The organism is Henriciella sp. AS95, assembly GCF_038900055.1.
Taxonomy (GTDB): domain Bacteria; phylum Pseudomonadota; class Alphaproteobacteria; order Caulobacterales; family Hyphomonadaceae; genus Henriciella.
Genome location: NZ_JBBMQM010000001.1, coordinates 1,857,903 through 1,915,573, shown reverse-complemented (window position 1 = coordinate 1,915,573; position 57,671 = coordinate 1,857,903). Strand labels below are relative to the sequence as shown.

At 58.7% G+C, this 57,671-nt stretch carries 52 protein-coding genes and 1 pseudogene (1 of these 53 only partly in view); 38 read left to right on the top strand and 15 right to left on the bottom strand.

Annotated elements, in window-relative coordinates:
* Positions 1-4: 4 nt before the first annotated feature.
* From WNY37_RS09530 to WNY37_RS09455, 16 genes are all read left to right on the top strand, one after another.
* Positions 5-1,099 carry a DUF2231 domain-containing protein gene (locus WNY37_RS09530; RefSeq protein WP_034798660.1) on the top strand — a complete coding sequence of 365 codons (1,095 nt, stop codon included), beginning with the start codon at positions 5-7 and terminating at the stop codon, positions 1,097-1,099.
* Positions 1,100-1,234: 135 nt separating this feature from the next.
* Entirely contained in the window at positions 1,235-1,489 is a 255-nt protein-coding gene (locus tag WNY37_RS09525; protein WP_034798659.1) for a hypothetical protein, read from the top strand.
* 53 nt (positions 1,490-1,542) lie between these two features.
* Complete coding sequence (locus WNY37_RS09520; protein ID WP_034798657.1) at positions 1,543-3,768, top strand: copper-translocating P-type ATPase; 2,226 nt, start codon at positions 1,543-1,545, stop codon at positions 3,766-3,768.
* 17 nt (positions 3,769-3,785) lie between these two features.
* Positions 3,786-4,286: a DUF411 domain-containing protein gene (locus WNY37_RS09515; protein ID WP_034798655.1), complete on the top strand. Its 501-nt coding sequence runs from the start codon at positions 3,786-3,788 to the stop codon at positions 4,284-4,286.
* Complete coding sequence (locus WNY37_RS09510) at positions 4,283-5,626, top strand: APC family permease (RefSeq protein WP_034798653.1); 1,344 nt, start codon at positions 4,283-4,285, stop codon at positions 5,624-5,626. The genes WNY37_RS09515 and WNY37_RS09510 overlap by 4 nt, the downstream gene beginning before the upstream one ends.
* Positions 5,623-6,072 (top strand): ion channel, encoded by a 450-nt coding sequence (locus WNY37_RS09505; protein ID WP_034798652.1) that lies wholly within the window; start codon positions 5,623-5,625, stop codon positions 6,070-6,072. The genes WNY37_RS09510 and WNY37_RS09505 overlap by 4 nt, the downstream gene beginning before the upstream one ends.
* 78 nt (positions 6,073-6,150) lie before the next feature.
* Positions 6,151-6,705, top strand: coding sequence for a DUF305 domain-containing protein (locus WNY37_RS09500; RefSeq protein ID WP_034798811.1), 555 nt, complete (start codon positions 6,151-6,153; stop codon positions 6,703-6,705).
* 85 nt (positions 6,706-6,790) lie between these two features.
* Positions 6,791-7,333 (top strand): rhodanese-like domain-containing protein, encoded by a 543-nt coding sequence (locus WNY37_RS09495; RefSeq protein WP_241765236.1) that lies wholly within the window; start codon positions 6,791-6,793, stop codon positions 7,331-7,333.
* A gap of 106 nt (positions 7,334-7,439) precedes the next feature.
* Complete coding sequence (locus WNY37_RS09490; protein ID WP_034798806.1) at positions 7,440-7,715, top strand: metal-sensitive transcriptional regulator; 276 nt, start codon at positions 7,440-7,442, stop codon at positions 7,713-7,715.
* A 56-nt stretch (positions 7,716-7,771) separates the two neighbouring features.
* Positions 7,772-8,188: a hypothetical protein gene (locus WNY37_RS09485; protein ID WP_198019773.1), complete on the top strand. Its 417-nt coding sequence runs from the start codon at positions 7,772-7,774 to the stop codon at positions 8,186-8,188.
* Between the two features lie 72 nt (positions 8,189-8,260).
* On the top strand, positions 8,261-9,475 hold the full coding sequence (locus WNY37_RS09480; RefSeq protein ID WP_034798650.1) for a TolC family protein: 1,215 nt from the start codon (positions 8,261-8,263) through the stop codon (positions 9,473-9,475).
* On the top strand, positions 9,472-11,334 hold the full coding sequence (locus tag WNY37_RS09475) for an efflux RND transporter periplasmic adaptor subunit (RefSeq protein WP_034798649.1): 1,863 nt from the start codon (positions 9,472-9,474) through the stop codon (positions 11,332-11,334). The genes WNY37_RS09480 and WNY37_RS09475 overlap by 4 nt, the downstream gene beginning before the upstream one ends.
* Positions 11,327-14,542 carry a CusA/CzcA family heavy metal efflux RND transporter gene (locus tag WNY37_RS09470; protein WP_034798648.1) on the top strand — a complete coding sequence of 1,072 codons (3,216 nt, stop codon included), beginning with the start codon at positions 11,327-11,329 and terminating at the stop codon, positions 14,540-14,542. The genes WNY37_RS09475 and WNY37_RS09470 overlap by 8 nt, the downstream gene beginning before the upstream one ends.
* Positions 14,539-14,754 carry a hypothetical protein gene (locus tag WNY37_RS09465; RefSeq protein WP_034798647.1) on the top strand — a complete coding sequence of 72 codons (216 nt, stop codon included), beginning with the start codon at positions 14,539-14,541 and terminating at the stop codon, positions 14,752-14,754. Before WNY37_RS09470 ends, WNY37_RS09465 begins: the two co-directional genes overlap by 4 nt.
* A 94-nt stretch (positions 14,755-14,848) precedes the next feature.
* Complete coding sequence (locus WNY37_RS09460) at positions 14,849-15,349, top strand: copper-binding protein (RefSeq protein WP_013301491.1); 501 nt, start codon at positions 14,849-14,851, stop codon at positions 15,347-15,349.
* Positions 15,330-15,893, top strand: a complete 564-nt coding sequence (locus WNY37_RS09455) for a copper-binding protein (protein ID WP_241765235.1) — start codon at positions 15,330-15,332, stop codon at positions 15,891-15,893. Before WNY37_RS09460 ends, WNY37_RS09455 begins: the two co-directional genes overlap by 20 nt.
* A gap of 70 nt (positions 15,894-15,963) precedes the next feature.
* Here WNY37_RS09455 and WNY37_RS09450 read toward each other — a convergent pair whose 3' ends face one another.
* The 5 genes from WNY37_RS09450 to WNY37_RS09430 form a co-directional block, all read right to left on the bottom strand.
* The gene (locus WNY37_RS09450; RefSeq protein ID WP_013301493.1) at positions 15,964-16,302 is read right to left on the bottom strand and encodes a YnfA family protein; all 339 of its coding nucleotides are present in this window, start codon (positions 16,300-16,302) and stop codon (positions 15,964-15,966) included.
* A 60-nt stretch (positions 16,303-16,362) separates the two neighbouring features.
* Positions 16,363-17,814 carry a mercury(II) reductase gene (gene merA, locus WNY37_RS09445; RefSeq protein WP_034798644.1) on the bottom strand — a complete coding sequence of 484 codons (1,452 nt, stop codon included), beginning with the start codon at positions 17,812-17,814 and terminating at the stop codon, positions 16,363-16,365.
* Positions 17,771-18,073 carry an FAD-dependent oxidoreductase gene (locus WNY37_RS09440; protein WP_256434990.1) on the bottom strand — a complete coding sequence of 101 codons (303 nt, stop codon included), beginning with the start codon at positions 18,071-18,073 and terminating at the stop codon, positions 17,771-17,773. Before WNY37_RS09440 ends, merA begins: the two co-directional genes overlap by 44 nt.
* Before the next feature lie 175 nt (positions 18,074-18,248).
* Positions 18,249-18,572, bottom strand: a complete 324-nt coding sequence (locus WNY37_RS09435) for a heavy metal-associated domain-containing protein (protein ID WP_034798642.1) — start codon at positions 18,570-18,572, stop codon at positions 18,249-18,251.
* Between the two features lie 14 nt (positions 18,573-18,586).
* Complete coding sequence (locus WNY37_RS09430; protein WP_034798640.1) at positions 18,587-18,961, bottom strand: mercuric transporter MerT family protein; 375 nt, start codon at positions 18,959-18,961, stop codon at positions 18,587-18,589.
* 80 nt (positions 18,962-19,041) lie between these two features.
* Between WNY37_RS09430 and WNY37_RS09425 the strand changes: the two genes are divergently transcribed.
* On the top strand, positions 19,042-19,458 hold the full coding sequence (locus tag WNY37_RS09425; protein ID WP_034798637.1) for a helix-turn-helix domain-containing protein: 417 nt from the start codon (positions 19,042-19,044) through the stop codon (positions 19,456-19,458).
* 9 nt (positions 19,459-19,467) lie between these two features.
* On the opposite strand, the pseudogene WNY37_RS09420 reads toward WNY37_RS09425, so the two are convergent.
* The 6 genes and pseudogenes from WNY37_RS09420 to WNY37_RS09395 all read right to left on the bottom strand — a co-directional run.
* Positions 19,468-19,897, bottom strand: a pseudogene (locus WNY37_RS09420) (cation transporter); the annotation flags it as partial.
* Between the two features lie 48 nt (positions 19,898-19,945).
* The gene (locus WNY37_RS09415) at positions 19,946-20,194 is read right to left on the bottom strand and encodes a hypothetical protein (RefSeq protein ID WP_034798633.1); all 249 of its coding nucleotides are present in this window, start codon (positions 20,192-20,194) and stop codon (positions 19,946-19,948) included.
* On the bottom strand, positions 20,178-23,291 hold the full coding sequence (locus WNY37_RS09410; protein ID WP_034798630.1) for a CusA/CzcA family heavy metal efflux RND transporter: 3,114 nt from the start codon (positions 23,289-23,291) through the stop codon (positions 20,178-20,180). The genes WNY37_RS09415 and WNY37_RS09410 overlap by 17 nt, the downstream gene beginning before the upstream one ends.
* A gap of 12 nt (positions 23,292-23,303) precedes the next feature.
* Positions 23,304-24,608: an efflux RND transporter periplasmic adaptor subunit gene (locus WNY37_RS09405; RefSeq protein ID WP_034798625.1), complete on the bottom strand. Its 1,305-nt coding sequence runs from the start codon at positions 24,606-24,608 to the stop codon at positions 23,304-23,306.
* Entirely contained in the window at positions 24,605-25,900 is a 1,296-nt protein-coding gene (locus WNY37_RS09400) for a TolC family protein (RefSeq protein ID WP_034798621.1), read from the bottom strand. The genes WNY37_RS09405 and WNY37_RS09400 overlap by 4 nt, the downstream gene beginning before the upstream one ends.
* A 506-nt stretch (positions 25,901-26,406) precedes the next feature.
* Positions 26,407-26,871 (bottom strand): helix-turn-helix domain-containing protein, encoded by a 465-nt coding sequence (locus WNY37_RS09395; protein ID WP_081811447.1) that lies wholly within the window; start codon positions 26,869-26,871, stop codon positions 26,407-26,409.
* 544 nt (positions 26,872-27,415) lie between these two features.
* Here WNY37_RS09395 and WNY37_RS09390 point away from each other — a divergent pair.
* The 12 genes from WNY37_RS09390 (at position 27,416) to WNY37_RS09335 (ending at position 41,705) form a co-directional block, all read left to right on the top strand.
* Positions 27,416-28,015, top strand: coding sequence for a cation transporter (locus tag WNY37_RS09390; protein WP_013301506.1), 600 nt, complete (start codon positions 27,416-27,418; stop codon positions 28,013-28,015).
* 185 nt (positions 28,016-28,200) lie between these two features.
* Positions 28,201-29,028: a DUF2285 domain-containing protein gene (locus WNY37_RS09385; RefSeq protein ID WP_081811446.1), complete on the top strand. Its 828-nt coding sequence runs from the start codon at positions 28,201-28,203 to the stop codon at positions 29,026-29,028.
* Positions 29,029-29,080: 52 nt separating this feature from the next.
* Positions 29,081-29,905, top strand: coding sequence for a DUF2285 domain-containing protein (locus tag WNY37_RS09380; protein WP_013301508.1), 825 nt, complete (start codon positions 29,081-29,083; stop codon positions 29,903-29,905).
* 527 nt (positions 29,906-30,432) lie between these two features.
* A complete protein-coding gene (locus tag WNY37_RS09375) occupies positions 30,433-30,996 on the top strand; it encodes an antirestriction protein ArdA (RefSeq protein WP_051601621.1) in 564 nt (187 codons plus the stop codon).
* Positions 30,997-31,001: 5 nt separating this feature from the next.
* On the top strand, positions 31,002-31,196 hold the full coding sequence (locus tag WNY37_RS09370; protein ID WP_034798795.1) for a hypothetical protein: 195 nt from the start codon (positions 31,002-31,004) through the stop codon (positions 31,194-31,196).
* Positions 31,193-31,666, top strand: a complete 474-nt coding sequence (locus WNY37_RS09365) for a hypothetical protein (protein ID WP_034798604.1) — start codon at positions 31,193-31,195, stop codon at positions 31,664-31,666. Before WNY37_RS09370 ends, WNY37_RS09365 begins: the two co-directional genes overlap by 4 nt.
* Complete coding sequence (locus WNY37_RS09360) at positions 31,663-33,687, top strand: ParB/RepB/Spo0J family partition protein (protein ID WP_051601619.1); 2,025 nt, start codon at positions 31,663-31,665, stop codon at positions 33,685-33,687. The genes WNY37_RS09365 and WNY37_RS09360 overlap by 4 nt, the downstream gene beginning before the upstream one ends.
* Before the next feature lie 454 nt (positions 33,688-34,141).
* Positions 34,142-34,465: a DUF736 domain-containing protein gene (locus tag WNY37_RS09355; protein WP_034798601.1), complete on the top strand. Its 324-nt coding sequence runs from the start codon at positions 34,142-34,144 to the stop codon at positions 34,463-34,465.
* Between the two features lie 240 nt (positions 34,466-34,705).
* Positions 34,706-34,960, top strand: coding sequence for a helix-turn-helix domain-containing protein (locus WNY37_RS09350; protein ID WP_013301514.1), 255 nt, complete (start codon positions 34,706-34,708; stop codon positions 34,958-34,960).
* The gene (locus tag WNY37_RS09345) at positions 34,950-35,645 is read left to right on the top strand and encodes a S26 family signal peptidase (protein ID WP_051601615.1); all 696 of its coding nucleotides are present in this window, start codon (positions 34,950-34,952) and stop codon (positions 35,643-35,645) included. The genes WNY37_RS09350 and WNY37_RS09345 overlap by 11 nt, the downstream gene beginning before the upstream one ends.
* Entirely contained in the window at positions 35,642-37,579 is a 1,938-nt protein-coding gene (locus tag WNY37_RS09340) for a DUF3363 domain-containing protein (RefSeq protein WP_034798600.1), read from the top strand. Before WNY37_RS09345 ends, WNY37_RS09340 begins: the two co-directional genes overlap by 4 nt.
* 310 nt (positions 37,580-37,889) lie before the next feature.
* Positions 37,890-41,705 (top strand): SIR2 family protein, encoded by a 3,816-nt coding sequence (locus WNY37_RS09335; RefSeq protein ID WP_034798599.1) that lies wholly within the window; start codon positions 37,890-37,892, stop codon positions 41,703-41,705.
* A gap of 77 nt (positions 41,706-41,782) precedes the next feature.
* Here WNY37_RS09335 and WNY37_RS09330 read toward each other — a convergent pair whose 3' ends face one another.
* Both WNY37_RS09330 and WNY37_RS09325 read right to left on the bottom strand, forming a co-directional pair.
* Positions 41,783-42,676, bottom strand: coding sequence for a hypothetical protein (locus WNY37_RS09330; protein WP_051601614.1), 894 nt, complete (start codon positions 42,674-42,676; stop codon positions 41,783-41,785).
* Positions 42,677-42,680: 4 nt separating this feature from the next.
* On the bottom strand, positions 42,681-43,520 hold the full coding sequence (locus WNY37_RS09325; RefSeq protein WP_241765233.1) for a TIGR02391 family protein: 840 nt from the start codon (positions 43,518-43,520) through the stop codon (positions 42,681-42,683).
* A gap of 190 nt (positions 43,521-43,710) precedes the next feature.
* Between WNY37_RS09325 and traG the strand changes: the two genes are divergently transcribed.
* Positions 43,711-45,633 carry an IncP-type conjugal transfer protein TraG gene (traG, locus tag WNY37_RS09320; RefSeq protein WP_081811444.1) on the top strand — a complete coding sequence of 641 codons (1,923 nt, stop codon included), beginning with the start codon at positions 43,711-43,713 and terminating at the stop codon, positions 45,631-45,633.
* Between the two features lie 3 nt (positions 45,634-45,636).
* The gene (locus WNY37_RS09315) at positions 45,637-46,014 is read left to right on the top strand and encodes a hypothetical protein (protein WP_034798598.1); all 378 of its coding nucleotides are present in this window, start codon (positions 45,637-45,639) and stop codon (positions 46,012-46,014) included.
* Positions 46,015-46,029: 15 nt separating this feature from the next.
* Here WNY37_RS09315 and WNY37_RS09310 read toward each other — a convergent pair whose 3' ends face one another.
* A complete protein-coding gene (locus WNY37_RS09310) occupies positions 46,030-47,787 on the bottom strand; it encodes a phospholipase D-like domain-containing protein (protein ID WP_034798596.1) in 1,758 nt (585 codons plus the stop codon).
* A complete protein-coding gene (locus WNY37_RS09305; RefSeq protein ID WP_034798594.1) occupies positions 47,784-51,290 on the bottom strand; it encodes an AAA domain-containing protein in 3,507 nt (1,168 codons plus the stop codon). Before WNY37_RS09305 ends, WNY37_RS09310 begins: the two co-directional genes overlap by 4 nt.
* A 228-nt stretch (positions 51,291-51,518) precedes the next feature.
* On the opposite strand from WNY37_RS09305, the gene trbB reads away from it, so the two are divergent.
* The 7 genes in view from trbB to trbF are tightly spaced (at most 11 nt apart) and all read left to right on the top strand, a layout consistent with a single transcriptional unit that may run on beyond the window.
* Complete coding sequence (gene trbB / locus WNY37_RS09300) at positions 51,519-52,499, top strand: P-type conjugative transfer ATPase TrbB (protein WP_034798592.1); 981 nt, start codon at positions 51,519-51,521, stop codon at positions 52,497-52,499.
* 11 nt (positions 52,500-52,510) lie between these two features.
* The gene (locus WNY37_RS09295) at positions 52,511-52,843 is read left to right on the top strand and encodes a TrbC/VirB2 family protein (RefSeq protein ID WP_034798591.1); all 333 of its coding nucleotides are present in this window, start codon (positions 52,511-52,513) and stop codon (positions 52,841-52,843) included.
* Positions 52,843-53,097, top strand: a complete 255-nt coding sequence (locus WNY37_RS09290; protein WP_034798589.1) for a VirB3 family type IV secretion system protein — start codon at positions 52,843-52,845, stop codon at positions 53,095-53,097. Before WNY37_RS09295 ends, WNY37_RS09290 begins: the two co-directional genes overlap by 1 nt.
* The gene (gene trbE, locus WNY37_RS09285; RefSeq protein ID WP_034798586.1) at positions 53,091-55,529 is read left to right on the top strand and encodes a conjugal transfer protein TrbE; all 2,439 of its coding nucleotides are present in this window, start codon (positions 53,091-53,093) and stop codon (positions 55,527-55,529) included. The genes WNY37_RS09290 and trbE overlap by 7 nt, the downstream gene beginning before the upstream one ends.
* Positions 55,530-55,539: 10 nt before the next feature.
* Positions 55,540-56,241 (top strand): P-type conjugative transfer protein TrbJ, encoded by a 702-nt coding sequence (trbJ, locus tag WNY37_RS09280; protein WP_034798584.1) that lies wholly within the window; start codon positions 55,540-55,542, stop codon positions 56,239-56,241.
* A 6-nt stretch (positions 56,242-56,247) separates the two neighbouring features.
* The gene (trbL, locus tag WNY37_RS09275) at positions 56,248-57,564 is read left to right on the top strand and encodes a P-type conjugative transfer protein TrbL (protein ID WP_342973167.1); all 1,317 of its coding nucleotides are present in this window, start codon (positions 56,248-56,250) and stop codon (positions 57,562-57,564) included.
* A gap of 4 nt (positions 57,565-57,568) precedes the next feature.
* Positions 57,569-57,671, top strand: partial view of a conjugal transfer protein TrbF gene (trbF, locus tag WNY37_RS09270; protein ID WP_034798582.1) — the 5' portion only. Its footprint extends 593 nt past the window's final position; only the first 103 of its 696 coding nucleotides appear in the window; its start codon is at positions 57,569-57,571; the stop codon falls past the right edge of the window.

The window sequence follows — 57,671 nt, the reverse complement described above, 5'->3', positions numbered from 1 at the left end:
CAAGATGGGCGGTTTCATAGAACCCAATATTCACCCCGTGCTGGTGCATTTTACCTATGCCCTCGGCACATCTGCAGCCCTGGCATATGTGGCTGGCCTCCTCGTACCTGCAGGCCGCTGGCGCGACAGCCTTCGACCGGCCGCCGACTGGATGCTGGCATTGGCTGCCTTGGCGGTTCTGGCCACCATCGCGGCCGGGTTTCAGGCCTATTACAGCGTTGCTCACGATGCGCCGTCCCATGAAGCGATGACAACCCATCGCAACTGGGCTGTTCCCACGGGCCTCGCCTTACTGGCCCTCGCCGGTTGGCGCTGGCTGAGAAGGGCCTCGTCGCCCGGCCCGGTATTTGCGATCAGTGCCCTGGTGGTGGCAGGTCTTTTGACGGTTACAGCGTGGTGGGGAGGCACAATTGTCTACAAGTACGGACTTGGCGTGCAGACCCTTCCTGAAGCCAGCGGGCCAGGCCACGATCATGATCATGGCGGCGGAGCCGGTCATGGCGACCAAGGCACCGTAAATTCAACAGACGATCATCAAGACGCTCACGGAGCGCCTCCATCCGACACGATGGATGGATCATCGGCGAGCGGCGATGGACATGATCACGACCATACCGACGGTGCAGCTGATCGAGAAATGTCAGGCACGGTCCCCGCCGGACACGACAACTCCGACGGCCATCACGACACCAAACCGGTCTCGACTGATGAACAGGCGATCCTGGATATCATGGCCGCGATCGAAACCGGTTGGGAGACCGGCGATGGCGAACTGTTCCGACAGAACTTTCTCGACTGGTCAGGCGCCCGGTACTTTGAGTCAGGCGGCGAGAATACTGGCCTGCTCGACCTTGTCGAAAATCATGTCGAGCCCGAAAAAGATACCATTCCGGATCTCGAACTCGACTTCTCGAATATAGACGTGCAATTCGAGGGAAGTGACTTTGCATGGGCTGTCGCGGACACAGCGATCAGTGGAACGTTCAGCTCCAATGGCGAACGCCTGGAGCGTATCGGGAAACAAACGGTGCTGTTCCGCAAGGTCGCCGGCACCTGGCAGGTCATTCACACGCACTCGTCCTCCCGTGCGCCGCGATAAGGAGGAAATCCAAACTGCCGCTTGCCGGCCAAGTTGAAAAGCAACCGGCAAGCGGCGATGATATTGAATATACCCCCTAGGGGTATTATACTATGACTGTCCTACTTGCTCTTGCCTGGACCGCTGGAGGTCAGAATGAAAATTATCCCCGTCGGACACTCGCTGTCTCTGTTCCTGCTCGTCAGTTATTTGCTGTGCGTCGGCTGGGGGAGTGTGACGCCGTCCAGCCTTCACATGCATCCAGCATGGCAGGATCTACTGCCCGGATTTGAGTTTGGAACGCTGACTGGTTTCCTGATCGGCCTTGTCGAGAGCTATCTCTATGGCTGGTACATCGCCCTTCTGTTCGTTCCCTTGTTCAACTTCTTCAACCGAAACAGCAGCGCATAAAAGTGATGCATACCCTCATCCTGTGAAGCACTCCTGCTGAAAGAGTCAGAGCCATGACCAACGACACTTCTCACGCCCATTCCGGACATGCGTGCCATCACAACGATCAGGCCGCTCCAGAGAAGCCCGATGATGCCTATGACAAGGTTCCGATCGGCTATGCCGGCACCGTCTGGACCTGTCCCATGCATCCGCAGGTACGCGAAACTGCCAATACAGGCTGCCCGATCTGCGGCATGGCGCTCGAACCGGAAACGGTGACGGCCGAGCAGGATACCAGCGAACTGGATGACATGACGCGGCGCTTCTGGGTCGCCCTTGTCTTCTCGGCGCCACTGCTCGCCTTTGTCATGGGCGAAATGATTCCCGGCAGCCCGCTCAGGCACTGGATTGATCCGACATGGAGTGTCTGGCTTCAGGCCCTGATCGCGACTCCCGTTGTCGTTTGGGCCGGCTGGCCTTTCTTCGAGCGCGGCTGGCAATCCGTGAAGCGACGCAACCTCAACATGTTCACCCTGATCGCGATGGGCGTCGGCGTGGCCTATATTTATTCCCTGGTCGCAACATTCGCGCCCGGCATATTTCCCGATTCATTCCGTGGGCATGGCGGCGCGGTAGCAGTCTACTACGAGGCGGCCGCCGTCATCGTTACGCTGGTTTTACTTGGCCAGGTGCTCGAACTGCGCGCGCGCAACGCCACCTCAGGAGCCATTCGTGCACTGCTGGAGCTTGCCCCTGCTACTGCGCGCAGGATTGCTGACGATGGCAGCGAACAGGATGTCGATCTCGCGGATGTAAAGTCTGGCGACAAGCTGCGGGTCCGGCCAGGTGAGAAGATCCCGGTCGATGGCGAGGTCGTCGACGGCCATGGGTCGGTTGACGAGTCCATGGTCACCGGCGAACCCCTGCCCGTCGAAAAAGCCACTGGCGCCCGTGTGACCGGCGGCACGGTCAACGGAACCGGGTCGCTCGTTATGAAGGCGACACATGTGGGCGAAGACACGCTCTTGTCCCAGATTGTCCGAATGGTTGCCGCCGCTCAGCGGTCCCGAGCTCCAATCCAGCGGCTCGCTGATCTCGTCGCTGCCTGGTTCGTTCCGGCTGTTATTGGAATTGCGATCCTGACCTTTGTCGTGTGGGCCGTGTTCGGACCCGACCCGGCGATGGCTTTTGCGATCGTGAATGCCGTTGCCGTCCTGATCATCGCATGTCCCTGTGCGTTAGGTCTGGCAACCCCAATGTCGATCATGGTCGGCACGGGCAAGGGCGCGTCCAACGGCATCCTGATCAAGAATGCTGAAGCGTTGGAGACGCTTGAGAAGGTCGATACGATCGTGGTCGATAAGACCGGGACGTTGACGCTCGGACGTCCCGAACTGGTACGCGTCCAGCCAGGCGAAGGCTTCGACGAAGCCTCGTTGCTTAGTCTCGTAGCCGCGGTGGAACGTTTGAGCGAGCACCCACTTGCCGACGCGATCGTGCGTGGCGCAAAAGGCAAGGGCGCGCCTCACAAGGATGCGCACGGATTTGAATCCGTCACTGGCGAAGGTGCGCAGGCAAGCGTCGACGGCCAAACCGTCGCCATCGGCAACAGAAAGATGATGCAGCGGATCGGGGGCTGGTCTGACGACCTCGGGACACGCGCTGACCAGTACCGCACCGAAGGCCAGACGGTTATGTTCGCCGCCGTCGACGGAAAACCGGCAGGCCTTGTCTCTGTGGCGGACCCGATCAAGGAGACGACACCGGAAGCCATCAGACGTCTTCATGCCGAAGGGTTGAAGATTGTGATGTTGACAGGTGACAATGAGACGACAGCACGCGCGGTCGCCGACAAGGTCGGCATCGATGAGGTTCACGCCGACGTCTCGCCTGAAGACAAGCATCGGATCGTGTCCGAACTCCAGAAGAACGGTGCCCGCGTGGCCATGTGCGGTGACGGCATAAATGATGCGCCCGCGCTCGCTCAGGCGGATGTCGGAATCGCCATGGGAACCGGAACCGATGTGGCCATGGAGAGTGCCGGTGTAACGCTTGTGAAAGGCGATCTGATCGGGGTCGCAAAGGCCCGGGAGCTCAGCCACGCCACGATGCGCAACATCCGCCAGAACCTGTTCTTCGCGTTCTTCTACAATACGCTTGGCGTGCCGGTTGCCGCTGGCATTCTGTATCCCTTCTTCGGCTTGTTACTGAGCCCGATGATCGCGGCGGCCGCCATGAGTTTCAGCTCCGTATCTGTTATCGGCAACGCCTTGCGGCTGAGAACCCTTAAACTCTAATTTTCCGGAGCACAGACATGTCCAGACCACTTGCTATGAGCGCGCTCGGTGCGCTGATGATTGCAGCCCTGATAGCGGGTATGATGCTCTTCTCCGCGTCACCCACAGCCAACGCGCAAACAGTCACTGTACACAAGACGCCATGGTGCGGTTGCTGCGCCGCCTGGGTGGACCACCTGCATGACGAGGGTTTCGACGTCATCGTGAAAGAGGAAGAGGACCTGACACCCATTCGGTCACGGCTTGGTGTTCGGGATGAACTGATGAGTTGCCATACCGCAGAAGTCGCCGGATATGTCGTTGAAGGTCACGTTCCCGCTCGGGAAATACGACGCTTGCTCGAAGAAAAGCCTGACGTCAACGGCGTCTCGGTGCCCGGCATGCCGCAAGGCTCTCCCGGCATGGAAACACCGAACGCGCCAGATCGGTATGATGTCATCATCTTCTCTGGAGAGGATGCCAGGACATATGCCTCCTATCGGGGAACGCAATTGGTCTCCGAACCGGCAAGACCATGAGTGAGGATGACTACAAGCAAGGGTCACTGACGCTGGCGGGCACCGTCGCCATGGGGACGGGCGTGATGATCGGTGCCGGCATCTTTGCCCTGACCGGTCAGGTCGCTGAATTTGCAGGCGACCTGTTTCCGCTCGCCTTCCTCACGGCAGCCATCATCAGCGGCTTCAGCGCCTATTCCTATATCAAGGTCTCCAACAAGTATCCGAGCGCCGGCGGCATCGCGATGATACTCCAACGCGCTTACGGCCCGTCTACCGTGACTGGAAGCGCAGCCCTGCTGATGGCGTTCTCGATGATCATCAATGAAAGCCTGGTCGCCCGCACGTTCGGTGCGTACACGCTGCAGCTGTTTGGCGTCGAGGGCGGCATATTCGTCCCCTTGCTGGCAATCGGACTGATTATCCTGGCTTTCGTGATAAATATTGCCGGTAATCAGGTGATCGGCGGCGTATCGAAGGTCACGGCTATTCTCAAGATTGGTGGCATACTGATTTTCGCGCTTATTGCGATCTGGGCTGCCGGATTCAGCTTCCAGCCAGCAGCAGACGGTTTCGCTGACAGCACATCTGCCGGTGGGTTCCTGGCCGGCGTCGCGCTCGCCATCCTGGCCTATAAGGGATTCACCACCATCACGAACAGTGGCGACGAGGTGAAGGAACCGACCCGCAATGTCGGGCGGGCCATCATGATCTCGCTTGCGATCTGCACTTTCATCTATCTCCTTGTCTGTTTCGCTGTCGGATCAACCCTCACTGTCTCGGAGATTGTTGCGGCGAAGGACTATGCTCTCGCCGAAGCGGCCCGGCCAGCACTTGGAAACTATGGATTGTGGTTCACAGTAACGATTGCGATCATCGCGACAGCTTCAGGCCTGCTTGCCAGCTTGTTTGCCGTCTCTCGCATGCTCGCCATGCTGACCGACATGAACCTGATTCCGCATAGACATTTCGGCATGCCCGGAACGGTACAGCGTCATACGCTCGTCTATACGGTTGTGGCTGCCGGATTGCTCGCGGCTTTCTTCGATCTCAGTCGCATCGCTTCGCTTGGCGCAATCTTCTATCTGGTCATGGATATCATCATCCATTGGGGCGTCTTCCGGCATTTGAGACGGGATGTCGGCGCCGCACCCGCAATCCTTATCTGTGCGATGGCACTCGATGCCGTCGTCCTGATCGCCTTCATCGCCCTGAAGTGGCAAGCCGATCCAGTCATCATCATGATCGCGGCTTTCGGCATGGCTGCAGTCTTTTTATTCGAGCATTTCTTCCTGAAACGTCTTCGCGACAATCCTCCCGCAGAGGAGTCCGGAAACGACCAGCACAAAGCCCATTCATGATCATCGCAACCTTGATCGGACTGCTCACTTTTGTGCTGGCAAGCACAGTGCATTATCTCGCACTGGCGCATCTGCACCGACGCCTGAACCATGAAGCGCGTTCAGGTCTCCCGATCGTTGTTTCGGGTATCATTGGTGCAGGCCTGGCGCACCTCGCTGAGGCAGCGCTCTATGCAACCAGCTTTACGCTACTGGATGCCTTTGACTTGGGTGGTTTCAAGGGCGGCGAAGCGGACGGGTTCATGGACATATTCTATTTCTCCCTCGTCAACTACACATCGCTTGGGCTGGGCGATATCTATCCAACCGGACATTCGCGGTTCCTGGCGGGACTGGAATCACTCAATGGTTTCCTGCTGATTTCGTGCTCGGCATCCTTCATTTTCCTCCTGATGCGAAACCAAATGGATGGTCCAACTTCGGGCGGAATTCAAAAATCGGATTAACTCGGAACCTGTTCACACACTTCTCCGTTAGTCGTGGAAATACCCCACCACTGTATAAGGAGGATGTTGAAAGTGGATATGAAGAACAGTTATTGGCGGTTTGGAGCAATGATCATCACATCGGTGATCGTGATGTTTGGACTGATGTACCTCAACACCTATGCGTGGGAGCATGTTCGCTGGAGCGAAACGCGCTTCTACATGGCCTTCATCATGGGCGCCGCGATGGCCGTCGTGATGCTGAGCTTCATGCTCAACATGTACAAGGACAGCCGGATCAATTTCGGCATTTTCATTGGCGCTGCGGTCGTGTTCGTCCTGGCCCTCTGGCTGGTGCGCAGCCAGAGCACTGTCGACGACCGGTCCTACATGAAAGCGATGATCCCCCACCACTCCATTGCCATCATGACAAGTGAACGCGCCGGCATCGAGGATGTCCGCGTGCGCGAGCTTGCCGACGAGATCATCACGGCACAGCGCCGCGAGATCAAGGAAATGGAATGGCTGATTTCGGACATCGCGGAGAATGGCCCGGCATCGACGGAAAGCGAGGCGGCGAGCCGCCCCGTTCCTCCCTTTGAAGGCACGCTCAACCCAGACGACGCTGCCGGGGCAGCCATCGCCGAGGACTGACGCGCCTTCCACGTCCAGTCAGACCCATTCGATCCCGAAAAGGAGCGAAACAGAATGAGACTCCAAAAGATCAAGGCACAGGGCCTTGCCCACCTTTCCTATTTCCTTAGTGCCGATGGTGAAGCTGCGGTCATCGATCCGCGGCGCCTTCGCGGGCTGGTTGCTGCCAGGCGACAAACCGGTGCTGCTGGTAGCACGCGATGACGACCAGGCGGTCGATGCGGCCACCACGCTTCAGCGGATCGGCTTCGACAATGTGAGCGGATTTGTCAGCGGCGCCATGCCCGTGGCGGTCCAGAACGGCCCGCTCGACACACTCGACTTCGTCGATACCGAAACCGTCGCCGCGCGCGTAGACAACCCGCCGGCTGGCTGGACCCTGCTCGATGTCCGGGCCATCGACGAATATGAGAGCGGCCATATCAAGGACAGCAAGCACGCTTATGTCGGCAAGCTGCCTGATGCGGCCAGTGACCTCGACCCGGACAAACCGGTCACGACCATGTGCGGGAGCGGTGCACGTGCCACGATTGCCGCCTCGCAGCTTCTGCGGAAGAGGTTCTCGAACGTCGATGTCTATATCGGCTCGATGAAGGCGTGGAGCGCAGCTGGAAATGCCATTGAGTGATGACTGTCAGTCCATCTTGGGCTGAACCTTTCGTTTCTGACGCATAAAGAGACTGGAAATTGCTTCACGAGGTCCCCATATGGATACCCTGTATGGGGTATTTGCCATGAAGACTGAAACCAAAGAGGCCGCGACCCGGAGGCTTGCCCGCATCGAGGGACAAGTGCGCGGCATCACGAAGATGGTGTCCGACGATCGGTATTGTATTGATGTCATTCGTCAGGTGCAGGCTGTGAAGGCCGCGCTTGTCGGCCTCGAGGCCGTTATCCTGGATGACCATATCGCAACGTGTGTGGATCATGCCCTGACCGGAAGCAATGTCGATGACCGGCGTGAAAAGGTCGAGGAACTTGTTGCTGTGCTTGGTGGCCGCAAGAAGTAGCGGCCTCACAGTTTGTTGAAATGAAAGTTTTAATCTTTTCACGTATTTGAACAATGATGCAGTTTGTGACCCGCCTCCTGACACTGTTTGCCGCTGCCTTCATGGCGGCTCATCCGGTCATGGCGTGTCCATTGATGGTCGGGGCCTCCGAAACCGCGCCGACTGAAATGAGCAGCAATCATCCCTGTCATGACATGGCGATGGAAGCCATGGCCGACACCGGGCATACAGATCAGGCGTCATCGTCTGATTGCCCCGCGGGATACGACTGTGCACCCATGCTTATCCAGGCGCACAGTGACGCCAATCCAGTTGCACCTGTTGCGAATGTAGACGCAGAATTTGCTGCGGTTCTCGCTAACCCACCAAAGGCATTCCTGCCAGAGCGCGAAACACTAAAGACCGGGCCTCCACCTCGGCTGGATATCGTCCAGCACACGCCAATATCGCTAAAGCAGCGCTTCCTGAATTGAGAGCGATGACCTGCGGCTGCCACAGCAGCCCGTCGTCATCGTCTCACACAATTCAGAAGAGCCTGTTTTATCATGCCCCACATTTCGAGAATGCTGCTGGTCGCAGCGTTTGCCGCTGTGCCCCTGGCGGCGGTTGCCAGCGCTCAGAGCTTTGCCGAGCTTGAAGCCCGTCTCGAGGCCCATCCAAGCCTCTCCGCTCTCGGTTACGATGCCGAAGCCGACCGGGAGCGTGCTGTCGCCTCAACCGCACTCCCGGACCCCGTCGTATCCCTCGGGATCAACAACATTCCGATTTTCGATCCCTCATTCGACAGTTACTTGCCGACCAATAAAGCCGTTGGTATCCGGCAACAATTTCCGAGCTTCGCGGGCCGTGAAGCCCGCGCCGGTGAAGCCCGGGCGATGTCAGCACAGACCGAGGCGGTTCGCGATGCCCGTTATGCGGCCTTGCGCGCCGAACTCATCGCTTTTCTCGCTGACAAGACTAGACTGACCAGGCAGAGATCCCTCGCCGAAGCGCGAAACGCCAAATATGACGAGCTTGTCGACATTGTCGAGGCCGAGATCGACGCGGGCCGCCCGGCCGTCTATCGCCTTGCCGAAATTGAAAGCGAACGGGCAGAAGTTTCCCGGACGCTTGTTGATCTTGATCGGCAGGAAGCCGAGACCGATGCGCGCCTGATCGAACTCGTCGGACTGGTCCCTTCAACTGGCCTCCCTCCCCTGACTGAAAGAGACTGGTCCGGCGCAGCGCTTGAGTTCCATACCGTACGCATTGCCGACGCGGCCGTCCGCGTTACCGATTACGGTATCGACGAGGCCCGCGCGGCCTGGAAGCCAGAATGGGGGGCTCAGCTCACTTATCAACAGCGCGATGAAGGCGCGATGTTCGCGGGGGATGACTGGGTCTCCGGTATGGTGACTTTTACGGTTCCGCTCTGGGCCGAAAGGAAGCAGGCACCGAACTTGCGCGCCGCAAAGGCTGAGCGGGCCGGCGCCGAGCAACGCTACCAGGCTGCCGCACGGAATGCGGCGGCCCAGTATGCGTCCCGGGACGCCATTATCCGCGCGACCGATGCCAGTATCGACGTCCTGCAGGTCAAGATCGCTGCCGTCGAAGACGAAGTCGAGGCCCAGTTGATTACCTATGAATCCGGTGTTGGCGGCTATGCGCCGATCATTGACGGCGAGATCGCCATTCTCAAACTCCGGGCGGAAATCGAAGCTGAAACGGCCCGCAAGGCCGCTGCGATCGCACGCCTGAATGCCCTCCTGGTGACACAATGAAAAAGACATTCCTGATAATGGGCACCGCATCTGCCGCCCTCTTGCTCGCCGCATGCGGCGCACCGGGCGGATCACCGGGCGGCCAGGGTGAAAAACCGAACGCCTCGAGCGAGACGCAACGATACACCTGCCCCATGCACCCTCACTATATTTCGACCGATCCGGACGGCACCTGCCCGATCTGCGGCATGGACCTGGTGCCTGCCGACAAGGCCCAGGAACCAACGAGCTCAGCAGGCGAAATCCTTTACTACAAGCATCCCATGGGCAAGCCGGACACCTCGCCCGTTCCGAAAAAGGATTCCATGGGCATGGATTACATCCCGGTTTATGCCGATGGCACCGGATCGGGCGTGGCCGTCTCGCCGGAAATGATCCAGACCATGGGGATCCGGACAGCACCTGCCGAGACCGGGGATTTCAGCCGTGTACTGAGAGCCTTCGGCACGGTCGAGACCAATGAACGGCTCGAAAATGTTACCGTCTCGCGGCTAGAAGGCTGGATTGAGAATCTGGCGGTCAATGCCGAGGGCGACACCGTCCGCCCCGGCAGTCTCCTCTACCGGATCTACAGTCCGGACCTGATCGCCGCGCAGAAAGATTATCTGAACTCGTTCAAGATCGGCAACGAAGCGCGCATCGCGTCGGTTCGCCAACGCCTGCGCTCCCTTGGCATGCAGAATGCGGCCATCGACCGGCTGACCGAAACCCGCCAGGTCATTGAACGTGTTCCGGTTTACGCAGAAGCCGGCGGCACGGTTGCCGAGCTTCAGATCCGCAATGGCGACTATGTCAAACCCGGTACACCCATACTGCGCCTGCAATCCTATGCCGATGTCTGGGTCATTGCCTCTGTGCCGGAGAGCGACCTGCCGCTGGTGCAGGCAGGCATGCCGGCCGAACTCGATTTTCCGAGCGCGCCCGATGCCCCCGGCAAAGGCCAGGTCGACTATATCTATCCGACAATCGACCCGAAAACCCGTACAGCCGACGTCCGGATCGAAGTGGACAATGTGTCGGGCTATCTTCGCCCGGGCGCCTATGCGGACATAAGGCTGAATATCGGCGGCCGACCGCGTCTTTCGGTTCCGAGTGAAGCCATTCTACTTGGTAGCGAGGGCGCCCGTGTCGTCATCGCCGAGGGCAATGGCCGCTTCTCCGGACGCGCCGTGCAAACCGGCATTTCGGCCAATGGCCGGACCGAAATCCTGTCGGGTCTGGAAAGCGGCGACATGGTCGTCGCCAGCGGGCAGTTCCTGCTCGATAGCGAAGCCAACCTGAAAGAAGGCCTTGCCAAGCTGGAAGCTCCAGATGCGAGTGCGGCCAGTCCGGAAACACCGCTCTCCGATATACCGGTGGACAGTAAAGCCCTCGCCGAAATCGATCACTTCACTGACATGGCGCTCTACTTCCACGAGGCCCTGACAGACGGGTATGACATCGATCCGCTATTCGTGGACCCCGCCCTCGCCCTGGTGCCTGTGCTGCGGGACCGTTACGCGAACACGAAACTGGCACCGGTCATGGATGCTACGCAAACCGCTCTCGCCGCCGCGCAGGACGCCACGGACCGCGAAGACCTTGCCACACAACTCTCAGACCTGGTCGAGGCCTTGAAACCCTGGCTGCTGGAAGGCGCACCTCAGCATTACAGCGAGGCTGGTCTGGTGCTCTACCGGGACACCGCAACGGGCCGGTACTGGCTGCAGGAAGAAGCCAAACCGGCCAATCCGTACAGCGCAGATGGAGCTGAACGGATTGACTGGCCCAACCCGATGGCCGGCATGTCGATGACGACCAATGACGGCGAGACTGGCGCTGACCAGGCCCCTGGGCATTCGGGGGACGGTCATGACTGAACGAAACGACAGAGACCTCGCGGGGCAAGACCCCTCCAGATCATGGGTGGCAAAGCTGATCTCCTGGTCGGTTTCCAACCAGCTCATCGTCCTCATGCTCGCCGCTGCACTGGCTGTGACCGGGTGGATGGCGATCCAGCGCACGCCGCTCGATGCAGTGCCGGACCTGACAGATACCCAGGTCATTATTCGTACCGATTTTCCGGGCCAGAGCCCGCAGATTGTCGAGGACCTCGTCACCTATCCACTATCGACGAACCTTCTCGGTCTGCCGAAGACCAAGGATGTGCGCGGCTCCTCAATGTTCGGCACCAGTTTTGTCTATGTCATATTTGACGATGATGTTGACCTCTACTGGGCCCGCTCGCGCGTGCTCGAAGCCTTGTCCCGGCTGGGGTCTGAACTCCCGGAAGGCGCCGTACCGCAGATAGGACCGGATGCGACCGGCGTTGGCTGGGTCTATCAGTATGCCTTGGTCGACAAGACCGGCAAGACCGATCTCGCCGAGCTGCGTTCACTCCAGGACTGGTTCCTGAAACTCGAACTGGCCGGTGTGGAGGGGGTCTCTGAAGTCGCCTCGGTCGGCGGTTTTGTCAGGGAATACCAGGTTCTCCTCGATCCCAATCGCCTGAGAAGTTACGACCTGTCGATCACCCGTATCCGTGACGCGGTCCGCGCAGCCTCAAGCGAAGTCGGTGGCCGCGTGCTCGAACAGGGCGAAACGGAATATGTCATCCGCTCATCAGGCTATGTCGATGAGAAGCTTGATCTCGAACAGGTCGTGGTCAAGGCAGAGGATGGCACCCCCGTCCAGCTGAGCCATGTCGCCCGGATTGTCGAAGGCCCGGCCCTCCGGCGCGGCATTGTCGAACTCAATGGCGAAGGCGAAACGGTGTCCGGCATCGTGGTGATGCGCGATGGCGAGAATGCGCTGTCGGTGATCGAACGTGTGAAGGAGAAACTTGATAGTCTCCAGCGCGGCCTGCCGGAAGGTGTCGAGATTGTCACTGTGTATGACCGCGCGCCACTCATCGAGGGTTCGGTCGATTATCTGAAAGACAAGCTGATCGAGGAAGGCATCGCGGTTGCGCTCGTCATCCTGATCTTCCTCCTCCATGTAAGGTCATCTCTGGTTGCCATCATCACCTTGCCGCTCGGAGTGCTCGGCGCGTTCCTGATCATGTCCTGGCAAGGTGTCACAGCGAACATCATGTCACTTGGCGGGATCGCCATCGCGATCGGCGCCATGGTCGACGCCTCGATTGTGCTTGTCGAGAATGCCAGCCGGAAACTGGCGGATCTGGGACCGAAACCCGATCCGAGCGTGCGCCGCCAGGCGCTGGTCGAGTCGGCTCAGGAAGTCGGCCCCGGCATATTCTTTTCACTCCTCATCATCACGGTCTCCTTCCTGCCGGTCTTTGCCCTGACCGGTCAGAGCTTCAGGCTCTTCAGTCCTCTCGCCTATACCAAGACCTATGCGATGGCCTTCGCGGCCATTCTGTCGGTGACACTTGTCCCGGTTCTGATGCTGTACCTGATGCGGGGTCGGTTCCGGCGCGAGGAAGCCAATCCCCTGAACGCCTTCTTCGTCTGGGCCTACAAACCGCTGCTCCATCTAGCCCTGAGGTTCAAATGGATCACGGTCGCCCTTGCGCTCGCGCTGACGGCCAGTGTCATCGTGCCGGTCCAGAGGATCGGCTCGGAATTCATGCCGGCCCTTTATGAAGGCGAGCTCCTCTACATGCCGACCACCCTGCCCGGCGTGTCATCCACCAAGATGCGGGAGATTCTTGGCCAGACAAACCGCGTCATCAAGACCGTGCCAGAAGTCGATCGTGTCTTCGGCAAGGCCGGGCGCGCCGATACCGCAACCGATCCAGCGCCACTCACCATGATCGAAACATGGATCAAGCTGAAACCGAAGGAGGATTGGCGGCCAGGTGTGACGGTCGAGGACATCACCGATGAGCTCGATGCCAAGCTGCAAATGCCCGGCCTCGTGAATTCATGGGGCTATCCGATCAAGATTCGCATGGACATGGTTTCAACAGGTGTGCGCACGCCCATTGGCATCAAGGTTACCGGCGATGATCTGACAGAGATTGAGACCATTGCCCGGGACATAGAAGCGGCCATTTCGGACGTACCCGGAACGCGCTCGGCCTTCGCCGACAGGGTCATGGGCGGAAAATATCTCGAGATCACGCCGGATAGGGGCGAACTCGCCCGGCGGAATATCGACATGGCAGCCTTCCAGTCCGTGATCCAAACCGCCCTGGGCGGCATGACGCTCTCCCAGTCTGTCGAGGGCCGGGAACGCTATGACATCATCCTGCGCTATGATCGGCCATTTCGTGAGAGTGCCACAGACCTGGAAGAGATACTCGTGCCCGCCCCGTCCGGCGCCCATATCCCTCTCAGCGAACTGGCGGACATTTCCTATGCGGAAGGCCCGCCAATGATCCGATCGGAAAATGCCAGGCTGACTGGCTGGGTTTTCGTCGACATCGCGGACCGGGACATGGGCAGCTATGTTGCAGACGCCAGACAGGTGATTGCCAACGCCGTCGACCTGCCTGCGGGATATGCGGTGGAGTTCTCCGGACAGTATGAACAGATGCAGGAAGCGAATGCGCGGCTGAAAATCGCCATTCCAGCTGCGATTGCACTGATCTTCCTGCTGCTGATGCTACATTTCGGCCGGCTCGACCGGACCCTGATCATCATGGCCAGCCTGCCATTCGGCCTGGTCGGCGGAATGTGGGCCGTCTGGCTGGCAGGCTACAATCTGTCAGTTGCCGTCGCGGTCGGTTTCATCGCCCTGGGCGGCATCGCTGTCGAGACGGCCGTCGTGATGCTGCTCTATATCGACGCGGAAGTCCGAAAGGCGAACCCGTCTGACAGGAGCCAGCTTTTCGCAGCTGTCAGCAAGGGCGCGGCCATGCGCGTCAGGCCGAAGTTGATGACGGTCACGACCATTTTTGCAGGTCTTGCCCCGATCTTCCTGACCGACGGCCTCGGATCGGACGTCATGCGCCGGATTGCCCTGCCCATGCTTGGCGGCATGGCCTCAACCCTCATCCTCTCCCTGATCGTGATCCCGGCCATCTACTACATCCGGGTCGGGCTGCAGATTCCATCAGATTTACCCCGGGCCGAACCGGATAACCGGGCCGGCTCATTCACCCCCGAAGGAGAAAAACCATGACGAGACACCTGTTGAAAATTCAGCTTTTGTTTCCACTGCTTCTGAGTGGCGCCATGCTGCCGGCGGCCGCGCAGGATCGCTCATCAGGCAGAATGATGATCGACGGCGGCATGATGGGTGGCGGCCTGTTCGGCACGGTGTTCATGCTGCTTGCTGTGCTCCTCCTCCTGCTCGGGATCGCTGCCCTCATCAAATATCTGAGGTCGAAATAATAGTCCCGTGTCCATCCACCCTATTCCCCCGTCCCGGCGCGCATCGGGGGCCTCTGTTGAAAGCCGCGCCTGACAATCAAAAAGGAAGAAAACGATGAAAACCCTCGTCAGAAAGACAGCAGTCACAGGCGCAATCCTCGGACTGGCCCTGATTGGTCCGGCGCTCGCCCAGGAGGCCGGCATGAAAATGGACAGCATGAAAGACATGGACATGTCCGGCATGAGCTGCTGCGGCGACATGGCGCCCGGCTTTGGCGTCATTAACGGCGTCGATCTGGATGCCCGAACCGTCAATATTTCACACGATCCGATCAAGAAGATCGGCTGGGGTGAAATGACAATGGACTTCGAGGTCGGCGGAATGGTTGCGCTCGACAAATTCGAGAATGGCGACAACGTCCATTTCATGCTCAAGCAGGACGACAGCGACAATTATGATATCGCCATGATGATGCCGATCGGCGGCGATCCGGATGCTTTCAAACTATCCATGATGTCGATGATGAAAGGCAAAGGCATGATGGACTGCAACATGGGCGGACACGGATCCATGTCCGGCATGTCAGGCAAGGATCATGACGACACCGATCACTAGCCGGTCCTCTGTTTCAAGCAAAAAATTCGTAAATCAGGTTCCGGCCGCGTTCCGCGGCCGGAATGCCTGCGTCTCCCGATTAGTTCACCAGGAAATCCCAATGACTCAAAGAATTCTGATTACCGCCTTCTTGTTAGGTTCCGTTTCCCTGACAGCCTGCAGTGACCCCGAAAGCCGAACGCCGCCAGCATCCGGCCCTGCGGACCAGACCAGGCCTGAACCGTTCGAACAGGCAGATGAAGCTATGCCCGGCGATACTGGACGGGCCACGGGCAGGATCACATCCCTTGATCGCGACGACGGCCGGGTCACCATCGACCATGGCCCTTTCGAAGGCATCGCCATGGGCGCGATGACCATGAGTTTCGCTTTAATGGGCGATGTTGAGCTGACTGACCTCTCTGAAGGCGATGACGTGATCTTCCAGGTCAAACGGGGCCGGGACGGTTCTCATCGCATCATGGAAATTTGCAGCATTCCCGCGAATGGCCGCGACTGCCCGGACCAAGAAACGATTTATCCGGACAACCCTCCAGATCAGTAAGGCGGCATACTCCGGCACTGTCCCCGATCGAGCTAAAGGGAAGACGATAAAGACCCGTTTCGCCATAGCGTCAAACTGGCATGCGCGGACCAAAAAGAATAACCGCAGCCCCGATCAGACAGGTTACAACCCCTATCAGATCCCAGCGGTCGGGACGAATCCCCTCAATGGTCCATAGCCAGATGAGCGAGGAAGTTATGTAAACCCCACCATAGGCGGCATAGGCGCGCCCGGCTGCAGACGCTTCCACCAGTGTCAGCAGCCAAGCGAATACAACAAGGGATATCATCCCCGGAACCAGCCAGAAAGCGGACTTTCCAAGCCGCAGCCAGGCCCAGAATGCAAAACAACCGGCAATTTCGGCGGTTGCCGCGCCAGCATAGATCAACAACGTCGCGCGAATATCCATGGCTGGGACGTTTCCTGATCTGGCTGGACTGGCGAGGCCCCGTTGCGGTTAAAATTGGTTTCAGCCTGCGCAGCATGAAAGCTTCGCCACGTCCTTGTCGAACGTCTGTGCCGCCAATTTCAACCCTTCAACAGTTGTCAGGTATGGAAAAATTGTCTCGCCAAGCGCCTTGCTCGTCATGCCGAACTTCAACGCCATAGCCAGCGTCTGAATCGCATCAGACCCTTCGGGCGCCGCGATCTGTCCGCCCAGGAGGCGGTCGGTCTTCGCATCCGCGACCAGCTTGATGACGCCGCGGGTATCGCGGGCGGCGGCGGCGCGTGCCACGTGGTCCAGCGTCAGCACGCTGGCCTTGACGTCATGACCGGCTGCCTTCGCCTGCACCTCGGAAAGGCCGACGCCGGCGACCTGCGGATCGGTGAACACGACCCAGGGCATGGCCCCATTGTCATAGCGCAAATCCTGAAGCCCGAGCGCATTGTTGGCCGCCACCTTGGCCCCATAAGCGGCCATGTAGACGAACTGGTCGCGATCGGTGACATCACCCGCTGCCCAGACGCCAGGCCGCGTTGTGGCCATGTCGGCTCCGACCTTGATCGATCCACGCGCATCGGTCTCGATGCCGAACTCGCGCAAGCCGAGGTCTTCGGAATTGGCCACCCGGCCTGTGGTGGCCACAAGCCGCTGCGCGGAGAGGGTCACAGGCTTTCCACCCCGTTCGATTGTCAGCGTGACGCCGCCGTCACTCCGTCTCACCGATCGGTAGGACAGGCTGGTCTCGACCGCGACACCCTCAGCCTTCAACGCGTCGGTCAACGCCTTGGCCACTTCCGGTTCCACGCCGGGCAGAAGGCGCGAACGCGTGACCAGTGTAACCTTGACGCCCAGCCGCGACGCCATCTGCGCCAGTTCACAGCCAATATAGCCGCCGCCCAGTACCAGGATGCTTTCGGGCTGATCGGGCAGGCTGAGAAGGTCCCAGGAATCGAGCGCCTCCACGGTCTCGATCCCGTCAATTTCCGGCAAGAAAGGGCGCGAGCCGGTGGCGATTAGAACCTTCGGTGCAGCGATGATCCGCCCGCCGACCTCAATCCCGCCTTCGATCAGGCGTGCGGCACCTTTCTCAATATAGGTGATATTCTCATAGGAAGGCAGCAAATCGATATATTTTTTCTGGCGCATCTCGTCGACCAGTTCGGCCGTCCCCTTGACGACCGCTGACCAGTCCACGCTCTGCGCACAGGGCTCAATGCCCGGAAACCGTGCCGCCGCTGTACCAGCATGCACCGCTTCACCGGCCCGTATCATCGCCTTGGACGGCACGCAGCCGACATTGACGCAGGTGCCGCCGATGGTGCCATGTCCAACCATGGCCACGCGCCTGCCGGCCTCGGCCGCGCTAATCGAAGCCGAAAACCCGGCCGAGCCAGCACCTATGACGATGAGGTCATAGCTGTCGTCGCCGTTTTTATTGACGGAGCAGCAATCGCCTGTCTTTACGGTTTGATTCATTATTTCTTCCTTGGCTTGTGACCAGGCATGGCGACGCGGCCTCGATCAAGTATTCAAAATCACACCATCGACCCGATGTCGGAGGCGTGGCCGGGATCAGGTTGGGGCCGCTGTCGCCGCATTCGCCTGCGGCGAAGACCGCGGGATCGCTCGTACGCATCGATGTGTTCACCTGGATGCCCCGCCGAGTGCACTCGGCGCAGGCAGCTTCAAGGTTCAGCCTGTCCATTTTTGGTACCCGGCCGGGGCTGAGGCACATGCTCATTGATGCAAAACAAGAAGGTGTCGCAATGACGGTACCGGCCAGACCCGTTATCAGCAGTTTTCGGTCAGTCCATTTTGACATCAAAGTGAAAGCCTTGTGTGAAAATCTGACGATGTATGCGAACATCGACTGGCAGGTGCCTCATCAGGATATTCCAGATGCTGCGTGTTCAACCGTCCGTAACGCTTGCCGGGTATCCTACATCGGTTGAAGCCGCAGCGATCAGCTCAGGCGTTGTCGCCGCCGTATCGTAAACCACCTCTGCGGTCCTGGCCGCATAATCGATATCGACAGATTTAACGCCCTCGACACGCATCATCGCTTTCCTGACAGCAATCGGACATGTCGCGCAGGTCATGTTTCCGATCGTAAAACGGGCTGTCGCCTGTTCGACCTCCACCGAGGCATCCGGAGCATTCTGCGCGCCGGCGACTGCGAGCCCCCCCGCGAGTGCCAGACCTGCCAGTCCGGCGATCATCCATGTGCGTTTCATACTTGTCTCCCTGGCTAGTAAAATAACGGTGCCCATACATCGATGGTCAAGGCCGCCAGCACGACAAGCGCGCCGCTCCACAGGGCGACCTGCTTGACGACTGACGACTGCAAACGGGCGCAATAGCTACCATCCTCGCAGACACTGGTTTTTCGAAAATAGACATCCCAGAACCCAGCCGCGAGAAATCCGATCGCGACCAGAAGAAAAAGGGGCTTGTAGGGTTCCAGCGCCGTCAACTGGCCAATCCACGCTCCGGAAACACCGAGACTGATCAGCACAAGCGGCACGATGCAGCAGGATGATGCAAGGAATGCCCCCAGCGTGCCACCGGCAACAAGCCACCTTGAGCGACGCTCATTTGCTGGGCTGTTTTCCGTACCTGCCATGACCAGCTGTTCCCATTGCTTTATTGATCATGATCACGTTACGCTCTGTAGTTGGTACAGACACAAGTGGGTATTTCATCATGGCCATCACATCGCCGCGAGCAGCACTCAAACGGGCTGAACTGGCCGGGCGGCTCGGCTGCAATCTTGAAACGATCCGCTATTATGAAAAGATCGAATTGCTGCCCGAACCAGCCCGCACGGCAAGTGGCCACCGGCTGTATTCGAATGAAGATCAGGTACGACTGCGTTTCATATTGCGAGCCCGCAGCCTCGGCTTCTCCGTGGAAGATGTACGCTCGCTACTTGGCATCAATGATGGCAGGCCGAGCTGCGCGGAGGTCAGGGCGCTGGCAGAAGCACATCGGGGCGATATCCGTAAACGCATCGCCGATCTGAAGCAGATGGATCGACGGCTCGGCGAGATCATGGCTGGTTGCACCGGCGCTGAAACACCCGATTGCGCACTCACCGACAAACTGTTCGAAGATAGCTGACAAAAGGGGCTCCTGCATCTGCCGGAGATGCAATTGATGGACATCCACGACACCATCACCGCTCCGCATCGCCTCAATGACGGCACCGTTGTCAATGTCCGGCGGACTACCTAGCCACAACATGTGGATCGCCCGCCGATTTCGCGGAACGACAGGCAGAGAATGTTACCGCGATACCAATCGTCACGAACGGATCGAACAGTTTTCAGTCATAGATGAGGATGAGCGCGTCGCCCGCAACCACGGCTACAGATGCGAGTGCGTCGGACAGATTGTGAAGGAGGAGCGCCCGGATATTCACGCTCCCATTCTGCACCGAATAGATCAGGAGGGCTGTAAGCTCTGCAATGACCAGCGCAACACCGCCAAGAATAACGATCATCCAGCCACCAACGGCGGGCGGATCAGTGATTCGTATGACACTCTTATTGACCAGATGGCAATGGAGACCCGACGATCATCGCTCGCGGGATCAAGATCGTCATGATCATGTGCGTGGCTCAGGATCGGCCTCCTCTTCCAGCACCTTGCGCTTGCAATCGAGATACGCGCGTCGCCGCGCGTGTACCGCGTTTTTTACACGGCTCTTTGGTGGTATCAGGCCGCATTCCTCCTGCACCTTGGCCGCCTGCTCACTTGAAAGGGCCCCCATCACGTTGTCGAGACTCTCGCAGCCGGCCAGGGCTGCGAGAGAAACGGACATGACCGCGAAGCGAAGTTCACGATGGATGAACATGCTCGGCCTCCAACAAGGAATGGTGCGCGTCGGGCTTTGGTGCGAACCAGCGGTGAAGGGCGGGTAGCACCAGCAAAGTTAGCACGGTCGAGGAGACCAGCCCGCCCATGACCACCGTGGCCAGTGGCCGCTGCACTTCAGCACCGACACCACTTGCGAAGAGCAGCGGCGCAAGGCCGAGCGCCGTCGTAAGGGCGGTCATCAGCACAGGACGTGCCCGCAAGCCTGCCGCCTCGACGGCAAGTTCATCGCGACCACGGCCCTCCCTGGCAAAATCATCCATGAAACTGACCAGCACCATGCCATTGCCGAGCGCGATACCGAACAGGGCAATAAAGCCGACCGTCGCAGGCACCGAGATCGGCAGGCCTGCAATCCAGAGCGCCATCGCCCCGCCGGTCAGCGCCAGCGGAATGTTGAGCAGGATCAGGATGGCCGATTTCATGCGCCCGAACGTCAATAGCAGGATCAGGAATACGATACCGAGCGTGATCGGGATCACGACCGCGAACCGCGCATTCGCTTCCTGCTGGAGTTCGAACTGTCCGCCCCATTCGACGCGATAACCAGCCGGCAGGTCGAGCTGGCTGGCGACCGATTGCTGCGCATCAGCGACATAGCTGCCAATATCGCGTCCTCTCACATTGAGCTGAACGGTGATGAATCGCTCACCATTCTCGCGCGTGATCTGACGTGGACCGACAATCTCCCTGATGTTTGCCACGCTTTCGAGTGGAACCCGTGCGCCGCTGGACGATTCCAGAATAATCCGTCCGATGGCCGCGGGCGTGTTGCGGTCCTCTTCGGCATAGCGCACGATGACAGGGAACTGACGTACCCCCTCGAAAACGGCACCAGCCTCTGCCCCGCCGACGCCGGAACGCAAGGCATCGAGCGCCTCCTCCACGCTCAGTCCATACCGGCCGAGCGCAGGACGGTTGAGCGAGACCACAAGCTGCGGCGCGCCGGTGATCTGATCGGCCTGGACGTCGGTCGCCCCTGGAACCTCCTGAAGAATGGACTGCAAGTCCTGCGAGCCTTCGAGCAGGACCGCCGTATCCGGACCGAAGATCTTGACCGCCAGTTGCGCCTTTGTGCCGGTCAGGAGCTCATCAACCGACATGGCGATTGGCTGGCCAACATTGACCCTGACGCCTGGAAAGCCGCCGAGATTCTCGGAGATCGACGCCCGGAGTTCATCCGGGCTGATGCCAGTGCGCCATTCGCTTCGGGGTTTGAGCGCCACGAAGGCCTCGATACTGTTGACCGGGTCGGCATGCGCGCCGACTTCCCCACGACCGATCCGGCTGACAATGGAACTGATCTCGGGGAAGGCTTCAAGCAGTCTTGCCTCGATGCGGGTCGACGTTTCCTTTGCTTCGGTTAGCGAGATGGACGGCGCCATCGTCACACGCAACAGGACATCGCCTTCCTCCAGCGCAGGCGTGAACTCCGAGCCAAGGCGTGTCGCTGAGAGGCCCCCAACCAGAAGCAGGACGCCTGCTAGCCCGACCGCCGCGAGACGTCGCCGGACGAAGAAGGCCGCAAGCGGCTTGATCAGCGAAACAAGCCGGCTGTCGCTCTCCTGGCTATTGCTCTTGGGCGGACGCATGAGGCCGAGCGCCATCGCCGGAGCGATGAGCGCGGCATAGATCAGCGACCCTGTCATGGCGAGCGCGGCAGAAGCGGCGAGCGGCCGAAACGTCTTGCCTTCAGTGCCCTGTAGCGAAAAGAGCGGCAGGAAGACAATGATCACCACGAGGACGGCAGCAATCAGCGGCGCGATCACTTCGGCGCTCGCTCGCGCGACCGTCGTGCGGCTATCTTCACCCTCGCGTCGTTCGCGCAAGCCGCGATCCACGTTCTCGGCGATGACGATGGCGCCGTCGACCATCATCCCGATGGCGATCGCCACCCCGCCCAGCGTCATCAGATTGGCCCCGATGCCGAGGAATTTCATCGCGATGAAGGCAAAGCCGACCGAGAAGGGTATGGCCATGACAACCACGAGGCTTGGACGCCAGCCGCCGAGGAACAGGAAGACGATGACCGCGACCAGGAGCGCGCCCTGCCAGAGGGCGGTCGTCACGGTCGCGGCTGCCTTATTCACCAGCGCGCCCTGATCATAATACGGAACGGCTTTGACACCGTCGGGAAGCGACAGGTTGATCTCGTCGAAGCGCGCTTGCGCGTTCTCGATCACCTCAGACGTGTTTGTGCCATAAAGTTTCAGGACGAGACCGGCGACGGTCTCCCCTTCGCCATTGGCAGTTGCGAGCCCCTGCCGGACGCCGCCACCTATCGCGACTTCACCGAGGTCGCTGACGCGGACGGTTCGTCCATCCACGGTCTTGACCGGCGTTTCACGCAGATCATCGAGGGAGCGAGCGAGCCCGACCCCGCGCACTGTGTACTGTTCGGCGCCAATTTCGATGAATTGCGCGCCGGCCGTCCGATTGGCGCTCTCCAGGGCGGCAATCACCTCGCCGACGCTGAGGTCATAGGATGTCAGCTGATCGGGATCGAGGCGGACCTGGTACTGCTTCTCGAACCCCCCTAGTGACAGAACCTCCGTCACCCCTTCAACCGACTGAAGCGGATACTTGATCATCCAGTCGGCAATCTCGCGCAGCTCAACCAGCGACCGCTCGCCGGTCTCATCGACGAGCCGGTAGTACATGATGATACCAAGGCCGGTCGAAATCGGCCCCATCTTGGGTGTGCCGAAACCGTCGGGAATGGCGTCGGCGGCCTCGCCGAGGCGCTCGCCGACGACCTGGCGGGCAAAATAGACGTCCGTGCCGTCCTCGAAATAGATATTGATGACAGACAGGCCAAAATTGGATGTCGAGCGGATCTCGTCGACCTTGGGCAGGCCGGACATGGCCGTCTCGATCGGATAGGTGACATAGCGTTCGACCTCTTCGGGCGACAGGCCTTCAGTTTCGGTGAAGACTTGGACCAGAGAAGGTGAGGGATCGGGAAAAGCGTCGACAGGCAGGCTGCGAAAGGCAAACAGCCCCCCGATCGACAGGGCGAGTGCGGCAATGGCGGCAAGCAGCCGGCCACCCGCAAGGCGGTGCATCAAATTGATCATTTTGCGGGTCTCCTAGTGTGCGTGGCCGTCGCCGAAAGCGTCTTTTTCAAGCTGCGCTTTCAGGGTGAAGGCGCCTTCGGCAACGAATGCTTCGTCGGCCTCGAGCCCGGAAATGATCTCGGTATAGCCCCTCGCGCTGTCCCCTGTGCGGACCTCGCGCGGTTCGAACCCGTCATCGGTCGGGACGAAGACCGAAATCCTGTCCTCGACGCTGACGATCGCATCGGAGGGAACGCGCACGACGGGGCGCCCCTCTCCCGTGTCGATCCGCGCCGTTACGAACTGACCGGGCTTCAGCCTGTGTTCGGCATTGTCGACAATGACCCGCGCGGTCGCAGTGCGGGATGCCTCATTGATGACAGGCAGGACATTTGAAATTGTCCCCTCGGCCAGGACGCGGCCACCCTCCTGCTGGAATGTCACGGTCTGGCCTTCGCTGACCTTGCCGAGATCTTCCTTGTAGACGGCGATGTCGGCCCAGACGACGCTATCATCGATGATGACAAAGATGGGCGCGCCGCCAGCCGATACGGTTTCTCCAAGAGAAACGCTCCGCTGAATCACCTCTCCGGCAAGGGGAGCCGTCACATAGGCTTGTGCAAGTGACCCATCCGCAGCTTCATTAAGCTTGTCCAGTGTGCCATGACCAATGCCGATCGCATGAAGCCTGTTTTCAGCAGCTTCCCGGCCGGCATTGGCTGCGGCGAATGCCGCACGCGCCGATTGCAGATCGGCCTCGGCGGTGATTTTCTGCTCCCAGAGGTTTTCCTCACGCTCAAGCTCGGCTTGCGCGAGGCGCTCGGCGCTTAGGGCATTCAGATAATCGGCCTTTAGGCCGGCGAGTTCACGACTGGTCAGCCGGGCAAGCGTGGCGCCGGCTTTCACGATATCGCCTTCGCCTGCATAGAGCTGAGCAACGGTGCCCTCGACCTGTGGCGAGACCCTTGCGACACGGTCCGCATCGAAACGGATCTCGGCCGGCAGTTCCAGCTGGCCCGAAACCGCTCCGGTTTGGGCTCGCCCGGTCCGGATACCGGCAGCTTCCGCCTCCTCGGCGGTCAGCTCGACATGATCGCCGCCTTCACCTTCGTGTTCGGTATGACCGCCTCCTTCTTCATGTCCCTCATGATCGTCGCCATCGGCCTCATCATGGCTTTCATGCTCCTCATCACTACCGTCTTCGTGGTCGTCATGGCCATCTTCGGCTTGTGGGGGCGTCCGGTTTGCACCAGACGAATCGGAGGCGTCACTGCCGCAAGCACTAAGATACAAAAGCGCTGGCGAAAGCAGCGCCGCATAGAATAAATTCAGTTTCATTGGATCTCTCCTTCGAACGGCGCGGCGCCAATCAGCGCACGCAACCGCAGCGTGTATGTCTGGAGCGCCAGCCGGGCATCGATTACGGCGGCGCGGGTTTCAATCAGACTGCGCCGCGCATCGAGCGTGGCTGTGAGGTCGAACTTGCCAACCCGGTAGCCCTCTGCCGCAGCTGTATAGGCTTCTTCTGCGAGCGGCAGCGCTTCGCCCTCGAGACGCTGCAAGCGAGACTTCGCAGCCCGCACCTGCGCGGCGAGGCTCGCTTGCTCGGCCCGCAACCTTGCCTCAACAGTCTGTGCTGATAGCTCGGCACTCTGGGTACGTAATCCCGCCGCCCGCGTTGCGTCCTGATTGCGGTCAAAGACCGGCAAAGGAACACTGACACCCGCCAGAAACGCGCTATCGCCCGTGTCCTCAAATCTTCGGACACCAGCCGATACGGTTATATCAGGCCATGCGCCGGCGCGGGCCCGGTCCGTCGCCGCGCTACGAGCCGTCGCTCCGGCCTTAGCCGCCGCAAGTGACGGATGAACGCCAGAATCTGGTTGAGCCGACCCACCCGCCGGATCTGTTACGATTTCCGCAGTGCCAGACAAGACAAAGTCGATCTCTGGACTACCCCAAACGGACGCAAGCGCTAGCCCTTTGGCTTCGACCTGGCCCCGCGCACCATCCGCAACCGCCTGAAGCGCTGCTGCTTCAGCCCGCGCGCGCAGCAACTCAGGCGGAGCCGACGCTCCAGCGTCCACGCGGCGCTGGACGACGCCAGAGAACTCGGATGCGAGATCGGCTGAGGCCTGAGCGACCTCGGCCATGTCGTAAGCGGCACGAAGTTCCAGATAGAGTTCCCCTGCGAGTTTCTGAGCTTCCAGGCTTCGTACAGAACATTCGGCACTCGCCAATGCGGCTTCAGCTCTGGCGGCCCGCTCGGAAAGTCTTCGTTTATCGCCAAGCTGTAAGGTCTGCGCCACTACCAGGGTCGTCTCGTAGGCATTGAAGCCTTCAAGCGATCCGCTGCCGGCAAAGTTCTCGGTTTCGACAGACAGAGATGGATTAAGCCAACGGCTCGCCTGATCGGCGTCGGCCGATGAAGCTTTCGCCTCGAGAGCCGCCGTCAGAACTTCAGGCGAAGCATTGGCGGCGCGAGCAATAGCCGCGTCGAGCGTCAGTGGTCGGGATTGATCATAGTCAGTCGCGCCGACATAGACAGAACTACACCCTTGCGCATAGGCCGTACCGGCCATGACCGGCAGGGCGAGCGCGGTGATCGCGCTGCATATAAGAATTTTCATTTTTGCTGGTTTCCTCGTCCAGATTCAACGACAGCGAGGCCGTAGCCACGCAAAATATTCCTGTGTCGTTGGTCTAGGCGCGAGGAGGACGGTAAAGACCGTCTGGGCGGAGGTTCTCGAGAAAAGAACCGCCAGGCAACAAATGTTTTGTCTGCACGACAGACTTCGGAGCGCCGCTTAGATCGCCGCCGCCTATCAGATGGAAATGACAGCTTCCGCACTGATGCGCGGTATGGTCATGACCTTCATGCGATGGCTCCTTATCAGGGGCATCTTGGGCCAGCTCACTCGTAGAACATTCCTCTGCGGCCTGATTGCCCGGATGCATGATATCCGCCGCAGCCGTCATCGGCGCAATAACAAAAGCTATCGCCATCACCATGACGAGCAACCTTCGTAAACACGTTATGACTTGGAACGAAAACATGATTGCTGGGCTAGCTACTTTCTTTTACGATCGGGTAAACAGGCTCACTCTCTTTTTAGCACCTCCAGTCACTGGAGGGTCAAGCGCCTCTTGACGGAAGCCCTGCAAGCACCTCGGCGCCATCATGCTGTTCGTGCAAGCAATTCTCGTGCTGGCCAAGGGCAGCGAGTACAGAGCAGGATCCGATCTTGCCGCCTTCGCAAGCGCGGATCATGCGCTTGAGCTCGGCCTCGAGCGCCTCCAATTGGGTCAGCCTGCGGCGAACCTCGTCAAGCTGGCGACGTGCAATCTGGTCAACCAGGACGCACTCCCTGCCTGGCTCTACCTGCAGCGAAATCAGTTCCCTTACCGCTGAGACGGGAAACCCCAGATCCCTTGCATGACGTATAAAACGGAGACGCTCTACAGAGTCCCCTGCGTACAACCGCTGTCCGCTTGCGCTGCGTTGCGGCTCGTCGAGCAGGCCAATGGATTCATAATAGCGGATTGTCGTGACTTTTACGGCCGTCGCCCCTGACAGTTTTCCGATCGTCATCAAGGCCATGATAGCGCCCCTTGCCCCTCTAGTTACTGTAGACTGCAGGAAATAACCCTGACGGCTGAAAACACAAGCGCAGGAGGCAACATGAGTGGCGATACGACAATCCAGATACTCGGCATTGCCACAGGTGGCGCAGTTGCTGTGATTCCTATTTGGTCTGCAGCCTTCCCCGCGCAGAGAATTTGGCTCCCGCAGCGTTATTCGCGTTTTGTGGCACCAATCATCTGGATGGGTACGATCACGAGTTTCGGAGCGGCGCTGTCGATTGGGGCTTCAGGTAGGGGAACCGCTCCCGTACCCTGCTGGGCGATATTCGGCCTCGGGTTTGCCCCTCTCATCATCGCGAATATGGTGGTTTGGCGCGCAGATTTCCGGTTCGGTTTCGACGAGACACCAAGAGCCAAGGGCACACTTGCCACCTCAGGGCCCTACCGCTACTCCAGCTATCCTCAATACGCTCGCAATACCAAGCTTTCTAACGGAGACGCTTCGATAAAATTCTTACGGTGCATCTCCCCTCACAGACAACGGTTGGTAAAATCATAGGATGGGTAGCGAAGACTTGAAAATCGAGACGTCAGACGAGCGCCGAACTCTTCAAATCGTACTATGGCTAAACATACTCATAGCCATTGGCTTTTTTGTCACAGGCTGGTTCGGCGACTCCAATGCCCTCCTGGCGAACGGGCTGGATAATTCCTCGGACGCGATTGTGTATGGCTTGAGCCTGCTTGCACTTACACGTTCGCAGATCTGGAAACGCAACGCCGCTCGACTGTCAGGTGGAATGCTTCTTGTATTTGCCGTCGGCGTCGCCGGCGACGCAATCCGTCGATACTTTGAAGGATCTGAACCCCTCGGTCTCATCATGCTGGCAATGGCCGCGATTGCAGGTGTTGTAAATCTGATCTGTCTCTGGCTTTTGAAAAAAATAGAAAAGAAGGATGTAAACCTGCGAGCCGCTACAACATTTAGTTTCAATGACTTCATCTCGAATGGGGGGATCATTCTCGCGGGCGTAATCGTACTGTGGACTGGGTCCAACTGGCCAGATCTGCTTGTCGGATTGGGAGTCGCGGCGATTGCGGTATATGGTGGAATCGATATTCTGCGCGATGCGCATGCTGATAAGCATCAGTCAGGATGATGCCCCAAACCCGGAATGAAACAAGTGCGTAAAATTCTCAAAATGGTGCGCGCGCAGCGTCACTGGGCCTCGCATGATGGGTTCCCAAGCGTTACCGTAACAAATATTTACTCGATCAACTTTCTATTCCGGCATTGAATTTGCTTTCCCTGTTGAGTTGAATCTCTCTTGGGAAACGAGGACAAATGTCCCGGCTGGCAGATCATATAAGTGCTTATGACTACACATGGTTGTTGTCAGACAGCAGATGGGCCTGGGAGTTCCTGCGCCGAAACCGCCGGTTTCTTGAGGACTCGTCGCTTCCTTCCGCGAGTGAGCTTAGTTTCGCTCCCGCCTGCCATCAGATCACCCTCGTGCGCCCTAGAGCCTCTCAGGCGCTTGCTGAGCGATGGGGGCTCGCCTTCTTCCCGGATCCAGAGGAAAGCGGCCTTGAAGCCGACGCGTTCTGGTCGGGAGGTCTCTATCCGAGGCGGGTTCACATGCAAGTTTCTCCGAGTGGTCCTAATGAATCCTGTGAATTCTATGATCGCACTGTTGGCATCTGCAGGATAACGCACTTCACCGACCTCGCCGGCCGCGAACAATTTCTTCTCAAGGGAAATGGCTGCGTCATTCAGGTATTCTGCACGGGCATGTCACTTCTGGCCCGCGAACCTGTCAAGCTCAGCTTCATCATCGACAGTCTCGACGAATTCCAGGCCAAGCTGAAAACGCTCCAGCGCGCCCAGCGTGTCTATGACCCGCAAGCAGAGGCGGATATCCCGGAATGGACTCGCCATTCCTTGGCCCTTCGCAATGCACTGGTCGCACTCGATTGTCATGATGCCAAACTCTCATATTTTGAGACGGCGGGGTTCATATATGGCGAAGAACGGGCCCGCGAAGCCTGGGACAGCCCAAGCCGAGCGATGAAAGACGAGATGAGACGTGCCCTTGCCCGCGGCCGGGACCTGCGGGACGGCGGTTATGCAACGCTTCTCGGACCCGTCGAAAACGCGCTTCTTTTAGCCTGAAGTAGAATTTTGGCACCTCTTTTGCAGCACCCGCTTGTGAAGGAGGCACCTGATGAGTCCCGCCGACACACCCTCGGTCCGTATTGATCTGGATGACTACGCCTATACTTGCCGACTCTCCAGAAGTCGCTGGGCTTGGGAATTTCTTCGGCGAAATAGCGAATTCAGGCAAGCCGCCCTGCGGGCTGGCGACTCACAGATATCTGAAAAGCCAGCCTGTCATGGCATCCGGCTGCTCCGGCCGCTATGCGACCAGATCGACGCTGAGAAATTCGGCTTGGTTTTCTTTCCCGACATAGACGCGAATGGCTATGAGGCCGACGTCTTCTGGATCCCTGCCCTCTATGCTCGCGCCCTGACCATGCAGGTCGTACCGCGTCATCCGAGCGAGCGCGACGATATTTTCGATCAGACGATCAATGTGTGTGAAGTCACTCACCTCACAGATCGCGTCGGCCGGGAATACCTGATGATCCGTGGGCACGGCCACAGCATCCAGGTCGCTTGTTCTGGTCTGTCACTACTCAGCGTCGAACCCGTCCGCATGAAACTGATCATCGATAATGTGTCGAGCATGGACGAAACACTTAAAGTCATCGGCAAGGCTCAGCGTATTCTTGGCAAGGACGATTCGAGTTTCAACGACACCTGGACACGCTCATCGCTTGCGTTTCGCAATGCGCTCATTGCGCTCGATGCGTATGAGACCGGTCTAACTTATTTTGAAACCGCTGCCATCATCTATGGCGAGGATCGCGCCACCGAAGCCTGGCAGAGCCCCAGCCGGGCCATGAAAGACGAAATGCGCCGCGCCCTCGTGCGAGGACGTGAACTCCGGGATGGCGGATACAGGGACCTCCTGACTGCACAGACCTGAGCAGATCCAATTTGGCATCAGACCTTGATCCGGCGATCACCCCTCGCTGACGCGAGGGGGCTGTTTCGCGGGCGGCACGCCGCCAGCGGCCCGGCTCGTCTCCGGACCTCTGGCCTGCCCTTCCGGGCAGCCCAGCGGCATGCGGGTGTCTCGCCGGTGATCGCGCCAGCCTGCGCTTCCCACTGCAATGCAGAGGGGTCACAGGCTGCGTGGCCTTTGAAAGCGGACCTATGACGTTTTCGATGATCGTCTGACGGTGAAAGCTGAAGCGCATTGCAGCCTGGTCCGCATCGGTCTTCCTGGCGTCCATGACAATCTCCCTCTCAGACGGAGGTGGGCGAACGACCGGTCTGCCCGGACCCGCCGCTTGCGCAAGGCGCCGGGACTGAAGGTGTCTGGAAGCGGTCGCAGCGTCCTACCTTTCCGCCTTGCCCAACCGGCTAATGGGTCCGGCCTGCCGGCCTTCTCGCCGCCCACCCCCGCCTGATGCGGGAGGGACATTTGGGCGGGGAGACGAGACTGACGCCATGACCACACCGCAACCTTCAGCCCCCCTTGCGGCAGACGCTGCACCCACACCTGAAATCCGCCCCCGTATCTATGTGGCCTGTCTTGCCGCCTACAATAATGGCTGCCTGCACGGGCGCTGGATCGAGGCGACGACGCCAGATGAGGTTATGTCCGAGGTTCGCGCCATGCTGGCGGACTCGCCGCTGCCCGATGCCGAAGAATGGGCAATCCATGACTATGAAGGCTTCGAAGGCGCGCACCTGTCGGAATATGAGAGCTTCGAGACGGTCTGCAATCTGGCCGACTTCATTGCCGAACATGGCAGGCTCGGCGCGCTGGTCCATCGCCATTTTGGCGACGACCTTGAGCAGGCCGAAGCGTCCTTCGACGATTATGCAGGCACCTATGCGAGCCGGGCAGACTTCGCCGAGGACCTGCACCGCGACACCGGCACCGAAATTCCCGCAGCCCTCGAATACTATATCGACTGGTCGGCGCTCGCCCGCGACATGGAGCTGGGTGGCGACATCATGGTGTTCGAGACAGGGTTCGAAGACGTTCACGTCTTCTGGACGCGATGAGCGCCATGGCGAGATTTCAGGCAAGACCGCGCGAAGATGGCCTTGGCCCCTATCGCTGGGCGCATGTCGTGAAGACCCCGCAAGGGTTCGCGCAGGGCACGATCTATCACCAGTCCGGTGACGGGTTCGACGAGGCAGAGGCGCGCGAGCTGCGCGCACTCTGCGACCGGATGGGATTCGAGCTTCGGAGGGCGTCATGAGCTTTACCGAGCACTTCGATGCCTACGCCTGCGAAGGCGATGCGATCAGCTGCGAGGCAAAGGGCTTCATTGTCACGGCCCGGATTGTTGCCGATGACTGCCTCGATGCGCCGGACCAGCGGCAGGATGGGTTCTGGCCGTCGCTCTACAAGGATGCGCCCGGCTTCATCGGGCCGGGCAACAGCTTCCGCCAGCGCTTCGCCGAGGCGCAGGCCAAGGCGGAAGCCGTCATGGAAGCATGGCGCAAGAGCGAGTGGTTCTATTGCGGGATCGTGCTTTCGGTCGAGCGCGACGGCATTGAACTGGACCGTCATGCCGCCAGCCTCTGGGGCGTCGAATGCAACTATCCCGGCACGGATAACAGCTATCTCACCACGTTTGCGAGCGAGCTGCTGCCGGAGGCGCTGGACGCAGGGCGTGCCGCAGCCTCGCGGCTTGCGGCGACCGTGACAGGCTGGGCCGCGACATGAGCGCGGCCCGCACCCTCACTGAATTGCTCGGCCCACGGCCCCGTATGACGCTTGTCGTTGCCGAGGCCCAGGTCGCCGAAATCTGGGTCGAGGGCCGCGCGCCGCTGATCACGATCCGCGATTATGACTGGGGCGAGACCGACCCCCAACCAAGCCGGGACGCGGACGGCTTTCCCTTCACCAAGATCAACTGGAGAGGCCCCGCGTGGGCGCTGGGTCTCTCGCTTTACCCGCCAGAAAAGGAGACCTCCATGGCACAGCCCGACCTCAAACACATCCCGCTCGACGAGCTTCGGATTTCCAAACTCAATATGCGGCATGGGCGCAAGAAGCCGGACGTATCCGACATTCTGCCGTCCATCCGGGAGAGCGGATTGCGTCAGACTTTGCTCGTTCGCCGCGAAGGCAAATATTATGGCGTCATCGCCGGACGCCGCCGTTTTTTTGCGCTCAAAGAAATCGCGAAGGAGACAGGCGAGGTGCCGTTCGTTCCATGCGCGATCATGACTGAAAAGGATGCGGCCTCCGCGATTGCGGCATCTGTCATCGAAAATGTCGGACGCCTGCCTGCGACAGAAATGGAGCAATATGAGGCGTTCAAGCGCCTCAACGATGAAGGCAAGGCGCTGGAGGATATCGCCAGCTTCTTCGGAGTGACTGAGCTTCTGGTGCGCCGTGTGCTCGCGCTTGCTTCGCTCGACGAACCGATACGGAAACTCTACGCCGAAGACGAACTGGACCGCGAAACGATCCGCGCGCTTACGCTTGCGACGCCAGAACAGCAGGCCGAATGGTTCCGCCTCTTCCAGAGCGAAACCGAACGCGCCCCGATGGGGCGGTCGTGCAAGGCTTGGATCACGGGCGGAACGACGATCACGACCGACAAGGCCTTGTTCGATCTTGATGCCTATGAGGGACAGGTCACTGCCGACCTCTTTGGCGAGCATGGCGTCTTTGCGGATGCGGATCAGTTCTGGAAGGCACAATCCGCCGCGATTGCCGAGCGGGTCGAGGCCCACAGGGCCGACGGCTGGAGCGATGTTATCTGCCTTGAGCGCGGGGCCTACTTCCACCGATGGGAGTATGTCCAGTGCGCCAAGGAAGACGGCGGCAAGGTCTTCATCGAAATCCGCCATGACGGGACGGTCCAGTTCCACGAGGGACAAGTAACCTCGGCCGAGGCCCGCAAGCGGCAACAGGGTTCGAAGGGTGAAGGCGATGCCGTTCCGGCAGCCGTTCGGCCAGAAATGTCCGGCCCGCTCGCGGAATACATCCTGCTTCATCGCCACGCGGCTGCTCAGGCGAGTTTGGCCACATCCCCCGCGATTGCCCTCCGCTTGATGGTGGCGCATGCCATGGCGGGGAGCGCGCTTTGGGACGTGCGTCCTCACGAGCTTCGCGCCCGGAAAGATGAGACGCAGGCGAGTGTGGAAGGTGGGGCATCTGTGGCGGCGGTCGCTCAAGCGACGGCGCAGACCGACGCTCTGTTCAAGGCGCTCAACGTCAGTCCAGCGCTTCGCCGGAACGGCGATGACTACCGCTTGTGCGAGCTTTTCTCTGCGCTGCTCGCCATGTCGGATGAGGAAGTCCTGACGGTTCTGGCAAGTGTCATGGCCCGCACGCTCGAGGCCGGGAATAGCATTGTCGAAGCCGTCTTGCATGTCTGCGGCACCGACCTTTCGGCGGCTTGGAAACCGGACGAGACCTTCTTCGATCTCACCAAGGACAAGCGCGCTATCAATGCGATGATCGCGGATATTGCCACCGCATCGCTCGCGGATTCCTGCCGGACCGAGACGGGCAAGGCGCAGAAGCAGGTGCTGGCCAACCGGATTGCGGGTGAGGGGTGTGAGGCCAATCCTGACTGGCGGCCGGGCTGGATGCAGGTGCCACCGACACGCCTTGTCGAAGGGGCCGGGTCACCACCCGCCGATGCGTGGACACGGGTCGCAGGACTGTTCGAAGCGGAGGCAGAAGCCACGCCCGATGAGACGCGTGAGACGCAACAGGACGCTGCCTGAGCATTCGTCTCCTGTTCAGCAGCATATGGAGCCGTCCGGTGTCTACCACCGGGCGGCTCCGCGCATTCTCGGGCGTGCGGTTGGCGGCTGTAAGGCCTGGGCGATTGTAAAATGCCTTCAGAAAAATCGCGCGTCTTGAGGTCTCGAATGACATTATCGGGACGTTTTCGGGGAGTTCTGATTTCTTTTCCGGGAGGCATGCCTCGGCCCCCTTGCTCCCGTCTTTGCCTTTATGACCTGGGCGCGCTGACCCGGCCCTGAAACCGGACAGACGAAGAATTTTCCCCGGCGCTGTCGCGCCTTCCTCGCGCAACAAAATTCCCCGCCCGTCCGGTGCTCCGCTTCGCTACGCCCGCATGCGGTTCAGGCCCAGCTCAGCCCGTCCGGGCGGTCCGGCGTCGACGGGGACAAGGGGTCCCCGGAGACTTAGCCAAGGAAAGAAAAGGAGACCCCCATGGCAAACGCACTCGGATATGTCAGCGAGACCAAGTCCGGCTTTGAAGGCACCCTCGCAATGATGAACCTCTCAGCTGCAATCCGCATAGAGAAGAATGCGGAAAAGACCGAAGACGGTCATCCGGACTACCGCATCTATGCCGGTGAAACCTCGACCGAAATCGGCGGCGGCTGGATGCGCAAGTCGAAGGCATCGGGACGCGATTATGTCTCGCTGACGCTGGCAGACCCGCAGATCGGACCGCGCCGGATCTTTGCGAACCTTGCCCCGGTCAAGGGCAAGAAAGGCCGGCACGTCATCCTCTGGAACGCGCGCGACTAGGGTAGATCACAGCCTTGCCAAGCCGCTCCGGAGACATCTCCGGAGCGGTCTTCTTTCATGCCGAAAGGGTCTGAGACGAAGGTGCTGATACGCCTATCAGCGCTGCATTCTAACGTGAGGTTTCTTTGGGAACTCAAGGGTGTCGCGAGCGTGTGGTGCAAGTTCGACACTCTTAATCTGAGGATGAGTTGGCAGTCTGTCAGGGCTTCGAGTTGCGTAGAGGAAAGGAGAAGCAACGCTATGACAGAGACAAATAGAAGTGGAGAGGAGCTTCGACCCAAATCAAACCTCCCAACCCCGACCGAATGGATGAACACGGATGAAACCGCTGACCATCTCGGCCTCAAACCGAAGACCCTGGTCAATATGCGTTCGCTGGGAACAGGCCCGGTTTATCACAAGATCGGCGCCAAGGTCTGGTATCGCGGCAAGGACATCATCGCTTACACTAATGGACGTAGGTTCATGGGGACAGGCCTTCGCGATGAGTCGTAGAACCGCGTTGTTAGGCATGGGATGCGGGCTAAGCCTCATGGTCTCCGCCAGCATTATCAACCGGTCCGACTTCATCTGGAACCGGACGGAAAGCGTGCCCAAGGGCCTTTACTTTGTTGACCGGTCGGCGCGAATTTCGACAGGCGATCTGGTAGCGTTTGCGCCCTCGGATGAGGTTCGACATTGGCTGAACGATGAGGGAATTGTTGGCTCTGACTGGCCCTTGTTGAAGCATGTTGCGGGCCTATCCGGTGACGAGATTTGCAGATGCGATACGCAGGTCTCCATCAACGGGATCACATCTGTTGATGCGCTCAAAGTAACCGAGTCCGGCAGCGCCCTTCCCGTCTGGCAGGGCTGTCAGACCCTCAAAGCCGGCGAAGTTTTCCTGCTCAACTCTCATCCCCTGTCAGTCGATGGACGATACTTCGGCGTTCAGGACGGCGCGCGCATCATTGGCGTCGCCAGGTCCATATGGACTTATGGCAACCGGTCGGCTGAGGATCAGGCGACCGTCAAAGCGATAGATAGCGGGACGGGAATGGCTTCTGTGTCCCGGAGGGCAAGATTAAGGGAGTGTCACCCGGCGACACTTAACCCATTGTCTGCACATCCTTTTTTGTGTGACCCGGCGCCGGAAGACGGGTGCACGGATTTGCAATCCGCAGCGCGCTTAGAGCCGTGAGCAACGATTTCGACTTCGTTCCGCGACTCGGGAAGATCAGGTCGCAGGGCAAGGCAAAGACCCAGCTGAAGCGGTTGAAACGCGTGGTCGCGAAGGGGCGGCTTGGATCGCGTGGCCGCAATTCTCTGGCACCGGGAGCGGTGCGTCATGCAGGACGAGGCAAGGTGCAGGCCGCCCTTGCCCGGCACTGGTCCAACCAGCGGGCCAAGCGTGTCATTGTGAAAGTCCATATTGCGCGGGCAGGCCCGACCGGCGCGGCGAGTTTTACAAAGCACGTCGCCTACATCCGCCGCGAAGGTGCCGGGCGCGAGGGCGAGCGCGGAAAGCTCTATGACCGGAGCGTCGATGAGGCCGATGCTAAATCGTTTAACGAACGCGCTTCTGAAGACAGGCGGCAGTTCAGACTGATCGTCTCTCCGGAGGATGCCGAGCGGATGAAGGATCTGACGCGGTTCACGCGGGAGTTCATGAGCCAGGTCGAGAAGGATCTCGGCCGCCGGCTCGACTGGGTGGCTGCCAACCATCACGACACAGCGCAGCCGCATGTTCATATCGTGATCCGCGGCGGCAATACCCGGAATGGCGAGCTGCTGATTGACCGCAAATACATCACGCACGGATTTCGGGCGCGGGCGCAGGAGCTCGTATCGCTCGAGCTTGGCCAGCGGCGGCTGCGGGAAATGGCTGCGGCGAGGTCGAACGATGCCGAACGTGAGGCGCTTACGGCGATCGATCATGACATTGCGCGGTCGCTGACCGATGGTCGTTACACACCAGAGAGTGAACGCGGCGGATTATCGAGGTTCGATGGTGCGGTCGTTAAGCGGCGTCTGCGGTTTCTTCGGACGCTCGACCTTGCGGCACGACACGAGAATGGCAGCTGGGCTATGCAAGACGGTTGGCAGGATACGCTGCGGGCCCTCGGCAGGCGCGGAGACATGGTTCGGTCGCTTGCCAATCTTGAGGGCCGGAAAATCGATGCGTCGCGTGTCCATGCCCTGCCCCGTGATTTGAGCTCCGCTGGCGAAATCCTGGGACGGCTGGCCGCCACCTTGCCGGGTGACGAATTGCGGAATGGAACGACGGCACTGATCGAAGGCCTCGATGGTCGGGTTTGGTCAGTCGAGATGACCGAACAGGAAGCGGTTCAGCTGCCGAAGCCGGGCGGGATTGTTTCAGTCGGACGGAAGACGGTCGAACCAAAGCCTGCAGATCGCACAATTGCGGCAATCGCAAAGCAGAATGGTGGGGAGTATTCTGAGGAACTGCACCAGGCCGCAGACCCGACGAGTTCGTCGGCGTTTCGGCTTGCTCACAAGCGTCGGCTGGAGGCGTTGCGGCGCCTCAGTATTGTTGAGCGAAGGAGTGATGGCAGCTGGAGCATTCCTGCGGACTTAAGGAGGCGCGCGCTGGATGCTGATGCGAGACAGCGGAGCTTTTCCATCAACGTCCGGTCGTGGTTGCAGGTCGAAGCCCTGGTTGAACGCGAAGCCGAGACCTGGTTGGACGGGATCGACAGTCAGGATATCGAAGCGTGGCGCGGGGATTTTGCACGGGAGGTGAGGTCTGCTGTTCAGGCACGATCTGCCTGGCTAGGCCGGGAAGGCCATGAATTTGGACCCGATGGGCGGCTTTCGGGTGACGCTATCGTTCGACTTCGCAGAGTGGAAATGGAGAAGATGATCGCGGCTGAGGAAACGCGTCAGGGTAAGGCATTTGTGCCGCTTGGTTCTCAGCGAGGCTTTCAGGGGGTCTACACTCGGAATGTCGACTTGGCTCAGGGACGATTTGCGGTCGTTGAAGGCACTGATGGATTTGCGCTAGCGGCATGGTCTAAGCGAAATGCGTTGTGGCGTGGCAAGGAATTGGTTTTGGAGCGGTCTGGAAGCTCGGTTCAGTGGCGGCTGGCGAAAGGACGTACAATCATTCTCTGAGTTTCTTCGTGCACAACATTTTGAGCCTGACCGAACCGGAGATGGGTACAAAGAAACAAGCTCCAGCAATTCGCGAACAACAAACCTCACGAACCAACCAATTAAGTGCATTGACGCCTGATCCGTTGGATTATCGAAGGTGATTGCAATAGTCGAGACGGACAACTATCAGCACGACTGAGAGGAGTTGCCACGGACGATTAGCATAGAAGGCAGCTAATTGAAAAAGCTATCCATCACCTCGAGCACAAACCGTGATAGCACGGTCAGAGAAACGTTGAACTCTCAGTAAAAGATCCGACGATAGCAAATGCGCTTCATTGCCGATGGACCAGACATACCCGATGATCTGCTTTGGGCGCAGGACGAAGGCCGAGTTGTTTTCTTCTGTGGAGCGGGAGTGTCCAGAGCACGCGCAGACCTGCCCGACTTCAAACGCCTTACAACCGACGTTCTGCACAGGTTGGGGGCAAAGCATGACAGTCCAGCTAGACGCCTATACGAGGTCGGTCAGTCCGTCGAAGATCAGCATAAACTATCTGGTGTCGTTACATCAGATAGGGTTTTTGGCCTGCTGGAGCGAGAGTTCACACGAACTCAGATTGAAGCCGCAGTCGCAGAAGCGCTATCGAGCGTCGGCGAAGTTGACCTCGGTGCTCATCGAACCTTGCTCAAACTGAGCACCCTGCTAACCGGACAGATTCGTATTGTAACGACGAACTTTGATCGGTTGTTTGAGACGGCCGGGAAGAACCTGATCACATCGACTCGGTCAAATCTTCCTCACATAGCTTTCAATGAGGCGGACTGGGGGATCGTACATCTTCATGGTGTCGTTGACAAAGACTATCGCGGAGCAACACAGGATGGGTTCGTCCTTTCAAGTGCTTCATTTGGCGATGCCTATCTCGCGGCGGGTTGGGCACGGGAGTTCGTTAAAAATGTACTTGATAGGCATGTCGCCGTGTTTGTCGGCTATTCTGCTGACGACCCCCCGATCCGTTACTTGCTGGAAGGACTAAGGCAATCCGATGCCTCACAAGGACGGGCTTATGCATTTCAGGACGCGAGTGATCCTAAAGCAATCGCCGAGTGGGACGAGAAAGGCGTTGATCCCATCCTCTACGACACACACAGCGGATGCGGGCATCGTACTCTATGGGACAGTCTTGAAGTTTGGGCAAAGCGCTCAGTCAACCCATCGAAGTGGCGATCCAAAACACTAAAATCTGCGGCACGAGGACCACGAAGATTGACCCCTGCGGAGCGAGGCGCAGTTGCCCATATCGTTCGTTCGACGGCGGGAGCAAAAGCATTCGCTCAGTATAGCCCGCCGCTCCCATCTGAGTGGCTCTGCGTGTTCGACCCCGTTATTCGATATGGGGAGCCTGCACCAGAAGACGGCTCCTATGATAAAACGAAAAACATAAACCCTTTCGACCTTTACAAGCTGGATAGCGATCACCCGCCACGAAAAGAAGAACAAGGTGGGATGCGGGTAGGCCGTATTCCGCCGGAAACATGGGATGCATTCTCCCCTACGCCCAAGGATCTCCGCAGTATATCGCATGACAATGTAACTCACCTGCGTGGATACTATGCGGATGAAGTGCCACGCCTCCCGCCACGCATAGACTACTTAGCTGATTGGATAGGTCGGGTTGCATATGAACCTGCATGCGCTTGGTGGGCGGGCCAGCAGGGCAATATCCATCGTCGTGTAATGGATGGCGTCGATTTCTCACTGTTTCGCAAACAGGAGGAGGGAACCAGTCAGGCGGTTCTCGACGCCTGGCGCGCGATAAGGGAATTTCATTCTTTAAAAGCCGACAAGGATAAGGCCTATGCGCTCACGCTACACACGGGAAATACAGGATGGTACGAATCGCTTGCACGGGAATATGCGGACATATTCAGTCCATGCCTAAAACTAACAAATTACCGCCGTCGCCCCGTTCCGCCCAAACTATCCAAAAAACTTAAGACCTCCGACCTTGTGCAAGTTGAGGTGGACTATTCAGAAGGGATTCGTCAGGTCGCAGTTCCGGATGAGTATCTTCCAGCGCTACTGCCCAAGTTGAAATCTTCACTGGAGTTTGCCTGGGACCTTGAAAGTCGCCGCTCATCGTGGGTGGACATTTGCTCTATCGAGCCTGACGAGCCGAACGAAGATGAGGGAGATTCCAGCTTTCATCGAAGCTACAAGCTCTCCGGGCACGTGATCCTCTTTACGGACCTCTTCAAACGTATGGCGGCTATCTCACCCGCGCAGGCGCTCGCCTTGCTCAGAAGTTGGCCGACTGGTGGAAGAATGTGGGAACGCTTGCGCGTTTGGGCATTCGGGAATTTGGATATTGCACCTGCAGACGAATTTGCTGACGTTATGTTGGCGTTGAGCCGTGATGCATTCTGGCCGTTCAAAGGTGAGCGAGATTTGCTTCTCGGACTGTCAAGGCGCTGGAACGAGATTAGCATCGAGAAGCGAACGCAAATCGAAAAGCGTATTCGTGCAGGTCGCGCGAAGACCAAGCGCGGGACAAGAGATGATCAGAAAGCCTACGTCGCTCATTCTGTTCTGCGACGACTGATATGGCTCAACACCCAAGGGTGCTCGTTCACATTTGACCTCGACAAAGAACTCGAACTTCTAAGAAAGGATGCCCCCGACTGGAGTGACACATATGCGCAAAGCGCCGCAAGTGCTCACGACGGAGGTGGTGGAATGGTCCGCATCGATACGGATTTTGGTATTTTAAAAGGCGTCGAAAGCGCAGATATCATTCCAATGCTTCTGGATATGAATCGAAGGCCTGTGGGTAAGTTGGTCGAGTACCAACCTTTTAGCGGCTTAAGCGCTGCTGAACCCCGGAGAGCACTGGATGCGCTGTGTGCACGTCTTTCAAGCGGCCATTTTGAAGAGGAGTTTTGGGACAAGTTCCTTCGGGTGGAAAATCGGAAAGGTGACACAACTGCCTTTCGCAAAGAGATTATTGCCGCTCTATGCAAGCTCTCAGATGAACAGTTTTCAAGCCTGTCTCACTCCGCTTCATTCTGGTTTGAATCAGTGGCTCCCGCTCTCCTGAGCGATGCCCCAGAGAGCTACCAGAAACTTTGGGCGCTATTTGTTGAAACTCTGAAGCAGTGCAACACTGCTGGACAGAGTGCAATAGTCGACACAGAACGTAAGCGTGACTGGGTGAGTGCGGCGATAAATTCTTCCCCCGGAAGGCTGGCCGAAATGCTGGTGAGCGCTATAGGCGATAAGGAGTTTGAAAAAGGCGAAAAACTTCCTGCATCCTGGAAACGAAGCGCCGAACAACTTCTTGCCCTGCCTCAAGACACAAGAGCATTTTGCATTTGTGTGTTCTGCCTGCGCATTCGTTGGTTCAACTATGTTGACCCATCATGGACGCAAGACAGCCTCCTTTCCGTCCTGCAAGATGGCTATGATGACTGCCGCGATGTTGAAGCATTCTGGGCTGGCGTGTTCAGTAGCGGCTCCATTCCACAAATACCTCTCTACACTACGCTCCGCCCCCACCTTGAAGCTGTTGTGCGAACACAGGAGGACGATGAGAATAGGAATTCCGAATTCCTGGCTGTTTTCTTTTTGTCGGGGTGGAAAACAACAATCGACGGAAAACGTGTGGTTTCCAACGAAGAACTACGTTCTCTGATCATCGAGGGGAGTGATCGGTTCCAGAGCAACATTCTATGGAGAATAGACCGTTTCTCACGTAAACAAGAAGAATGGTCGGAGGATTTGGTCGAATTCCTTCGCAACGTGTGGCCGAAGCAAAAATCATTGCGCACCAGTAAGATGTCAGCACGCCTTGTAGAGTTGGCTCTAGCTCAGAAAGACAAATTTCCGGAAATTGCAGAGATTGTAGCAACCCTGGTCACAAAAGTCGGCGATGATCGGCTTTTCATCCCCGAACTCCGTAAAAGCGATGAAACGATTGCCGGACAACACCCAACCGCCATGTTGACCCTGTTGTATGCGGTCCTTCCCGATGACAAGTCACGATGGCCTTATGGGGCTGAAACTGCTTTGTCAGTTCTTGCAGAAGCCGATCCCTCGTTGCGATCCGATTCTCGCCTTATCGAACTTAGTCAACGATTGTAGACGCTCTGAGATAGGCAAACGTGGCCAGGCCGCTCTTCTGCATCCGAGAGAAACAACAAGAAGACAGCGCAGGTTCATTATTGGCGCAGATACCACACTATGTTGTCTTCCGGCGGCACTTTTGACGGTGCAATCAAGGTCGGATCACGTTCGTTGTAGAGACGAGCGAACTCGGCATCGGAAACCTCTCGATCCTCGGTGTCTTTAAAGTCGAAGAAGCCGATGCCCTGAGGCTGGAAGTTGATCGAAAACATCGGGCTGACAAGCGGGCATTGGGGAAGATAATACTTCACCAGGAAGGGGTCGGCTTCACTGTCCTTCTTAATGAAACGGTTTCCTTTCGTGCCAGGCAGCATCCATCTGGCCGCCCCGTCAAATCCAAACTGTACGCGGATTATCGACGCCAAATGCTGCAAAGCGCTGAGGGCGTCTTCACGCAACGTTCGATACGTCTCAGGAGAAAAGTGAACAGAACGGTGCCGAAGTCGTTTTAAGGCGCGGAAATCGGCGGTAACGCAATCGGCTTGAAAGATATCCCAAGCCTCAAGAGTGCTGATCGCAACGTCCCAATTATCGAACGAGTTTTTCCTAGCAACCTTTCGGTATTGCTCTGTGCCACTGAACTCGTCCCTCAGGTCCAATATCATATGATTGAGCATACGCTCTCCCAAAGCACAGGCGGCCAGAAGCGCGGGATAGTAGTACCCATGATAAAACGCGTACCGCGCCTGATGGTACAATGGGTTGTGATACGAAACGATGGAAAATGGTGCTGATCCGCAGTCTCTAAAATTCTTCAACTTCATATCGAAGTTGTGGTCACCAAGTTCCTTGCGAAGGCTCGCCTCAAGACTCTCCCTATTTGTGCGCCATTGCGCCTTTATCTTCTCTTCCCATGAATCTTGAATTTCCGTGCGCAACAACTCGGCGCGCGTGTCAAAGTCAAACGGATAAACCAAATACCTCTTCATCTTCTTAGTTCTTAGCTGTTGTCCTGTCAGGCATATGCGACGCATCAACCCGGCGATGAATCAACGAGACCAATGACAACAAATCCGTCGCATCATCCTTGCTCATGTTCCAATTCTTGCGAGCTTCGTGCGCGGTGGGATTCCGAAACATCCCGAATGTTCCTTTGACGAGGTTGGCAAAACCCTTTTGCTCAGACCTTTCGCTTTCTTTTTTAAGCGGATTTATCGCGAGCATTGGCGGGTTACCGCATAGTGCCCGGTCAACGAGAACGCCTCCATCGTCTTGCAAGCCCGTTCTGGTACGAAGCTTGTCACCGATGCTTTTCGTCGCCTCTAGGACCGCGTGAAAGTAATTGTCCGCGAGAAGCTCTTCCTTGCAGAAAGCCAACACATCAGGATGAACACCGCGATCTTTCAGATCAGCGCGTAGATCATTTGCGCGCCGCCGGGCATCTGAGATAGTGCTTGCCGTTGTTGTTGGAACCAATTTACCCCGATCATCCACCAGCATCCCCGAGAACAGCAAAACGCCATTGAGGTTTCTGCGGAGGGTCTCAAACCGTTCCGGCGATTTCATGTATTTGACCGGCGCCATCGCTCTACGGATGAACTCAAGTACGTTAGTGCGATTTTGCTTGCGGTTCTGCACTTCAGCGAAAGCGTTATATATCCGCTTCCATTTGGTGCCCGGTCCAGGATCAACCATTCGGCACTCGACGATCAGCCGATCAATCTCGCTGTTCGTTAAGCCGTCTTCTGTATCCCCCAGAGCTTGCGCAATCGCCTCAAGTTGGGATTGGGGCAGTGTTCTGCTTTCGCTCTCTTTTGCTTGATCCATGGCCATACTTATACCCAGGCCAGAACAATTGAGGAACAACAAATTGCGTTGGACATTAAGCAATCGCTCTGAACCTAGCCAGTCCTTGCCCCGCGTCCCCGAGACCTCTGGTTCCCTGGAACTCCTCAAGCTCCATGTCGCTTGATGTAGCTTGGCGGGCAATTCTCCTACCGGTTCTCAATCGGACGGGCGGATCATGACCCCTACCAAATTCCTCTTTGGCCAATTTCTTCTGACGCTTTTCCTGATCACCTGTTCGGTGTGGATTGCGACGCAGTGGGTGGCTGGGGTTCTAGACCATCAACCTCGTTTGGGCGGAGCCTGGTTCGAAGTGGCGGGTCAGCCGGTCTACAAACCCTGGCGGCTGTTCCAGTGGTGGTATGCCTATGACGCTTATGCGCCGAATGTATTTGCGCGTGCGGGTTTGATTGCCTCGCTGGGGGGCATCGCCGGGATTGTGATGGCGATCATCGCGTCGCTCTGGCGGGCAAGACGCGAGAAGAACGCGACGACTTATGGCTCCGCGCGCTGGTCATCGGTTCGGGATGTCCGACTATCCGGCCTGCTTGGCTCGTCAGGTGTGGTGCTGGGACAGTTCAACGGACGCTATCTCCGGCACGCTGGCGCCGAGCACGTAATGGCCTTTGCGCCAACCCGGTCGGGCAAGGGTGTGGGCTTGGTGATCCCTACCCTTCTTTCCTGGACCGGCAATGCGATCATTCATGACATCAAGGGAGAGAACTGGGCGCTGACCTCAAAGTGGCGATCGAGCTTCTCTCGCTGTGTCCGTTTCGATCCGACGGATTTGTCGAGTTCGCGGTTCAATCCACTGCTGGAAGTGCGGCTCGGCGCGCACGAGGTTCGGGATGCGCAGAATGTGGCAGACATTCTGGTCGATCCGGATGGATCCCTCGAGCGGCGAAGTCATTGGGACAAGACGGCGCATTCACTGCTGGTTGGTGCAATCCTGCATGTTATCTACGCTGAAGATGATAAGTCGCTCGCGGGCGTGGCGACCCTGCTGTCCGATCCGGCCCGGCCGATCGATGACACGCTGGAGCGAATGCTTGAGGCGAACCATCTGGGAAGCCGTGACCGGCCATTGACGCATCCGGTTGTGGCGGAAGCAGCGCGAGAACTCCTGAATAAGTCTGAGAATGAAAAGTCGTCGGTCGTGTCGACGGCGATCTCGTTCCTGGGGCTTTACCGCGACCCGGTCGTGCAGCGGGCGACATCCGGCTCGGATTGGCGGATCGAGGACCTGTTCCGGGGAGAGATTCCAGCATCGCTCTACCTAGTCGTTCCGCCGTCTGATCTCTCACGGACCAAGCCGTTGATGCGGTTGATCCTCAACCAGATTGCGCGCCGGCTTTGTGAAGAGTTGCCACATGGGCAGGACCGTCGGCAGACCCTGTTGTTGCTGGATGAATTCCCGGCGCTCGGACGGCTGGACTTCTTCGAGAGTTCGCTGGCCTTCATGGCTGGGTATGGGATCCGCGCCTTCCTGATTGCTCAGTCTCTGAACCAGGTCGAGAAGGCATACGGGCAGAACAATTCGATCCTCGATAATTGCCATGTCCGGATCGCGTTCGCGACGAATGACGAGCGCACCGCCAAGCGTATTTCCGACATGCTCGGAACCACGACGGAGCAGCGAAACCAGAAGAATTATACTGGTCACCGGCTCGCGCCCTGGCTCAGTCATGTCATGGTCTCGCAGCAGGAAACACAGCGTCCGCTCCTGACACCCGGCGAAGTGATGCAGATGCCGACCGATGACGCGCTGATCTTTCTGGCGAGCCATCCACCGATCCGCGCGAAGAAACTCCGCTACTATGAAGACCGAAATTTCACCGAGCGGGTCGGTGCTCTGCCGAGTGTGGCTGCCAGTGCCAATACATCGTGGTTTGGCGGATATCATCAGTCTGGTCCGTCGCCCTCTAACGACGATGCAGGTGGGCTGGCGCGGTCCGTAGGCCCTGACATCGGCGATGAGGATGAGGCCACGCAGGATATTGCGGCGGAGGAAGAACGCGCACCGCAGCAGCGTGGTAGCATCCAAGACCAGATTGCGCGCTACTACCTGCATGCCCAGGAAAATGGCGGACGGGAGATCTAGGACATGGCGCGCAATCCCAGGCTTCATATCCGCGTCTCCGAGACGAACCATCGCAAGGTGAAGCAGTTCTCTGCAGAGCATGGCGTCCACGTCGGCACCTTGATAGATGAGGCGCTGACCCTGCTGTTCACGCCGCCTGAAGATCGGCCCGATGCGGCGATCATCCAGCGGCTGGAGCGCGTTGAAGACCAGATCGAGAAGCTGGAGACCGGAACAGCGTTCCAGACGGACCTCTTGGTCGAATTCATCTTCGAATGGCTGAAGCAGCGGCCGGGCAATAACCCGTTCGAAACGCCGGCGGATGCAGCTCGTGCGCGAAGCGAGCTCGAAGCGCTGACCAAACGCGTCGTCGACCGCTCCAACCCGCATATCTGGAACTAATCGTTGCAGGACCGGCTAGCTTGCATACTCGCGCTTAACCTGGAACTGTTCCCGTAAGTGCCGCGCCGAGCCAGGGGAACGGATCATGACGCCCATTTCTTGGTGTGGCCGCGCATTGGAGGTATCGGCGGATAGCCAATTGAGGCTGGTTATGATCCCATGATCGTCATCGCGCAGGAGCATCTTCGCATGTACTCTTGGAGAGTAAACGGGGGTGATACTGACGCCCTCGCCCTGGTAGCCATTCCGCACCTCTTGTGAGTCTTCGCTGCTTACAGGCCCGCTTGCTTTTGAATAGAACAGGTTTGTCTGTATACCCCTTGCCCGTGTCGCTGACACCATGGGCAGGATAATTGCTGGCACGGCTGTGACGCCAAGCCTGTGACTAATGACGTCGACTTGCCGCTGCGCATTGTCCCTAGCATCAAGCACGCAATCATCGTGCTCTTCCCCAATCAAGATCTTTACCTCGGAGGTCCCATTCCTAGGTGAGCGGATCGCGAGCGTTCGGGCGAGTTGTAGAAAATTGACGCCAATATCGGTAAAGTCCCGATTTGACGTTCGCACCATTTCAGCCAGCTCGAATAACACATCCGAGACCAGTCGCGGGTCGCGCAAGATAACGGACGCTTCAAAGCTGTCGAAACCGGAATACAGCCAGTTGCACGATCCGATCGTAGCGGTAAAATCACCGCTGCCGTCATCGGCTAAGAGTATCTTGGCGTGAGAATTGGTCGAAGCGTTGTGAATTGTTATGTTGGAATTTAACCCCCAGTTCCCTAACTGTATGCGTAACCTTTCCGCTTCGGCCCTCGAACTGGCGGCCTCCGTAGCGCTGTCACCCTGCCCCCAGAACACATGGATCTTTGCACCGCGATTCACTGCTGCCCTGAAATCCTCTTGGAGGGCGAGGAAAGCCCCCTCGCGCAGGAACGTGGTGTGAATAACCACTAGTTTCCGAGCCTTGCGCAGCGTCCGTTGTATTAGGCTACGGTGATCAGCTCCGCCTAGGACATAATCCGCATGCCTCACCGCCGTATGACGGACCGGCCGGACTTGTTCCTTGTCCGGTGCAATTATCTTGACCTGTTTGGCCGCCCCATCTGCTTTTGCCTCGCTTGGCACTCTACTGGCTGCTTCAAGTATCGAACCATTCAGTCCGGCTGCATCTCTGGGCAAGCCTTCAACATTATCCCCCCGCACGAGGAATACTGCCAGCCTATCCAAAGGAGGATGGACTGATGGCTTTATTCGAACGACATCTTCATCTTCCCGAACCAACGCCCGGATCAGTGGCGCTGTATGGCCAAAATCAGTATTGCTGATATCTGGCTTGGAGACTTCAACTGCAACTTTCCCTTCTGCAAATTCGCGCCATTCATCGGGTCGCATGAGCTTGAGTTCGCGCTTGTTGAGGACTTTGCCCGACACTAGATCCACTGCAAAGCTCAGCCGCCTGGTTTTCGTTTCTGTCGTGAATGGCAGATCTTCATACAGTGCTACAGTCCGTCCGCGGTCCGTCGCGGAAAAGTGGACTTCGCTTGCAGCTTGGCTCAACTCGACCCATCCGGCCCTCATTAGCCGGATGAGTGCTTCGAGTGCGACCCGCCGAGGCATGTTGCCCGCCCGTGAAATATCGCCGGCGGACTGGGCCTTCTGGCAAATCGCTTGGAGGATTAGGTGCTCGACTGCATTCCAGCGCCGACCGCTCTCAAGTTCAAACTCGTATGACTGCTGCAACATGGGCATCGCAACATAGACGGGCCGTTTCATGCCTTGATATCCTCGATCCGGACGTCCCTCACCCTGTGCTGTCCGCTTTTGCCCAACTTGCCGGTCACTTCCAGGTAGGTTCTCAGGAAGGCAGCGTCCTGCCTGGATTCCAATCCCAAAGGTTCTGAGATTGTCTTCAGGAACTCACGGCTTCCCACAAAAACTAGGCGCTCCCGGGCTCGGCTGAGTAGGACATTGAACCGGCGCTCATCAGCTATGAATCCCAACGCACGGCGGATTGTTGCTGCCCGGTTGTTCCTCACAAGTGAGAATACGACCACGTCTGCTTCGTTCCCTTGAAAACTATCGACAGTTGCCACCCAACCACCATCTGGCAAGACTGACCGGAATTGCTTGAGGGATTGCTTGGCATTTTCCGAGTCGTTGATTTCGCGACGAATTAAACGGACCTGCTCCAAGTAAGGGGTCAGCACCACAAGCGAGGGTAATCCCAGCCGGTGCTCCTGGACCGAAAGGTTTGCGATAGCTTCAAGGACGACTTGACATTCCGAGGGGTTTGTAAATCTCGGCTCATGTTCAAACCGGCCCGCACCGATTTCCGTCCTTTCATATGGCATATTGAGTGAGACAATAGGTGCAGATGGTAACTTCGACGGGTCCTTGGTTCCGATCCAAGACTCATTTCGCTTCGCTGAGACCTCCCTTCGCCCAGACGTCACGAGCTTGTTATCATAGAAACACTTCGACACGACTTCACAGATCGCAGGGTGCATCCTGTGCTGTTCCGTCAGCGCCCCTCCGGTCTTCCGGCCCGGCCTCCCTGTTGATTGCCGGTCGATCTCGTCCAACAGGATAGACTTGAACAGCGAAAAGGCTTGAGCGGCCTGTCCGCAGGTTTTCTCCATTTCTTCGACTGAATTCCCAAGGCGTACTTCAATCTCGTCGTCAAGGAGGTGGGCCACGCTGCGGTCCAAGAGCGAAGGCAGGGATACAACTATTTCTTTCAGCCTGGAGGGGTCGCCCAGCAACCTGTCCACTTCGCGCGTGCCGAATGGCGGGAGTTGCTTGTGGTCACCAATTAGCAAGCGCCGGTGGGACAACATCATTGGTGAAAGAAGCTCACTTCCGGTGGCCTTTGCAGCTTCCTCAATGATTGCCCAATCGAACTGGGCATGCTCATCCAACAGCGTCGCCAAGCTTTCAGAGTTGGTGGTTGCCAAGACGATGTTCGCAGACCTGAGAATAAGCGCCTCAAGCGCACGTCCTTCCCGCTCGCCGCTCCCCGATCCCGACGCACAGTCCTGCAGGCGCTGCTCGACTTGACCGGAAGCAACACTGATCAAGCTGGAAGACGTAATACCAGTCGCCAATTTTTTTCGCACACTGTCAATATCGTAGTCGGAGGGAGGACTCCGGTTGAAACGAGACTTGCACCTGACAGTAAGCGGCTGTTCTTCACCAGATTCCTGCCAACCCGAATGGAACTCATGCAGCAAATGATCTAGCGCGTGATTGCCTTGGGAGCTCACCAATAGCCTCGAAGTCTGGTCGCCCCTGAAGCGGCGTTCCAAGAGATCTCTCAGCAGGAAAGTCTTCCCAACCCCCGGCGGCCCCTGGAGCGTGAACAAGGGCAATACCGAGAGGATATCCTCGAGAGCCCTTTGTTTGGGTAGATCCAGTTCTTGGAATGAACTGTCCTTTTTCACCCGCTCATGCGTATCCGAGATACGGCTCCTGGGATCAACCAGGGTTCCAACTAGCTCGGTGTGCTCGCTTAAGAGTTGCAGCGCCTTGGAGCGCCTTTGCAACTGCGTAAAGGTCCCGACCAGGTCCAAGGGTTGCAGGTACCCTTTCCGGCCTGGAATATTGACCCCCAACTGTTCCGTAAATGTATATAGCGGATCATCAGCCGGCTCTTCAGAGAGATGCGCAAATTCGAGTTCAATGTTTGATTGGCTGGTACGCCCAATATTGAGCGACTCACTGAGAATCCAACCATCACTGCTGTCCAATTCCTCTTCGGCAAGCGCTTGCGCGAGGCGTTCAGCAGGATGTTCCATACCCAGGGCGCTTGAGAGCCGCTCAAGCGACGAATCGCGCCTGTATTTTAGGCTGATAGTTCGCTCTTGGGATTGGTGGGATACAATTTCGACTGGAAATGCGAGAGTGGCGGCAAGCGCCACATCGATCGCGTGCAATAAATGGAATCCGGTTACCAGGCGGTCGGATGGACTCGAGAAGTCCTTGTCCGAGCTGTTGAGGGTCGAAAACAGCGTCTCCCAATCCGGTGCCTTGTCGATCACCCTGTCAAACGCTTCATGTGCTTTCCCGATATCAAACAGCCTCAACGCATCTACGCGAATTGGCACTTCGACTTCGGACGGCTTTATGAGTTCTCCTTTCGGAATGCCTTTTGACACAAACGCCATGCGCCAGCTCGGGGTTCGCTTCCTCGAATCGAATTGGCGCAATTCAAAGGCAAGCTCCCTGCCCTTGAGCCAGAAGCGCTTACGACCATCATGCTCCGTGGAAACAAGCATTGCACTCGGGGACAGATCGTCGCTGATCCATCTCAGCTGTCCATCCTTGTCGTCCATTTCCACTTCCTGCGACGACGCTTCCCTCACTGTCCTTGAGAGAGGGCTTGTTTGCGACAAGTTGAAGACAAGGAGCCAGGACGCTTCATTCGTGACCGAGAAGGCTTGAAGGTTAGTAATTATTTCCTTGATGCGTTGCCGGACTTGGGAGCTATTGAAATTGTCGAACAGGCCGGGGGCTCGCATGTCCCTCAGCAGGCGCACTTCGGCGGCTGTTATGTGCTCATGGACACGATGGTCGGCGATCTTGGGGTCACCGAGTCGCTGCTCTTCAATGTTGAACAGGCGGGCAATCAAGAGCGCCAAGTCATGCCAATCCCTAGCAAAGGAAATTACGCCACTATCACCCAATAAATCGTCAAGCTTCTTGTCAGTAGTGCTGCTCAGCCTGAGGGACCATTCGAAACCAGTCAGCTGGAAGTCGGGTTCATCCCCTGCGGACGTCAAGATAGCCCATTCGTCTAGGTTGCGATGAACTATTCCCTCTTTGTGGAGGATCCCGATCCCATCCACGATACAAAGAACATTTTTCCAAATGCGGATGCGGTTTTGGGGTTGGGAGAGCCCGCGCAACCACGCGGCGCGTGAACTTGTACTTTCAAGGAACACTTTCAGTGGGCGGCGTTGGGACGGGCTAAGAACAATATAATAAGAGTCCTTGTCAAATCCGGCTGCAGCAACCTGGCAAATCAGTTCGCTAGCCCCCGGATAGCCGGCGAGCCGATAGAGCTGCCGGAGCTCGTGTTTCCAAATCTCCACGAGATCTTCGTCACCGGCTTTTCGTCGCCACTCGCGAACAATGACTTCATCTCCAGCCGGTGAAAACCCTTCCAGTATTCCCGCTCGGCCACTTCTTGCGTCGGGCGGGACGAGGTATGTCTCGCCAAGCTGGTACCCGTCGAGAAACTCAATTTTTTTCCTTCGCTTTGACGCCGCTTTAGCCAATGAAAGTCGCCTTTGTTGTTTCAACCCCTAGGTAACAAGATTCTCCCGGGTATTCTTCAACTCATTTTCCACAACGCCACAGCGTTGGCAAAACTTCGGCGTAGATACTGGCCCGTTTGGGCTCCTTCCCTATCCTTCCCCATCCTTCGGTCCCCTTCTAGCCCATCTGTGCAGCGACCGGCAACGACGTGATCTTGGTCTCATCAGCGATGAGGACCACACCCTGCCATGTCTGCCATGCCCCAGCCCAGCGAGACCGAGACCCGCCGCACGGCGATGCTCCGCACCGCCTTTGATGGGCCGGTTGGGGCAGCACTCGCAGCGCCCGATACAATCGAGATCCTCGCCAATCCCGATGGTTCAGTCTGGGTCGAAAAGGCGGGTTTTGGTTTGCGCCGTGCATCCGAGACGCTCGGCCGCGCTGAACGCGAGCGGATCATCCGGCTTGTCGCCTCCTCCGTCGGAGAAGCCTGCGACCGGTCCTCGCCGATTGTGTCAGCCGAATTGCCGGGCTCAGGCGAACGGTTCGAAGGCATCCTGCCGCCAATTGCCGAAGCGCCCTGCTTTGCGATCCGCAAACCTGCCGGTTGTCCGATTGCTCTTGATACATATGTCGAGACCGGCGCGCTGACACCCGCTCTCTGCGCCGGACTGCGCCAGGCGCTGGAAGACCGGCTTAACATTGTTGTCGCGGGCGGAACCTCGTCGGGCAAGACGACCTTCACCAATGCGCTCCTGTCTGAGCCCGCTCTGGCAGACGACCGGATTGTCATCCTGGAGGACACCCGCGAACTCCGTTGCACAGCCGATGATGTCACACAGCTTCGCACGCATCGCTCAGGCATCACCTTGCGCGACCTTGTCCGCTCGACCATGCGGCTCCGGCCCGACCGGATCATCGTCGGCGAAGTGCGCGGCGGCGAAGCGCTCGACCTTCTCAAGGCCTGGAATACCGGCCATCCGGGCGGGATCACCACGCTTCATGCGAACTCGGCGCTAGGCGGGATCACCCGGCTTGAACAGCTGGTCGAAGAAGCAACCAGCGCCCTGCCCTACGCCCTGATCGGCGAGGCGGTTGATGTAATCGTGTTCATGTCCCGCGCCAGTGGGTCGCGGCGCGTCGAGCAGGCCCTACGCATTACAGGCTTTGACGGCGCGGATTATCGCACCGAGCCGCTCGCCGCCCCCTTCATCAGCATCGTCAATTGAGGAGAGATTCCATGCACTATCACCAGATCAAGGCGCTCAATCGCAGCGTTCAGGCAGCAGCGCTAATTGCATCGGTCGGCCTGCTCGCCTTGCCGGCGCATGCCGCAGGCACCGGCATGCCCTGGGAAGGCCCGCTCGACCAGATCCTGCAATCGATCGAAGGCCCTGTCGCCCGGATTGTCGCGGTGATCATCATCACGCTGACCGGGCTGACGCTCGCATTCGGCGAGACCTCTGGCGGATTCCGCAAACTGATCCAGATCGTGTTCGGCCTGTCGATCGCCTTTGCGGCCACATCGTTCTTCCTGACCTTCTTCAGCTTCGGCGGCGGCGCGGTGCTCTGATGCTCGACGGCTACGAGATCCCCCTCCACCGCTCGCTCGCCGAACCCATCCTGATGGCCGGCGCGCCACGTTCGGCCGCCATCGCCATCGGGACGCTGTCAGCCGCTTTGGCCCTCGGCCTCCGGCTCTGGATACCGGGGCTTGTGGTCTGGGTGGCGGGACACTCGCTAGCCGTCCTCATGGCCCGGTCCGATCCGGATTTTCTCGCCGTCGCAATCCGGTCTGCCCGTCACAAGGAACATCTTTCATGCTGAACCTTTCCGAATACGCGGCGAAACCGGCACACCTCTCAGACTACCTCCCCTGGGCGTGCCTCGTCGCGCCGGGCGTCGTCCTCAACAAGGACGGCGCCTTCCAGGCAAGCTTCCGCTATCGGGGCCCCGACCTTGAAAGCTCGACAGAAGCCGAACTCGTTGCAGTCACTGCACGGGTCAACAATGTTCTCCGCCGGTTCGGGTCCGGCTGGGCGCTCGTCTTCGAAGCGGTGCGGGAGGAAGCCGTATCGCTAGAGGAAAGCTCTTTTGAATGCTCGGCAGCCTGGCTGATTGAGCAGGAACGACGCGCAGCCGCCGAAGAGACCGGCGCCCGGTTCGAGAGCGCCTATTATCTCACTCTGCTCTGGCTCCCGCCGGCCGATGCGACGGGCCGGGCCGAGAAGGCGCTGATCGAGCGGCCCGAGAAGCGGGATGGTGAGGACTGGCGCCAGCGGCTCGAACATTTCCAGACACGCGCCGCGCAGACGCTCGATCTTCTTGCGACGGCCCTGGATGAGATCCATCCGCTCTCGGATGAAGAGACGCTTACCTATCTCCATGCCTGCATCTCGTCGAAGCGGCACCGCGTGTCTGTGCCGGAGCTGCCGGTATTTCTCGATGCGGTACTCGCCGATGAAAGCTTTGCAGGCGGGCTGGAGCCGCGGATTGGCGAGGCGCACCTCGCGACGCTGACCTTGCTGGGCTTTCCGGCCTCGACACTGCCCGGCATGCTGGATGAACTCAACCGGCTTGGCTTCGCCTATCGCTGGACAACGCGATACATCGCGATGGACAAGGCCGAGGCCGAAAAGCTCCTCGCCAAGAAGCGGCGACACTGGTTTGCGAAGCGGAAATCCGTAGGCGCGGTCCTGCGGGAGACACTGTTCAACGAACAGGCCGCACTTCTCGACAATGATGCCGACAACAAGGCCGCCGATGCCGATGCAGCGCTGCAGGAACTCGGCTCGGATCTTGTCTCCTATGGCTATGTCACGACCACGCTGACCTTGATGGGGTCCTCGCGTGAAGAAGTCGAAGAGCGCACACGCGCCGTGGAGCGCGTGATCAATGGGCGCGGGTTCACGACGATCCGCGAGACGCTGAACGCCGTCGAAGCCTGGCTTGGGTCTCTGCCGGGGCATGTCTATGCCAATGTCCGCCAGCCGATCCTGCATACGCTGAACCTCGCTCACCTTGTGCCGATCTCGTCGGTCTGGGCCGGCGATGCGTGGAATGCGCATCTAGCAGATCGCGCCCTGATCGAAGCGCAAACCGAAGTCACGACACCGTTCCGGCTCAACCTGCATGTCGGCGATGTCGGCCATACGCTGATCATTGGTCCGACAGGCTCCGGAAAGTCCGTGCTCCTGTCACTGCTCGCCGCACAATGGCAGCGCTATGAGGACGCCCAGATATTCCTGTTCGACAAGGGACGATCCGCGCGGGCGGTCACCTTGGCCACGGACGGCACCTGGTTGCCGCTGGCCGGAGATGAGCGTCCGGCGCTGCAGCCGCTTCGTGACATCGACACCGAGCGCGGTGCGAGCTTTGCCGCAGACTGGCTGCTCGGTCTGATCGAGGCCGAAGGCGTGACCGTTACGCCGGACCTGAAGTCCGTCTTGTGGGACGCCGTGCGGTCACTGGCTTCGGCGCCCGAGGCCGAACGCACGCTGACGGGACTCAGCCTGATCCTGCAATCGGATACGCTGAAGGCCGCGCTGCATCCCTATACGCTGGAGGGCGCCTACGGGCATCTGCTCGACAGCGATGCCGAAGACCTCGACCTGTCATCGGTTGCCTGTTTCGAGATGGACGAGCTGATGCAGACCCCATCTGCGGTGGCGCCGGTCATCACCTATCTCTTCCACCGTCTGGAAGACCGGTTCGATGGCCGACCAACCCTGCTCATCCTCGATGAGGCCTGGCTGTTCCTCGACCATCCGGTGTTCGCCGCGCGCCTACGCGACTGGCTGAAGACGCTGCGCAAGAAGAATGTGGCGGTTGTGTTCGCGACCCAGTCGCTTGCCGACATTGAGGGGGCCTCGATTGCGCCGGCCCTGATCGAATCCTGCCCGACGCGTATTTTCCTGCCGAATGAGCGCGCGCTCGAGCCGACATCACAATCTGTCTATCGCCGCTTCGGCCTCAATGATCGTCAGATCGACATCATCGCGAAGTCCGTACCGAAGCGCGACTATTACTATACCTCGCCGCTTGGCTGCCGCTTGTTCGAGCTTGGCCTTGGCGAAGTCGCGCTCGCTTTTTGCGGCGCTGCCTCACCGACCGACCAGAAGCAGATGGATGGGCTTCTTGAAGCCGGCGCGGAAGCGGGCTTCGCCCGGAGCTGGCTGGAGCTGAAACAGCTTGGCTGGGCCGCCGACCTGCTGGCCGAGCAGCCGAGCGCACCCCTCCCACAAATCGCCGCTGAATAGGAGCCCCCAAATGAAAGCCCTTCTGTCTTCCGTCGCGCTTGTTGCCATTCCTCTGTCTGGCCTGATGGCCCCGCCCGCCTCGGCGCAGCTTGCTGTCTACGACCCGGCCAATCATGCCCAGAACATCTTGCAGGCCGTACGGGCACTTCAGGAAATCGACAACCAGGTCCGCCAGCTTACCCATGAGATCGATATGATCGAGAAAATGGCGCGCGATCTCGAAACCCTGCCTGTCGAAGTCGCCAGCGCCATCATCGCCGACCGCATCCGCCGCATCGGAGAACTCATGCGCGACGCCGAAGGCATCGGATACGGCGTCGAGGAGGTCGAGGAGGAGTATGAGGACCTCTATCCTGAAACCTATGGTGACACGCCGCCTGAATCAGACGTACTCGTCGAGGATGCCCGCACCCGCTGGCGCCAGTCGCGTAGTGCCCACAAGCACACGCTCCTCATGGTCGCTGAGACCGTGCGCAACAATGCCGAGGATTCCGAGGCACTGACCGGCTTGGTGGATGAGAGCCAGACAGCCATCGGCAATCTCCAGGCCCTGCAGGCCGGCAACCAGATCGGTGCACTCTCGGCCGAACAGCTGATCCAGATGGAAGCGCTGATGGCCGCCCATTACCGCGCCATCGCTTTCGACCGCGCGCGCGAGCTTGAAGAGGCCGAACGCGGCCGGGCCCGTCTTAAATCCTTCCTCGGAGACTGACCCGCCATGGAAGAGATGGGCGTCATCGACCGGTTCCTCGAAACCTTCATTGCCTATATCGATTCAGGCTTCGGCCTGCTCGCGGGCGATGTCGCTTACCTGACAACAACGCTGATCGTGATCGACATCACGCTGGCCGGTCTCTTCTGGGCTCTGTCGCAGAATGCCGATGTGATGTCAGGGCTGCTGAAGAAGGTGCTCTATGTCGGCTTCTTCGCCTTCATCATTGGCAACTTCACCCTGCTCGCCAATATCGTGTTCGAGAGCTTTGCGAGCCTCGGTGTGAAAGCGGGCTCCAGCACGCTGACCGCAGGTGATCTCATGCGACCAGGCTATATTGCCGGCGTCGGGTTCGAGGCGGCAGAACCCTTGCTGGCCGAAATCGGCGACATGCTCGGCCCGATCAGCTTCTTTCACAATTTTATCCTGATCGCTGTCATGTTCCTGGCCTGGGCGATCATCCTCGTCGCCTTCTTCGTGCTCGCGGTTCAGCTCTTCGTGGCGATCCTGGAATTCAAGCTGACGACGCTGGCCGGGTTCGTACTGATCCCGTTCGCGCTCTGGAACAGGACCAGCTTCCTCGCTGAACGCGTGCTCGGCAATGTCGTCACCTCCGGCATCAAGCTGATGGTGCTCGCTGTCGTCATTGGCATCGGCTCAACGCTCTTTGCTTCGATCACCGATGCTTTCACCGGGCCGGGCGATACGACTCTGGCGCAAGTGATGGGCACCGTGCTTGCCGCCATCGTCTTTCTCTGGATGGGTGTGTTCGCGCCGGGCATTGCGTCGGGCCTTGTCACCGGGGCGCCGCAGCTTGGCGCCGGTTCGGTCGTCGGCACGACGGCGGCAGTTGGCGCAGGCGCGATCCTCGCGGGCACAGGCACAGTTGCAGCCGGGCGTGCCGCTATCGGTGGGGCCTCGGCAGCGGTCAAGGCCGGGGCTTCCATGTCGGGCGCGGCCCGCACCTCCTATGACCTTGGACGGCTCGGTTCGGGCGCGGATGGCTGGCGCGGGCGGGCCGCAGGCGTGGCCGGCATGGCCCAGGCCGGAGGTGACGCCGTCCGCCGTATGGCGGGCCGGCCCTTCAGATCTGTTGGCAACGCCTATCGCCGTGGCAGTGAAGCGGCTTTCGCCGCGACGGGCGGCACCACAGGCGCATCTTCCAATGAGTCCGGCGCGTCCGGTTCCAGTCCGGCCTGGGCGCAGCGCCTGCGAACAGAACAACGCCTGCAGCATGCCGGGGCCATCACGGTGCACGCCCTGAAAGATGGCGACCGCGGCATGGCAGGCGACAACCCGAAACTCCAGAGAGACGAGGACTGATCCCATGTTCAGGCGAACTTCCACCCATTACGGGCAAAGCCCGCATCCCGAAACGCCCTACCAGAAAGCCGGCCAGATCTGGGATGACCGGATCGGATCTGCCCGCG

Coding starts and splice junctions, on each gene's coding strand:
- WNY37_RS09465 (WP_034798647.1), top strand. CDS start 14,539: ATGACGAGACACCTGTTGAAAATTCAGCTTTTGTTTCCACTGCTTCTG.
- WNY37_RS09290 (WP_034798589.1), top strand. CDS start 52,843: ATGCTCGACGGCTACGAGATCCCCCTCCACCGCTCGCTCGCCGAACCC.
- WNY37_RS09410 (WP_034798630.1), bottom strand. CDS start 23,291: ATGATCAATTTGATGCACCGCCTTGCGGGTGGCCGGCTGCTTGCCGCC.
- WNY37_RS09425 (WP_034798637.1), top strand. CDS start 19,042: ATGGCCATCACATCGCCGCGAGCAGCACTCAAACGGGCTGAACTGGCC.
- WNY37_RS09490 (WP_034798806.1), top strand. CDS start 7,440: ATGAAGACTGAAACCAAAGAGGCCGCGACCCGGAGGCTTGCCCGCATC.
- WNY37_RS09310 (WP_034798596.1), bottom strand. CDS start 47,787: ATGAAACGGCCCGTCTATGTTGCGATGCCCATGTTGCAGCAGTCATAC.
- WNY37_RS09435 (WP_034798642.1), bottom strand. CDS start 18,572: ATGAAACGCACATGGATGATCGCCGGACTGGCAGGTCTGGCACTCGCG.
- WNY37_RS09430 (WP_034798640.1), bottom strand. CDS start 18,961: ATGGCAGGTACGGAAAACAGCCCAGCAAATGAGCGTCGCTCAAGGTGG.
- WNY37_RS09400 (WP_034798621.1), bottom strand. CDS start 25,900: ATGAAAATTCTTATATGCAGCGCGATCACCGCGCTCGCCCTGCCGGTC.
- WNY37_RS09505 (WP_034798652.1), top strand. CDS start 5,623: ATGATCATCGCAACCTTGATCGGACTGCTCACTTTTGTGCTGGCAAGC.
- WNY37_RS09470 (WP_034798648.1), top strand. CDS start 11,327: ATGACTGAACGAAACGACAGAGACCTCGCGGGGCAAGACCCCTCCAGA.
- WNY37_RS09385 (WP_081811446.1), top strand. CDS start 28,201: ATGTCCCGGCTGGCAGATCATATAAGTGCTTATGACTACACATGGTTG.
- WNY37_RS09395 (WP_081811447.1), bottom strand. CDS start 26,871: ATGGCCTTGATGACGATCGGAAAACTGTCAGGGGCGACGGCCGTAAAA.
- WNY37_RS09370 (WP_034798795.1), top strand. CDS start 31,002: ATGGCGAGATTTCAGGCAAGACCGCGCGAAGATGGCCTTGGCCCCTAT.
- WNY37_RS09415 (WP_034798633.1), bottom strand. CDS start 20,194: ATGTTCATCCATCGTGAACTTCGCTTCGCGGTCATGTCCGTTTCTCTC.
- WNY37_RS09460 (WP_013301491.1), top strand. CDS start 14,849: ATGAAAACCCTCGTCAGAAAGACAGCAGTCACAGGCGCAATCCTCGGA.
- WNY37_RS09325 (WP_241765233.1), bottom strand. CDS start 43,520: ATGGCCATGGATCAAGCAAAAGAGAGCGAAAGCAGAACACTGCCCCAA.
- WNY37_RS09455 (WP_241765235.1), top strand. CDS start 15,330: ATGACGACACCGATCACTAGCCGGTCCTCTGTTTCAAGCAAAAAATTC.
- WNY37_RS09335 (WP_034798599.1), top strand. CDS start 37,890: ATGCGCTTCATTGCCGATGGACCAGACATACCCGATGATCTGCTTTGG.
- WNY37_RS09485 (WP_198019773.1), top strand. CDS start 7,772: ATGCAGTTTGTGACCCGCCTCCTGACACTGTTTGCCGCTGCCTTCATG.
- WNY37_RS09525 (WP_034798659.1), top strand. CDS start 1,235: ATGAAAATTATCCCCGTCGGACACTCGCTGTCTCTGTTCCTGCTCGTC.
- WNY37_RS09405 (WP_034798625.1), bottom strand. CDS start 24,608: ATGAAACTGAATTTATTCTATGCGGCGCTGCTTTCGCCAGCGCTTTTG.
- WNY37_RS09390 (WP_013301506.1), top strand. CDS start 27,416: ATGGGTAGCGAAGACTTGAAAATCGAGACGTCAGACGAGCGCCGAACT.
- WNY37_RS09530 (WP_034798660.1), top strand. CDS start 5: ATGGGCGGTTTCATAGAACCCAATATTCACCCCGTGCTGGTGCATTTT.
- WNY37_RS09510 (WP_034798653.1), top strand. CDS start 4,283: ATGAGTGAGGATGACTACAAGCAAGGGTCACTGACGCTGGCGGGCACC.
- WNY37_RS09515 (WP_034798655.1), top strand. CDS start 3,786: ATGTCCAGACCACTTGCTATGAGCGCGCTCGGTGCGCTGATGATTGCA.
- trbB (WP_034798592.1), top strand. CDS start 51,519: ATGTCTGCCATGCCCCAGCCCAGCGAGACCGAGACCCGCCGCACGGCG.
- WNY37_RS09480 (WP_034798650.1), top strand. CDS start 8,261: ATGCCCCACATTTCGAGAATGCTGCTGGTCGCAGCGTTTGCCGCTGTG.
- trbJ (WP_034798584.1), top strand. CDS start 55,540: ATGAAAGCCCTTCTGTCTTCCGTCGCGCTTGTTGCCATTCCTCTGTCT.
- WNY37_RS09295 (WP_034798591.1), top strand. CDS start 52,511: ATGCACTATCACCAGATCAAGGCGCTCAATCGCAGCGTTCAGGCAGCA.
- WNY37_RS09330 (WP_051601614.1), bottom strand. CDS start 42,676: ATGAAGAGGTATTTGGTTTATCCGTTTGACTTTGACACGCGCGCCGAG.
- WNY37_RS09375 (WP_051601621.1), top strand. CDS start 30,433: ATGACCACACCGCAACCTTCAGCCCCCCTTGCGGCAGACGCTGCACCC.
- WNY37_RS09350 (WP_013301514.1), top strand. CDS start 34,706: ATGACAGAGACAAATAGAAGTGGAGAGGAGCTTCGACCCAAATCAAAC.
- WNY37_RS09440 (WP_256434990.1), bottom strand. CDS start 18,073: ATGTGCCTCAGCCCCGGCCGGGTACCAAAAATGGACAGGCTGAACCTT.
- WNY37_RS09475 (WP_034798649.1), top strand. CDS start 9,472: ATGAAAAAGACATTCCTGATAATGGGCACCGCATCTGCCGCCCTCTTG.
- WNY37_RS09345 (WP_051601615.1), top strand. CDS start 34,950: ATGAGTCGTAGAACCGCGTTGTTAGGCATGGGATGCGGGCTAAGCCTC.
- WNY37_RS09365 (WP_034798604.1), top strand. CDS start 31,193: ATGAGCTTTACCGAGCACTTCGATGCCTACGCCTGCGAAGGCGATGCG.
- WNY37_RS09355 (WP_034798601.1), top strand. CDS start 34,142: ATGGCAAACGCACTCGGATATGTCAGCGAGACCAAGTCCGGCTTTGAA.
- WNY37_RS09520 (WP_034798657.1), top strand. CDS start 1,543: ATGACCAACGACACTTCTCACGCCCATTCCGGACATGCGTGCCATCAC.
- WNY37_RS09315 (WP_034798598.1), top strand. CDS start 45,637: ATGGCGCGCAATCCCAGGCTTCATATCCGCGTCTCCGAGACGAACCAT.
- WNY37_RS09360 (WP_051601619.1), top strand. CDS start 31,663: ATGAGCGCGGCCCGCACCCTCACTGAATTGCTCGGCCCACGGCCCCGT.
- WNY37_RS09380 (WP_013301508.1), top strand. CDS start 29,081: ATGAGTCCCGCCGACACACCCTCGGTCCGTATTGATCTGGATGACTAC.
- merA (WP_034798644.1), bottom strand. CDS start 17,814: ATGAATCAAACCGTAAAGACAGGCGATTGCTGCTCCGTCAATAAAAAC.
- WNY37_RS09450 (WP_013301493.1), bottom strand. CDS start 16,302: ATGGATATTCGCGCGACGTTGTTGATCTATGCTGGCGCGGCAACCGCC.
- trbL (WP_342973167.1), top strand. CDS start 56,248: ATGGAAGAGATGGGCGTCATCGACCGGTTCCTCGAAACCTTCATTGCC.
- trbE (WP_034798586.1), top strand. CDS start 53,091: ATGCTGAACCTTTCCGAATACGCGGCGAAACCGGCACACCTCTCAGAC.
- WNY37_RS09500 (WP_034798811.1), top strand. CDS start 6,151: ATGAAGAACAGTTATTGGCGGTTTGGAGCAATGATCATCACATCGGTG.
- traG (WP_081811444.1), top strand. CDS start 43,711: ATGACCCCTACCAAATTCCTCTTTGGCCAATTTCTTCTGACGCTTTTC.